This window comes from Mycolicibacterium madagascariense, assembly GCF_010729665.1.
GTDB lineage: Bacteria > Actinomycetota > Actinomycetes > Mycobacteriales > Mycobacteriaceae > Mycobacterium > Mycobacterium madagascariense.
This window is the reverse complement of the sequence record NZ_AP022610.1, coordinates 3,427,583-3,485,253: the sequence shown is the minus strand read 5'-3', so window position 1 is coordinate 3,485,253 and position 57,671 is coordinate 3,427,583. Positions and strand designations below refer to the sequence as shown.

The 57,671-nt window shown below is 69.0% G+C and carries 51 protein-coding genes and 3 rRNA genes (1 of these 54 cut by a window edge); 38 read left to right on the top strand and 16 right to left on the bottom strand.

The window, feature by feature from the left end; genetic code table 11:
• The first annotated feature begins 10 nt into the window (after positions 1 to 10).
• Positions 11 to 1,144 carry a M24 family metallopeptidase gene (locus G6N60_RS16370; RefSeq protein ID WP_163739253.1) on the top strand — a complete coding sequence of 378 codons (1,134 nt, stop codon included), beginning with the start codon at positions 11 to 13 and terminating at the stop codon, positions 1,142 to 1,144.
• Between the two features lie 19 nt (positions 1,145 to 1,163).
• On the opposite strand, the gene G6N60_RS16365 is transcribed toward G6N60_RS16370, so the two are convergent.
• Entirely contained in the window at positions 1,164 to 1,592 is a 429-nt protein-coding gene (locus G6N60_RS16365; RefSeq protein WP_163739251.1) for a F420-dependent biliverdin reductase, read from the bottom strand.
• 35 nt (positions 1,593 to 1,627) lie between these two features.
• Between G6N60_RS16365 and G6N60_RS16360 the strand changes: the two genes are divergently transcribed.
• The gene (locus G6N60_RS16360) at positions 1,628 to 2,380 is read left to right on the top strand and encodes a decaprenylphospho-beta-D-erythro-pentofuranosid-2-ulose 2-reductase (protein ID WP_163739249.1); all 753 of its coding nucleotides are present in this window, start codon (positions 1,628 to 1,630) and stop codon (positions 2,378 to 2,380) included.
• 4 nt (positions 2,381 to 2,384) lie between these two features.
• Here G6N60_RS16360 and G6N60_RS16355 read toward each other — a convergent pair whose 3' ends face one another.
• From G6N60_RS16355 to G6N60_RS16345, 3 genes are read right to left on the bottom strand one after another with little or no spacing between them, the layout of a single operon-like run.
• Positions 2,385 to 3,443, bottom strand: a complete 1,059-nt coding sequence (locus G6N60_RS16355; protein ID WP_163739247.1) for a phosphotransferase family protein — start codon at positions 3,441 to 3,443, stop codon at positions 2,385 to 2,387.
• The gene (gene cobG / locus G6N60_RS16350; RefSeq protein ID WP_163739245.1) at positions 3,440 to 4,573 is read right to left on the bottom strand and encodes a precorrin-3B synthase; all 1,134 of its coding nucleotides are present in this window, start codon (positions 4,571 to 4,573) and stop codon (positions 3,440 to 3,442) included. The genes G6N60_RS16355 and cobG overlap by 4 nt, the downstream gene beginning before the upstream one ends.
• Positions 4,574 to 4,577: 4 nt before the next feature.
• A complete protein-coding gene (locus G6N60_RS16345; protein ID WP_163739243.1) occupies positions 4,578 to 5,510 on the bottom strand; it encodes a TauD/TfdA dioxygenase family protein in 933 nt (310 codons plus the stop codon).
• 384 nt (positions 5,511 to 5,894) lie between these two features.
• Between G6N60_RS16345 and G6N60_RS16340 the strand changes: the two genes are divergently transcribed.
• From G6N60_RS16340 to G6N60_RS16315, 6 genes are read left to right on the top strand one after another with little or no spacing between them, the layout of a single operon-like run.
• Entirely contained in the window at positions 5,895 to 6,275 is a 381-nt protein-coding gene (locus G6N60_RS16340) for a PPOX class F420-dependent oxidoreductase (RefSeq protein WP_163739241.1), read from the top strand.
• Complete coding sequence (locus tag G6N60_RS16335) at positions 6,275 to 6,676, top strand: PPOX class F420-dependent oxidoreductase (RefSeq protein ID WP_372510919.1); 402 nt, start codon at positions 6,275 to 6,277, stop codon at positions 6,674 to 6,676. Before G6N60_RS16340 ends, G6N60_RS16335 begins: the two co-directional genes overlap by 1 nt.
• Positions 6,677 to 6,709: 33 nt before the next feature.
• Positions 6,710 to 7,189 (top strand): FxsA family protein, encoded by a 480-nt coding sequence (locus G6N60_RS16330; protein WP_163739239.1) that lies wholly within the window; start codon positions 6,710 to 6,712, stop codon positions 7,187 to 7,189.
• Entirely contained in the window at positions 7,186 to 8,799 is a 1,614-nt protein-coding gene (locus tag G6N60_RS16325) for an amidohydrolase (protein ID WP_163739237.1), read from the top strand. Before G6N60_RS16330 ends, G6N60_RS16325 begins: the two co-directional genes overlap by 4 nt.
• Positions 8,792 to 10,627 carry an apolipoprotein N-acyltransferase gene (gene lnt, locus G6N60_RS16320; protein ID WP_179969702.1) on the top strand — a complete coding sequence of 612 codons (1,836 nt, stop codon included), beginning with the start codon at positions 8,792 to 8,794 and terminating at the stop codon, positions 10,625 to 10,627. Before G6N60_RS16325 ends, lnt begins: the two co-directional genes overlap by 8 nt.
• A gap of 19 nt (positions 10,628 to 10,646) precedes the next feature.
• The gene (locus tag G6N60_RS16315; RefSeq protein ID WP_163739235.1) at positions 10,647 to 11,408 is read left to right on the top strand and encodes a polyprenol monophosphomannose synthase; all 762 of its coding nucleotides are present in this window, start codon (positions 10,647 to 10,649) and stop codon (positions 11,406 to 11,408) included.
• A gap of 20 nt (positions 11,409 to 11,428) precedes the next feature.
• Here the strand turns inward: G6N60_RS16315 and G6N60_RS16310 are convergent, their stop codons facing one another.
• Positions 11,429 to 11,770 carry an RNA polymerase-binding protein RbpA gene (locus G6N60_RS16310; protein WP_163739233.1) on the bottom strand — a complete coding sequence of 114 codons (342 nt, stop codon included), beginning with the start codon at positions 11,768 to 11,770 and terminating at the stop codon, positions 11,429 to 11,431.
• Positions 11,771 to 11,903: 133 nt separating this feature from the next.
• On the opposite strand from G6N60_RS16310, the gene G6N60_RS16305 reads away from it, so the two are divergent.
• The 4 genes from G6N60_RS16305 (at position 11,904) to G6N60_RS16290 (ending at position 15,046) form a co-directional block, all read left to right on the top strand.
• Positions 11,904 to 12,245 (top strand): hypothetical protein, encoded by a 342-nt coding sequence (locus G6N60_RS16305; protein ID WP_163739231.1) that lies wholly within the window; start codon positions 11,904 to 11,906, stop codon positions 12,243 to 12,245.
• Positions 12,246 to 12,325: 80 nt separating this feature from the next.
• On the top strand, positions 12,326 to 13,444 hold the full coding sequence (locus G6N60_RS16300; protein ID WP_372510921.1) for an LLM class flavin-dependent oxidoreductase: 1,119 nt from the start codon (positions 12,326 to 12,328) through the stop codon (positions 13,442 to 13,444).
• A gap of 56 nt (positions 13,445 to 13,500) precedes the next feature.
• Positions 13,501 to 14,358 (top strand): acyl-CoA thioesterase, encoded by an 858-nt coding sequence (locus G6N60_RS16295; protein WP_246240751.1) that lies wholly within the window; start codon positions 13,501 to 13,503, stop codon positions 14,356 to 14,358.
• Positions 14,359 to 14,602: 244 nt separating this feature from the next.
• Positions 14,603 to 15,046 (top strand): universal stress protein, encoded by a 444-nt coding sequence (locus tag G6N60_RS16290; RefSeq protein ID WP_163739225.1) that lies wholly within the window; start codon positions 14,603 to 14,605, stop codon positions 15,044 to 15,046.
• 15 nt (positions 15,047 to 15,061) lie between these two features.
• Here G6N60_RS16290 and G6N60_RS16285 read toward each other — a convergent pair whose 3' ends face one another.
• Positions 15,062 to 15,565, bottom strand: coding sequence for a DUF427 domain-containing protein (locus tag G6N60_RS16285; protein WP_163739223.1), 504 nt, complete (start codon positions 15,563 to 15,565; stop codon positions 15,062 to 15,064).
• Between the two features lie 83 nt (positions 15,566 to 15,648).
• Positions 15,649 to 16,326: an MBL fold metallo-hydrolase gene (locus tag G6N60_RS16280; RefSeq protein WP_163739222.1), complete on the bottom strand. Its 678-nt coding sequence runs from the start codon at positions 16,324 to 16,326 to the stop codon at positions 15,649 to 15,651.
• 103 nt (positions 16,327 to 16,429) lie between these two features.
• Between G6N60_RS16280 and uvrA the strand changes: the two genes are divergently transcribed.
• The gene (uvrA, locus tag G6N60_RS16275) at positions 16,430 to 19,321 is read left to right on the top strand and encodes an excinuclease ABC subunit UvrA (protein WP_163739220.1); all 2,892 of its coding nucleotides are present in this window, start codon (positions 16,430 to 16,432) and stop codon (positions 19,319 to 19,321) included.
• A gap of 55 nt (positions 19,322 to 19,376) precedes the next feature.
• Here the strand turns inward: uvrA and G6N60_RS16270 are convergent, their stop codons facing one another.
• The 7 genes from G6N60_RS16270 to G6N60_RS16240 all read right to left on the bottom strand — a co-directional run bounded on the left by G6N60_RS16270 (position 19,377) and on the right by G6N60_RS16240 (position 26,822).
• Positions 19,377 to 19,781: a PIN domain nuclease gene (locus G6N60_RS16270; protein WP_163739218.1), complete on the bottom strand. Its 405-nt coding sequence runs from the start codon at positions 19,779 to 19,781 to the stop codon at positions 19,377 to 19,379.
• On the bottom strand, positions 19,778 to 19,999 hold the full coding sequence (gene vapB / locus G6N60_RS16265) for a type II toxin-antitoxin system VapB family antitoxin (protein ID WP_163739216.1): 222 nt from the start codon (positions 19,997 to 19,999) through the stop codon (positions 19,778 to 19,780). The genes G6N60_RS16270 and vapB overlap by 4 nt, the downstream gene beginning before the upstream one ends.
• 87 nt (positions 20,000 to 20,086) lie before the next feature.
• Positions 20,087 to 21,250 (bottom strand): winged helix DNA-binding domain-containing protein, encoded by a 1,164-nt coding sequence (locus G6N60_RS16260; protein ID WP_163739214.1) that lies wholly within the window; start codon positions 21,248 to 21,250, stop codon positions 20,087 to 20,089.
• 2 nt (positions 21,251 to 21,252) lie between these two features.
• The gene (locus G6N60_RS16255; RefSeq protein ID WP_163744059.1) at positions 21,253 to 21,492 is read right to left on the bottom strand and encodes a hypothetical protein; all 240 of its coding nucleotides are present in this window, start codon (positions 21,490 to 21,492) and stop codon (positions 21,253 to 21,255) included.
• Positions 21,493 to 21,632: 140 nt separating this feature from the next.
• On the bottom strand, positions 21,633 to 23,000 hold the full coding sequence (locus G6N60_RS16250) for an alpha/beta hydrolase (RefSeq protein WP_163744057.1): 1,368 nt from the start codon (positions 22,998 to 23,000) through the stop codon (positions 21,633 to 21,635).
• 98 nt (positions 23,001 to 23,098) lie between these two features.
• A complete protein-coding gene (gene lysX / locus G6N60_RS16245) occupies positions 23,099 to 26,413 on the bottom strand; it encodes a bifunctional lysylphosphatidylglycerol synthetase/lysine--tRNA ligase LysX (protein ID WP_163739212.1) in 3,315 nt (1,104 codons plus the stop codon).
• Between the two features lie 73 nt (positions 26,414 to 26,486).
• Positions 26,487 to 26,822: a DUF1844 domain-containing protein gene (locus tag G6N60_RS16240; protein WP_163739211.1), complete on the bottom strand. Its 336-nt coding sequence runs from the start codon at positions 26,820 to 26,822 to the stop codon at positions 26,487 to 26,489.
• A gap of 248 nt (positions 26,823 to 27,070) precedes the next feature.
• Between G6N60_RS16240 and infC the strand changes: the two genes are divergently transcribed.
• From infC to G6N60_RS16220, 4 genes are read left to right on the top strand one after another with little or no spacing between them, the layout of a single operon-like run.
• Complete coding sequence (gene infC / locus G6N60_RS16235; RefSeq protein ID WP_163744055.1) at positions 27,071 to 27,697, top strand: translation initiation factor IF-3; 627 nt, start codon at positions 27,071 to 27,073, stop codon at positions 27,695 to 27,697.
• 23 nt (positions 27,698 to 27,720) lie between these two features.
• Positions 27,721 to 27,915: a 50S ribosomal protein L35 gene (rpmI, locus tag G6N60_RS16230; RefSeq protein ID WP_163739209.1), complete on the top strand. Its 195-nt coding sequence runs from the start codon at positions 27,721 to 27,723 to the stop codon at positions 27,913 to 27,915.
• A gap of 52 nt (positions 27,916 to 27,967) precedes the next feature.
• A complete protein-coding gene (gene rplT / locus G6N60_RS16225) occupies positions 27,968 to 28,357 on the top strand; it encodes a 50S ribosomal protein L20 (protein WP_163739207.1) in 390 nt (129 codons plus the stop codon).
• 32 nt (positions 28,358 to 28,389) lie between these two features.
• A complete protein-coding gene (locus tag G6N60_RS16220) occupies positions 28,390 to 29,136 on the top strand; it encodes a TrmH family RNA methyltransferase (protein ID WP_163739205.1) in 747 nt (248 codons plus the stop codon).
• Positions 29,137 to 29,146: 10 nt separating this feature from the next.
• Here the strand turns inward: G6N60_RS16220 and G6N60_RS16215 are convergent, their stop codons facing one another.
• On the bottom strand, positions 29,147 to 29,995 hold the full coding sequence (locus tag G6N60_RS16215) for a DUF4436 family protein (protein WP_163739203.1): 849 nt from the start codon (positions 29,993 to 29,995) through the stop codon (positions 29,147 to 29,149).
• Between the two features lie 154 nt (positions 29,996 to 30,149).
• Here G6N60_RS16215 and G6N60_RS16210 point away from each other — a divergent pair, with 154 nt between their 5' ends.
• The 12 genes from G6N60_RS16210 (at position 30,150) to argH (ending at position 43,972) form a co-directional block, all read left to right on the top strand.
• Positions 30,150 to 31,034, top strand: coding sequence for an adenylate/guanylate cyclase domain-containing protein (locus G6N60_RS16210; RefSeq protein ID WP_372510920.1), 885 nt, complete (start codon positions 30,150 to 30,152; stop codon positions 31,032 to 31,034).
• Between the two features lie 3 nt (positions 31,035 to 31,037).
• Positions 31,038 to 31,856 carry a rhomboid-like protein gene (locus G6N60_RS16205; protein WP_163739202.1) on the top strand — a complete coding sequence of 273 codons (819 nt, stop codon included), beginning with the start codon at positions 31,038 to 31,040 and terminating at the stop codon, positions 31,854 to 31,856.
• A 75-nt stretch (positions 31,857 to 31,931) separates the two neighbouring features.
• Entirely contained in the window at positions 31,932 to 32,984 is a 1,053-nt protein-coding gene (pheS, locus tag G6N60_RS16200; protein WP_163739199.1) for a phenylalanine--tRNA ligase subunit alpha, read from the top strand.
• Positions 32,984 to 35,470 carry a phenylalanine--tRNA ligase subunit beta gene (gene pheT / locus G6N60_RS16195; protein ID WP_163739197.1) on the top strand — a complete coding sequence of 829 codons (2,487 nt, stop codon included), beginning with the start codon at positions 32,984 to 32,986 and terminating at the stop codon, positions 35,468 to 35,470. The genes pheS and pheT overlap by 1 nt, the downstream gene beginning before the upstream one ends.
• A gap of 25 nt (positions 35,471 to 35,495) precedes the next feature.
• Positions 35,496 to 36,545, top strand: a complete 1,050-nt coding sequence (argC, locus tag G6N60_RS16190) for an N-acetyl-gamma-glutamyl-phosphate reductase (RefSeq protein WP_197746948.1) — start codon at positions 35,496 to 35,498, stop codon at positions 36,543 to 36,545.
• The gene (argJ, locus tag G6N60_RS16185) at positions 36,542 to 37,771 is read left to right on the top strand and encodes a bifunctional glutamate N-acetyltransferase/amino-acid acetyltransferase ArgJ (RefSeq protein ID WP_246240748.1); all 1,230 of its coding nucleotides are present in this window, start codon (positions 36,542 to 36,544) and stop codon (positions 37,769 to 37,771) included. Before argC ends, argJ begins: the two co-directional genes overlap by 4 nt.
• Positions 37,768 to 38,655 (top strand): acetylglutamate kinase, encoded by an 888-nt coding sequence (gene argB, locus G6N60_RS16180; protein ID WP_163739192.1) that lies wholly within the window; start codon positions 37,768 to 37,770, stop codon positions 38,653 to 38,655. Before argJ ends, argB begins: the two co-directional genes overlap by 4 nt.
• A gap of 7 nt (positions 38,656 to 38,662) precedes the next feature.
• On the top strand, positions 38,663 to 39,856 hold the full coding sequence (locus G6N60_RS16175) for an acetylornithine transaminase (protein WP_263992049.1): 1,194 nt from the start codon (positions 38,663 to 38,665) through the stop codon (positions 39,854 to 39,856).
• Complete coding sequence (argF, locus tag G6N60_RS16170) at positions 39,853 to 40,779, top strand: ornithine carbamoyltransferase (protein WP_163739190.1); 927 nt, start codon at positions 39,853 to 39,855, stop codon at positions 40,777 to 40,779. Before G6N60_RS16175 ends, argF begins: the two co-directional genes overlap by 4 nt.
• Complete coding sequence (locus G6N60_RS16165) at positions 40,758 to 41,252, top strand: arginine repressor (protein ID WP_276027622.1); 495 nt, start codon at positions 40,758 to 40,760, stop codon at positions 41,250 to 41,252. Before argF ends, G6N60_RS16165 begins: the two co-directional genes overlap by 22 nt.
• Before the next feature lie 26 nt (positions 41,253 to 41,278).
• Positions 41,279 to 42,478, top strand: a complete 1,200-nt coding sequence (locus G6N60_RS16160; protein ID WP_163739188.1) for an argininosuccinate synthase — start codon at positions 41,279 to 41,281, stop codon at positions 42,476 to 42,478.
• An 81-nt stretch (positions 42,479 to 42,559) separates the two neighbouring features.
• A complete protein-coding gene (gene argH, locus G6N60_RS16155) occupies positions 42,560 to 43,972 on the top strand; it encodes an argininosuccinate lyase (protein WP_163739186.1) in 1,413 nt (470 codons plus the stop codon).
• On the opposite strand, the gene G6N60_RS16150 is transcribed toward argH, so the two are convergent.
• The gene (locus tag G6N60_RS16150) at positions 43,969 to 45,747 is read right to left on the bottom strand and encodes an ABC-F family ATP-binding cassette domain-containing protein (protein ID WP_163739184.1); all 1,779 of its coding nucleotides are present in this window, start codon (positions 45,745 to 45,747) and stop codon (positions 43,969 to 43,971) included. The genes argH and G6N60_RS16150 overlap by 4 nt on opposite strands.
• Positions 45,748 to 45,852: 105 nt before the next feature.
• On the opposite strand from G6N60_RS16150, the gene G6N60_RS16145 reads away from it, so the two are divergent.
• The 9 genes from G6N60_RS16145 to G6N60_RS16105 all read left to right on the top strand — a co-directional run.
• Positions 45,853 to 48,825: an acyl-CoA synthetase gene (locus G6N60_RS16145; RefSeq protein ID WP_163744043.1), complete on the top strand. Its 2,973-nt coding sequence runs from the start codon at positions 45,853 to 45,855 to the stop codon at positions 48,823 to 48,825.
• Positions 48,826 to 48,944: 119 nt separating this feature from the next.
• Complete coding sequence (locus G6N60_RS16140) at positions 48,945 to 49,400, top strand: hypothetical protein (protein ID WP_163739181.1); 456 nt, start codon at positions 48,945 to 48,947, stop codon at positions 49,398 to 49,400.
• A 3-nt stretch (positions 49,401 to 49,403) separates the two neighbouring features.
• The gene (locus tag G6N60_RS16135; protein ID WP_163739179.1) at positions 49,404 to 49,607 is read left to right on the top strand and encodes a Trm112 family protein; all 204 of its coding nucleotides are present in this window, start codon (positions 49,404 to 49,406) and stop codon (positions 49,605 to 49,607) included.
• 15 nt (positions 49,608 to 49,622) lie between these two features.
• Positions 49,623 to 50,234 carry a DNA-3-methyladenine glycosylase gene (locus tag G6N60_RS16130; protein WP_163739177.1) on the top strand — a complete coding sequence of 204 codons (612 nt, stop codon included), beginning with the start codon at positions 49,623 to 49,625 and terminating at the stop codon, positions 50,232 to 50,234.
• A gap of 17 nt (positions 50,235 to 50,251) precedes the next feature.
• Positions 50,252 to 51,532, top strand: coding sequence for a tyrosine--tRNA ligase (tyrS, locus tag G6N60_RS16125; RefSeq protein WP_163739174.1), 1,281 nt, complete (start codon positions 50,252 to 50,254; stop codon positions 51,530 to 51,532).
• A 397-nt stretch (positions 51,533 to 51,929) separates the two neighbouring features.
• Positions 51,930 to 53,449 (top strand): 16S ribosomal RNA (locus G6N60_RS16120).
• 494 nt (positions 53,450 to 53,943) lie between these two features.
• Positions 53,944 to 57,068, top strand: a 23S ribosomal RNA gene (locus G6N60_RS16115).
• A 154-nt stretch (positions 57,069 to 57,222) separates the two neighbouring features.
• Positions 57,223 to 57,335, top strand: a 5S ribosomal RNA gene (gene rrf, locus G6N60_RS16110).
• The 16S, 23S and 5S rRNA genes sit together here, the layout of an rRNA operon.
• A gap of 141 nt (positions 57,336 to 57,476) precedes the next feature.
• Positions 57,477 to 57,671: the 5' portion of a tetratricopeptide repeat protein gene (locus G6N60_RS16105; protein ID WP_163739171.1), read on the top strand. Its footprint extends 633 nt past the window's final position; 195 of the gene's 828 nt are visible here — the first part of the coding sequence; it begins with the start codon at positions 57,477 to 57,479; its stop codon lies off the right edge, out of view.

The window sequence follows — 57,671 nt, the reverse complement described above, 5'->3', positions numbered from 1 at the left end:
CCTCGACGGCATGGACTCCGGTGAGCAGGGCAGATTCGGCACCGACGTGTACGCGGGGCGGCTGCGTGCGGCGACGGCCGCGGCGGCCGACGCCGGTCTGGCCGGTTTGGTCATCACCCCGGGGTACGACCTGCGCTACCTCGTCGGCTCGCGCGCGCAGACCTTCGAGCGGCTGACGGCGCTGGTGCTGCCCGCCGACGGTGAGCCGACCGTCGTGGTCCCGCGGATGGAGCTGGCGTCGCTCAAGGACTCCGCGGTCGTGGAACTGGGTGTGGCAGTGCGGGATTGGGTCGACGGCGACGACCCCTACCGCCTGGTGGCCGATGCGCTCGGCGGTGGCCGTGTCGCCACCGCGGTGACCGATGCCATGCCCGCCCTGCACCTGTTGCCGCTGGCGGACGTGTTCGGCGTGGTGCCGGTCTTGGCGACCGACGTGCTGCGCCGGTTGCGGATGATCAAGGACGCCGCCGAGATCGACGCGCTGCGCAAGGCCGGTGCGGCGATCGATCGCGTGCACGCGCGCGTGCCCGAGTTCCTCATACCCGGCCGCACCGAGGCCGACGTCGCGGCCGACATCGCCGAAGCGATTGTCGCCGAAGGACATTCGGAGGTCGCATTCATCATCGTCGGCTCGGGTCCCAACGGCGCCGACCCCCACCACGAGTGCTCCGACCGGGCACTGCAGGTGGGGGACGTCGTCGTCGTCGACATCGGCGGGCCGTACGAGCCCGGGTACAACTCCGACTCGACGCGGACCTACAGCATCGGAGAGCCCGACGAGGACGTCGCCGCGCGCTACGGCGTGCTGCAGCGCGCCCAACGGGCGGCGGTCGCGGCCGTGCGCCCCGGCGTCACCGCCGAGCAGGTCGACGCCGCGGCTCGCGACGTGCTGGCCGCCGAGGGGCTGGCCGAGGTGTTCGTGCACCGCACCGGCCACGGCATCGGGCTGTCGGTGCACGAGGAGCCCTACATCGTCGCCGGCAACGACCTGCCCCTCGAGGAGGGAATGGCCTTCAGCATCGAGCCGGGCATCTACTTCCCGGGGCAGTGGGGCGCGCGCATCGAGGACATCGTGGTGGTGACCGCCGATGGAGCGCAGTCGGTCAACGACCGGCCGCACGAGCTGGTGGTGGTTCCCGTCTAGCGATCGGGCGTCGTGAGCATCAGGCGTCGCCGCCGCGGTCCAGCAGCTCCGAGGAGCCCAGGACGCGCTCGATCCGCACCTCGATCACGACGCGCCGGGGATTGACGCGCGGCGTGCGGTAGCGCTGGGCGTAGCGCAGTTCGGCGTCGCGCACCGCGTCGGGATCGGCGTTGACCGTGGAGCTGCCCTCTAGCGAGAGCCAGCGGGCGCCATCGACCTGGCTCAGCACGGCGACTCCGCGTTCCTCGGCGTTGACGGCCTTCTGCGTGCCGCCCGAGGTGATGACGCGGGCAACGTGAGTCTTGGGATCGAAGGTGAAGCCGACGGCGACGACGTGCGGGGAGTTGTCGGCGCGCAGCGTGGTGAGCATGGCGAGATGCCGCTCGGTCAGGAATGCCAGCGCATCGTTGGTCAGCCGCGTCGTGGCCTTGCGACCAGGTGTAGCCATCGGTGTCCAACCTAGCGCAGGACATAATCGCAGCCATGAAGGACACGACGGGCGCGGGCGTGGTCGTGATCTTCGGTGGCCGCAGCGAGATCGGTCTCGAGCTGGCTACCCGGCTGGCGCCCGGTGCGACGGTGGTCCTGGCGGCCAGGGGAGCCGATCGGCTGACCGCCGAGGCGGCCGCGGTGAGCGCGGCCGGCGCGGTCGCCGTGCACGTCCGCGAGTTCGACGCCGACGACCTCGCGTCGCACGCCCCGCTCGTCGCGTCGATCGTCGCCGAGCACGGGCCGATCGGGACGGCAGTGGTGGCGTTCGGGATCCTGGGCGATCAGGCGCGGGCCGAGACCGACGCGGCGCACGCGGCGGCGATCGTGCATACCGACTACACCGCGCAGGTCAGTCTGCTGACGGTGCTGGCCGCCACGATGCGGTCGGCGGGCCGCGGTGCGATCGTCGTGTTCTCGTCGGTCGCCGGTGCGCGTCCGCGGCGCGCCAACTACGTCTACGGGTCGGCGAAGTCGGGCCTCGACGCGTTCAGCCGCGGGCTGGCCGATGCGCTGCACGGGTCCGGCGTCCGGGTGCTGCTGGTCCGCCCGGGGTTCGTCGTCGGCCGGATGACCCGGGGCATGTCGCCCGCGCCGCTGTCGAGCACGCCCGCGCAGGTCGCCGAGGCGGCGGCCCGGGCGCTGGCTAAGCGCCGCAGCGAGATCTGGGTGCCGCGGTCACTGGGGGCGCTGGTGGTGGTGCTGCGCCTGCTGCCGCGGTCGCTGTGGCGGCGGCTGCCGCGCTGATCGCTCAGCCGACCAGGGCGAGGCTGTCGAGTTCGCGGATCGCCTGGCAACCGCGTTCGAGCATGACCAGCATCATGTCGTCGCCCCGTTCGGTGGCGACCGAGAACGCACAGCCGAGCACCGCGATGAGCGGCACCTGCACCATGCCGATGCGGTAGTCGCGCAGGCACGTGTCGAGGTCGTAGTCCTCGACACCGTAGGCGGCCAGTTCCGAGTGATACGCCGCGACGAGGTCGTGGTCGGCCGCGAGACGCGCCGCGGGCAGCAGGCTGGTGCCGGTGAAGTACGCCAGGTCGCGGGTGGGCAACCCCACTCCCAGCGTCTGCCAGTCGACGACGGTGATGCTGCTGCGGTCCGGATCGAAGAGCACGTTGTCGAGGCGGTAGTCGCCGTGCAGGAGCGCGAAGCGGTCCTGGGTCGCGACGAGCCACGGCGTCACGGCGGCCATGGTCTCGGTCACCGTGGCCCGGTCCTGCGCGCTCATCCGGTCGCCGAGTCGATCGAGGGTCATCTGGGCAGCGATCGCCGCGACGTCGCCCATCCCCTTCATGGCGTCGGCGTCCGCCGTCGACATCACCAGTCCGGGAAACGTGGGCCACTTCGCGTCACACCAGGTGGGTCCGTGCAGACCGGCCAGGGCTCGGACCGCGAGTTCGGCTTCGGCCGTGGTGCATCCGCCGATCTGGTCACCCTGGACCGCGGGCGCGAGATCGGCCAGCAGGAGGACGAAGTCGCCGCCGTCGTCGGAGACCGCGCAGTGGTAGTGCCGGGGGATCGGCACGCCGACGGCATCGGCGACGCCGGTGTAGAAGGCGTGCTCGGAACGGTAGCCGAGCGCGACCCGGTCCCGGACCGCCTCGTCCTGGGACGACAGCTTGATCGCGAACGTCGCGGGCAGCTCCGACGGCGCCCGGCCGTAGGCGACCGCCAGCCGGTAGGTCGCTCCGGTCTGACCGGTGCCGATCGGCGTCACGCGCACGTCCTCGACGTCCACGCCGAGGACGGTCGAGAGCCAGCGCGGTGTCACTTCGGCCGGGCCGCGGGGGATGGCGGGTGCGCTCACGACGCCTGCTCCCTGACCTCGTAACCGCCGTCGGTCGCGACGAGGACCTCACCGGTCGGGGGGCTGCCGCACGCCCGCTCGCAACCCACGAAGTGCCGGTGCCCACGGCCGTCGCCCGCGCCGCCCGCGCCGCCCGCGCGGGCCGCGTCGGCGGCGTCGCGACGGACGTCGGCCGCCGAGTGCGCACAACCCGGGCTGCCAGTACACGCGCTCACGTCGAGCCAGGGCGACGCCTCGTCGAACACCAGGCCCAGCGGTGCCAGCACGCGCAACGCCGTGTCGGCGATCCCCTCGTCGAGGTCGCACACCAGCACCGAGCGCCACGGCGTGATCACCAGTGGCGACCCGACGGCGGCCAGGTACTCCGCGACCCTGGTCCGCAGCACGCCGAGCGGGACGGCGGCGCCCAGCGTGACGCGGCCGTCGTCCTGGGTGAGCCAGCCGACCGGGGGCCGCGTCGTCGGGGGCCAGCCGGCGCCGGGTTCCGCGGTGGGGGTCCATCCCGCCAGCAGCACCGTGGGATCGTCGAGTTCGGTTGTGCGCCACGCAGTTCCGCGGACGTCGACGAACCGTTCGGCCAGCTCGACGAGTGCGGGGACGACGTCGCGCGTGCGGATGCCGGTGTCGACACCCGCCACCAGCAGTGCGGCGGTGTCCTCGTCGAGGTAGTGCGCTCCGACGTCGGCGCCGAGTCCGGACACGTCGCCGCGGCCGTCGTCAAGGGCGAACAGGAACCGGCCCGGCAGTTCGGCGAGCCGGTCGCTGGCCTGGATGGCGGCATCGAGGTCGCGCACCCCGCCCCGCGTGTCGGCGAGGCCACCGACGCGCCCGCTCAGCGGTGACGCGACGACGTTGCGGACGCGCTCGTGGCTCGGCGACGGGAGCAACCCCGCCGCCGCGACGGCCTCGGCCAGCCCCGTCGCGTCGGTCACGCCGCGCACCTGCACGTTGCCGCGCGAGGTCAGCTCCATCGACGACGAGCCGAACCGGGCGGCGGCCAGGGCCAGCGCCTCGAGCTGGGGGGCGGCGATCATGCCGCCGGGCAACCGGATCCGTGCCAGCGCGCCGTCGGCGGCCTGGTGCACCTGCAGCGCACCCGGGCAGGCGTCGTCGTCGCGGGTCCTGGTCACCCAGCTACGGTACGGCGACCAGGCGCGCGGGCGCCACGACCTCCGAGTAGTGCGATGCGTCGCCGGCCAGCACGCGGCTCGGGGTCCCGTGCACGTCGACGGGGACGTCGCCGGCCAGGGTGACCCGGCTCAGCCGGCGGTACTGGTCGTCGTAGTCGGAGACCGCGTAGTGCTGCGTGGCCCTGTTGTCCCAGATGGCCAGGTCACCCGGCGCCCAGTTCCAGCGAATCGTGTTCTCCAGCTTGGTGACTCGCGCCTGCAGCAGCTGCAGCAGGGCGACCGACTCGTTCGTGCCCAGGCCCACGAACCTCTTGACGAAGTGCCCGAGCAGCAGCACCCGTCGCCCCGTCTCCGGATGGACGCGGACCACCGGGTGCTCGGTCTCGTAGTGGTCGGAGACGAACTCCTCCCGGTACTGGCGGGTGGTCTCGGAGACGCCGCCCGGCTGATCGTCGGCGTGGTCCTTGACGTAGTCGTAGTCGTTGGTGTGGATCGCCCACAGGTTCTCGGCGAGGGCGGCCAGTGGCGGTGGCAACTGGTCGTAGGCGGCCTCGGTCGACGCCCAGGTCGTCGTGCCGCCGTAGTCGGGCAGGGTGATCGCGCGCAGCAGTGACGCCTTGGGCACGCGGTCGACGAACGTGACGTCGGTGTGCCAGGAGTTCGCCTTGTCATAGCGCGAGTCGATCGGCAGGACGTCGGCCCCGCGCGAGGTCACCGTGGGGTGGGCGATCGTCGGCGTTCCGAGCGTTCTGGCGAAGGCCAGTTGGCTTTCGTCGTCGAGGTGATGCTGTTCGCGGAAGAAGACGACCTTGTGGGTGAGCAGGGCGTCGTTGATGGCCTCGACCGTCGCTGCGGGCAGGTCGCCACCGAGACGCACGCCGTCGATGCGGGCGCCGATGTTCGCGCCGAGTTTCACGATCACGGGGGAGTTGGACATCGCTCCATTGCCGCATACGTCACCGGCACTGGCCATTCTTCGGCTAGCGACGATTCGAACTCGCCGACCACTGTTGCGCGAAAGTGACGGTCGTCACGTCCCGGACGCGGCTGTTCGGCTCACCACGAAGCCGTTATATCCAGTACCGGCGGTACTACATTCTTCTCAAAGCTCCGACCGGCAACGTCACGTCAGACGTCGTCGGAGACGACACGGGAGGAACGGCAATGTGTGGACTCTTGGCCTTCGTAGTACTCGTCATCGCGATGCTCGCGATCCTCGGACTTCCCTACCGGGAGTCCTGGCACGGCCGGTGGGGTAACTCCGACCGCTGATCGTCGCACTCGACGGTCGGCAGTCGCGGTGGGCCGCTAAGTTGAAGCCATGGCCGTCACGTTCGCCGACGTCGCGAAGTCCGAGTACATCCTGCTGACCACCTTCACCAAGGACGGTCGGCCCAAGCCCACCGCGATCTGGGCCGCGCCCAAGGGCGACGGGCTCGTCGTCATCACCGGCGGCGGGTCGTGGAAGGTCAAGCGCATTCGCCACACCCCGCGCGTGACGATCGCTCCCTGCGACCGCGGGGGCACGCCCAAGGGTGAGGCGGTCGACGCCGTGGCGACGATCCTCGACAAGTCGGCGAACAAGGCCACCTACGACGCGATCGGCAAGCGCTACGGCGTCGTCGGCAAGGCGTTCAACTTCTTCTCCAAGCTGCGCGGAGGCGTCGACAAGAACGTCACGATCGAACTGAAGCCCGCCTGATGCCCGAGTTCAAGGACGTCTACACCGAGAAGTACCTGCTGCTGACCACCTTCACCAAGGATGGCCGGCCCAAGCCGACGCCGGTGTGGGGCGTGCCCGACGGCGACCGGCTGGTGATCAGCACCGACGACGGGTCGTGGAAGACCAAGCGCATCAACAACACTCCGCGCGTGACCATCCAGAAGTGCGGCGTGCTCGGCAAGCCGAAGGGCGAGCCCGTCGAAGCCGTCGCCAGGAACCTGCCGAAGTCGGAGACGCGGCGCGTGTTCGACATGGTGACCCGGCGCTATTGGTGGCACGCCTGGTGGTGGATCCCGCAGGCCCTCATCCGCGGCGGCGTCGACAAGGTGCACGCGGCCATCGAGGTGCGTGCCGCCGACCCCACCGGCTCGGCCGGCTAGGAACCCCGGCGTCCCCCCGGGCGTTGACCCGTCATGGCTATGCGGCTGTTCCTGGTGTACGTCCTCGTCGAAGCGGCGGTGGTCCTCGGTCTGGTGTCGTGGATCGGCCTCGGTTGGACCTTCCTGCTGCTCGTCGGCACCTTCGTCCTCGGTCTCGCGCTGGCGGGGTCGCAGGTCACGCGTCAGATTCGGCGCCTTCGGACGGGCCTGACGACGCCCCAGGGGGCGGTGTCGGACGGTGCGCTGGTGGCGTTGGGCATCGTCCTGACCGTGGTGCCCGGCCTGGTCACGTCCGTGGTGGGACTGCTGCTGCTGATCCCCGCGACGCGCGCCGTCGTGCGGCCCGCGGTGGCGGCGCTGGCGGCGCGCAGGCTCCGTCGCGTCCCCCTCATCGTCACGACCATGGGCCCCGGACCGCGTCGCACCGTCCGCGGTGACTACGTCGACGGCGAGGTGATCGACGTGACGGACGTGGCGCCGCCGCGGCTGCCGAGACACCCCGACGTCGCTTGACGACCCTGCTGGTCGGCGGTCGGGTCTACAGCTCGACGATGCCCGACGCGACCGCCATGGCGGTGAGCGATGGGCCCGAGCCCGTCGTGTCCTGGCTCGGCGCCGACGACGTGGGCCGCAGGCAGTTTCCCGGCGCCCGGGTGGTCGACCTCGACGGCGCCTTCGTGACGCCCGCCTTCGTCGACAGCCACGTCCACGTCACCGCGACGGGTCTCGCGCTCGTCGGACTCGACCTGCGCGGCGCCCGGTCGCGCGACGATGCGCTGCGCTTGCTCGCCGAACACGCCCACTGCCATCCCACGGGACCGATCTGGGGCCACGGGTGGGACGAGGCGCGCTGGCCGCAGCCCGTCGCGCCCACCACCGCCGACCTCGATCGCGTACTCGGCGACCGGCCCGCGTATCTCGCACGGGTCGACGTGCACTCCGCCGCGGCCTCCTCTGCGCTGCGCCGATCCGTGCCGGATCTGGAGTCGCGGGCGGGCCACCACGACCAGCTACCCCTGACCGCCGAGGCGCACCACGCGGTGCGGGCCGCCGCGCGCGGCGCCTTGACGCAGGCGCAGCGCGACGAGGCCCGGGTGGCGGCCCTCGACCTGGCCGCCAGGTCGGGCATCGCCGCCGTCCACGAATGCGCCGGTCCCGAGATCGGCGGCCTCGACGACTGGCGGGAGCTTGACGCGCTACGGCACGGCGTCGAGGTCATCGGCTACTGGGGCGAGGCGGTGACGTCGGCGGACCAGGCCCGAGAGCTGTTGTCCGACACCGGGGTTCGCGGCCTGGCGGGTGACCTCTTCGTCGACGGCGCGCTCGGCTCGCGCACGGCCTGGCTGCTCGAGCCGTACCACGACGCACCGGACCGGGTCGGCAACGCCTACCTCGACGCGGACGCCATCGAGGCGCACGTCGACGCGTGCACCCAGGCGGGGATCACCGCGGGCTTCCACGTCATCGGCGACGCCGCCGTCGCGGCCGTCGTCGAGGCCTTCGCGCGCGTGGTGGACCGCCACGGCGCGCCTGCCGTCGCCCGCTGCGGGCACCGCCTCGAGCACGTCGAGATGATCGACCGGGAGCAGGCCGGCCTGCTGGGCAGCTGGGGCGTCATCGCCAGCATGCAGCCGAACTTCGACGCGCTCTGGGGCGGGACCGACGGAATGTATGCCCAGCGTCTGGGTGCCGAGCGGGCGGTCCGGCTCAACCCGCTGGCGCTGTTAGCATCCCAAGGCGTGCCACTCGCCTTCGGCTCCGATACCCCCGTCACCGGCATGAACCCGTGGGAGACGGTGCGGGCGGCCACCACCCACCGCACCCCGGGCAGCGCGATGTCCGCGCGTGCGGCGTTCGCCGCCGCCACCCGCGGGGCGTGGCGGGCCGGGGGCGCCCGAGACGGCGTCGCGGGCACGCTGACCCCCGGCGCCCCGGCCACCTACGCGGTGTGGGACCTGCCCGACAGCCTCGACGCACTGGAGGTCGCCGCGCCCACGGACACCGTGCAGCGGTGGTCGACCGATCCGCGCTCGCGGATTCCGGCATTGCCGAGACTGTCTCCCGACGCGCCCCTGCCCGTCTGCCGCCAGACGGTCCACCGGGGTGTCACCCTCCATGGATGAGCGCCGCCACCGGCACCGCGACGAGGCGGAACCCGAGGCCGTCGGCGAAGAGACCGACGCGGAGGCCGTCGACGACGAGGCCGTCGACGCGGAGACTCCGACACCGGACGGCGCCGATGCGCCGGAGCCCGCCACCCGGGAGCCGGCGTGGTCGCGCGTCGCGACCCGGTTGCGTCGAGCACTGGTGCCGCGCGCCCTGCGACTCGCGGCCTCCCTGGCCGCGGGGGTGCTGCTGTGCGTCAGCTTCCCGCCCTTCGGCTGGTGGCCCGCGGCGTTCCTCGCGCTCGCCCTGCTCACCTGGGTGCTGACCGATGCGTCGACGACGAAGGCGGGTGGTTTCGGGTACGGCTTCCTCGCGGGGCTGGCCTTCTACGTGCCGCTCATCCCATGGATCAGCGGGCTGGTCGGACCGTTTCCGTGGCTGGCGCTCTCGGCGCTGGAGGCCCTGTTCCCCGCGGTCTTCGGCCTGCTCGCGGTCATCGTGCGCCGGCTGCCCGGCTGGCCGGTGTGGTTCGCCTGCCTGTGGGTGCTCGCCGAATGGCTGAAGTCCACCATTCCGTTCGGCGGATTTCCTTGGGGCGCAGTCGGATTCAGTCAGGACGACAGTCCGCTGCTGGTGCTGGCCCACTACGGCGGCGTGCCCCTGGTGTCCTTCGCGGTGGCCCTCGTCGGCGTCGGCCTCGCCGCGCTCGTCATCGAGCTGGTGCAGTGGTGGCGACGAGACCACCACGTCCGCCACGGTCTGCCGCCCGCCGTCGCCGTTCCCGGGGTGAGCGTCGCCCTGGTCCTGCTCGTCGTGGCGCTGGGCACCCCCTACGTCCGCCACAGCGGCGCGGGCGCGGGTGAGGACCCCACCACCACGGTCGCCGCGGTCCAGGGCAACGTGCCGCGCCTCGGCCTGGAGTTCAACGCCCAGCGGCGGGCCGTGCTCGACAACCACGTGCAAGAGACGATGCACCTGGCCGAGGAGGTGCGCGCCGGACGGGCACCGCAACCGGCCGTCGTCATCTGGCCGGAGAACTCCTCCGACATCGACCCGATCGTCAACCACGACGCCGCCGACGAGATCGCCGCCGCCGTCGACGCGATCCGCGCGCCCATCCTGGTCGGGGCGGTCGTGTCGGCGCCCGGCTACACCCCCGAGGATCCGCAGGCGCTCAACACCGTCATCGTCTGGGACGGGGCGACCGGGCCCGGCGAACGCCACGACAAGAAGATCGTGCAGCCGTTCGGCGAGTACCTGCCGTGGCGCGGCTTCTTCCGGCTGCTGTCGTCCTTCGCCGATCGCGCCGGCTACTTCGTGCCCGGTCACGGCGACGGCGTCGTGCACGCCGCGGGCATCCCGATCGGGGTGACGACGTGCTGGGAGGTCATCTTCGACAGGGCGGCCAGGGAGTCGGTGCTCAACGGGGCGCAATTCCTCGCCGTCCCCACCAACAACGCCACGTTCGACGCGTCGATGAGCGCTCAGCAACTGTCCTTCGCCAGGCTCAGGGCCGTCGAACACGACCGGTTCGTCGTCGTGGCCGGGACCACCGGCATCAGCGCCGTGATCGGTCCCGACGGCCGCATCGTGGACCGCACGGCGTTCTTCGAGCCCGCCTACCTGGATGCGCAGATCCGGCTCAAGACGAGCCTGACACCCGCGACCCGGTGGGGTCCCGTGGCCCAGGGACTCCTCGTATTCGCTGGTGCTGCGGCTGTGGTGGGGGCCATGCTGCACAATGGTGCGTTCGCAGAGTTGTTCGCGCGTCGCCGCAGGAAGGCGGCCGCCGCGGAGGAGTCGACGACGGCCGTCGACGACCACCAGGACGAAGGAGTGACATGACCGGGAAGCGGGACCGCGCATGACGCAGGGTGGCGACCGCCCGAGTCAGCGCACGCTGGTCATCATTCCGACCTACAACGAGCGCGACAATCTGCCGATCATCGTCAAGCGGGTGCATGCGGCACGTCCCGACGTCCACGTGCTGATCGTCGACGACGGCAGCCCGGACGGCACGGGTGAACTGGCCGACGAGCTGGCGCTGGCCGACGCGGACCGCATCCACGTCATGCACCGCACCAGCAAGGCCGGTCTCGGCGCGGCGTACATCGCCGGCTTCGCCTGGGGTCTCGGCAGGGGCTACCTGGTGCTCGTCGAGATGGACGCCGACGGCTCGCACGCGCCGGAGGAGCTCTACCGGCTGCTCGATGCCGTCGACGCAGGCGCCGACCTGTCCATCGGGTCGCGCTACGTCGACGGGGGCACGGTGCGCAACTGGCCGCGCCGACGAATGCTATTGTCGCGCACCGCTAATGGTTACTCGCGCATCTCGCTCGGCGTCGACGTCAACGACATCACCGCGGGATACCGGGCTTACCGGCGCGAGGTGCTCGAGAAGATCGACCTGCAGGCGGTCGACTCGAAGGGCTACTGCTTCCAGGTGGAGATGACGTGGCGCACCATCACGGCCGGCTTCTCGGTGGTGGAGGTGCCGATCACGTTCACCGAACGCGAGCTTGGCAAGTCGAAGATGAGCGGCTCGAACATCCGCGAGGCGGTGTTCAAGATCGCCGAGTGGGGCATCCGCGGCCGCATCGACCGCGCCAGGGGCGTCGTCCGCTAGACGCCCCCCGCGAGAACGGGCTAGCTGCTCCCGCGGCGGCGGGTCTTGATGATGTCCATCCGCTCCTTGAGCAGCTCGTCGAGCTCCTCGACCGAACGGCGCTCCAGCAGCATGTCCCAGTGCGTGCGCGGCGGCTTGACCTTCTTGGGCTCGGGAACGTCGCCGTCGACCAGCGTGCCCTCCATGCCGTTGCGGCAGGGCCACGTGCCGGGGATCTCGGCCTCGTCGGCGAAGGGCACCTCGAATTCCTCGCCGTTGTCGGTCCGGTAGCGCGCCACCTGGCGGGGCGCGAGGTCGTGGTTGCGATCGGTCTCGTAGCTCACGGCTCCGAGTCGACTACCTCGCAGGACACGATCAGCCATGGTTACTTCTCCTCATCCGACATCTCTCGAGCATGTCTTCGCGATCATCAACGCTGCCGATTGGCGCGAAGTTCCCGACGCGAGTGTCCATGGTACCGGGAACGGGCCCGCGGGCCGTTTACAGTCGACATCCGTGGCCCCTGAAACACGCCGACGGACCCGCGTCCAGCCCTGCCGCTGGTGCGGCCGCGAGGTTCCCGACGCCGGGATGGGCCGTCGTCGCCAGTACTGCAGGCAGTCCTGCCGACAGCGCGCCTACGAGCAGCGGTCGATCGTCAAGGGCACGTCGCTGGCTCCGGACTCCGTCGTGCTGACCGCCGAGGAGGCGGCTCAGCTCTCCGATCGCGTCTATCAGGTCAGGTGCGCCGCCGAGGACATGGCGACCGCCCTGCAGGAGGGCGCCGGGGCGGACGAGCTGCGCGATCTGTGCGACGACCTGCTGCGCGCGGCGAAGGCGGCCGACGGCTGGCGGTAGGGGTCTGGGCCCTTTGCCTCAGACGGAACCGAAGGGTTCCCGCTGCACGGCGGCGTCGGTAACGTCGCCGCACCGTGACAGTGAGCGCTCACCCCGAATCGCCCGCCCCGCGCGCGAAGTTCTTCTGGTTCCTGCCCACCAGCGGCGACAGCCGGTCCATCGTCGCGTCCTCGCACGCGTCGTCGAATCAGGTGTTGCCCGCCAACTACCGTGCGCCCACCCGCCAGTACCTGGCCGAGGTGGCCAGGGCCGCGGACCGGCTCGGCTTCGAGGGCGTCCTGACCCCGACCGGCACGTGGTGTGAGGATGCGTGGCTGACGGCGGCCGCGCTGCTCGCCGAGACCGAGCAGCTCAAGTTCCTGGTGGCGTTTCGGCCCGGCCTCATCCCGCCGACGCTCGCGGCCCAGCAGGCCGCGACCCTGCAGCGGTTCTCCGGAGGACGGGTCCTGCTGAACATCGTCAGCGGTGGGGACGACGTCGAGCAGCGCCGCTTCGGCGACTGGCTCGACCACGATGCGCGCTACGCCCGCACCGGGGAGTTCCTCCACGTCGTCGACTCCGTATGGCGCGGCGACGGCGTCGACTTCGACGGCGAGTACTACACCGTCGCCGACGCGAGGGTGTCCGCCCCACCAGATCCGTTGCCGCAGATTTACTTCGGCGGTTCGTCGGCCGCCGCGCTGCCCATCGCCGCGCAGTACGTCGACGTCTACCTCACCTGGGGCGAGCCGCCGCAGGCTGCCGCCGCCAAGATCGCGACGGTCCGCGAGCTGGCGCGGGCCCGGGGACGCGACATCCGGTTCGGCATCCGGCTGCACACCATCAGCCGCGACACGTCGGCGGCCGCGTGGGCCGTCGCCGACGAGCTGCTGGCCGAACTCAGCGACGAGCAGATCGCGAAACAGACTGCGCTGCATGCCAAGTCGGAGTCCGAGGGGCAGCGTCGCATGACGGCCCTGCACGGGGGCCGACGGGACCGGCTCGAGATCCATCCCAACCTGTGGGCGGGCGTCGGCCTGGTGCGCGGGGGAGCGGGCACCGCGCTGGTGGGCAGCCACCTCGAGGTCGCCAACCTGATCTACGAGTACTACGCGCTGGGCTTCGAGGAGTTCATCCTGTCGGGCTACCCGCACCTCGAGGAAGCCCACTGGTTCGCCGAGGGCGTGCTCCCGCTGCTACGGCAGAAGGGCATCGCGTAGGCCGAGTGCCCCAGTGCGGGTCCGCGACCGCGATGGCCCTGCGGCATGATGCCCGGGTGAGCTACCGATGGCCGACGCTGGCCGACATCGTCGAGACGTTGCAGGTGGACCAGGTCGGCGACGACGACTTCGTGGCCACCCAGCTCGACAACCCCGCCCACCACATCGTGGGTGGCCACCTGGCGGGGCAGGCGCTGATGGCCGCGAGCCGCACCGTGCCGGGCCGGACACCGCACAGCGTGCACGTCTACTACCTCCGGGCGGGGGACGCTCGTCGCCCGGTGGACTTCCACGTCGTGCGGTCGCGCGACGGGGGGACGCTGTCGACGCGGCAGGTCACCGCGCGCCAGGACGACGAGGTGCTGCTGGAGGCGTTGGCGTCGTTCAGCGCGCCGGTGGGCGGTCTGGACCACCACGCACCGATGGTCGACGTGCCCGACCCCGAGTCGCTGATTCCGGTGCACGAGCAGCTCGCGGCGTACGCCGGCGAACACGGCGGTCACTGGGTGCGTCCGCAGCCGTTCGAACGGCGCTACGTCGACGCCCCGCCGCGGCTCGCCATGGATCTGTCCGACCCACCCGATCGGGTCCGAATGTGGTGGCGCCCAACGGAACCGGTGCCCGACGACGAGGTCCTGCACAGCTGCCTGCTGACCTATCTGTCGGGGACGTCGATGCTCGAGGCGGCGATGGTCGTACGCCGCACGACCCCGGTGACGACCTTCAACGCGCTGATCGATCATGCGCTGTGGTTTCACCGGCCCGTCGACCTGTCCGACTGGGTGTTGTCGGATCACTTCTCGCCCAGCGCAATCGACGGCAGGGGATTGTCGACCGCCACGACGTACAACCGGTCGGGCAGCGTCGTGTGCGTCGCCACCCAGGAGTCCTACTTCGGGCGCTCGGGGAGCTGACCGATGAAGGGGTCGACGAAATTGCTTCGCGCTGGCCATGACCCGCGTCACGTTCGGCAGCCGATGCGAGCCGTGCGCAGTGGTGGCGCCGGGGTTCGGTTGCTCACCAATGCGTGGTGAGCCAGCGCCGCGTGGTTACCATCGGCGCTGGCAGAACGATGCCATCCGAGCGAATCGGCCACTGTTCGTCGAACGACGGGTTACTGTCTCGGATGGCTTGGCAAATCACACTGGGAGGGCATGAATGGGCGCCTATCAGACCGTTTTGGTCGGCACTGACGGTTCGGATTCATCGCTGCGCGCGGTAGATCGGGCCGCTCAGATCGCCGCCGGAGCGAGCGCGAAGCTGGTCGTCGCGACGGCGTACTTCCCCCAGAGCGAGGACGCCCGGGCCGCCGACGTCCTCAAGGACGAGGGTTACAAGATGGCGGGCAACGCCCCCATCTACGCGATCCTGCGCGAGGCCAGGGACCGCGCCCATGCCGCGGGAGCCAAGGACGTCGAGGAGAAGGCCGTCGTCGGTGCGCCCGTCGACGCGCTGGTCGATCTGGCCGAAGAGGTCAAGGCCGACCTGCTCGTGGTCGGCAACGTCGGCCTCAGCACCATCGCCGGACGTCTGCTCGGTTCGGTGCCCGCCAACGTGGCACGGCGCTCCAAGTCCGACGTCCTGATCGTTCACACGTCCTGATCGCCGGGGGTCGGGTCACCAGCCCCTGGAGCCCGGGATGCCCTTGAAGGGGCCCTTGACCCAGCTGGTGATCCACCCGCCGTAGAACCCGCCCGGTTGCGGCTGCACCTGCTCGCCGTTGACGGTGCAGCGGTCTACCTGAGCCGCCATCACGGCGACGGCGCCGGCGATCGCCTCGAAGCCGCGGGTCGGGGTGAGGTAGGTCCATCCGGCGCGCTCGGCGACCCGGGCGTCGGTCACCAGGTCGTAGTAGGACGCCATGCCCTTCCACTCACACCACGACGAACCGGTCGCCGCGCGCAGCACGCCGTCGCGAAAGGCGTTCGGCGGCAGGTAGTAGGTGGGTGGATGGCTGGTCTCCAACACGCGCCAGGCGCGATCGGTCGAGGCGATGGTGTCCCCGCCCAGCTCGATCGTGATCGAGCCGGCGAAGGTCTCCAGCCGGGGCGGCCTGGGGTAGTCCCACACCGATTCCTCACCGGGTCCGGTCTTGTCGGGGGTGGGCCACGGCAGGGTCATGCCTCGACGGTACCGCGGCGGCGCGAGACTGAATCCGACGACGGTTTCGGCCGAAATCCGTCGCGAGATTCAGTGTGGGCGGCTCACCAGCCGCGGTCGCGCCACTCGGCCAGGTGGGGGCGTTCGGCGCCGAGGGTCGTGTCGTCGCCGTGGCCCGGATACACCACCGTCGAGTCGGGATAGACGTCGAAGACCCGGGTGGAGACGTCACCGAGTAGTCGCTCGAAGTCGCCCTCGCGCCACGTCTTGCCGACGCCGCCGGGGAACAGACAATCACCGGTGAATAGCTGTACGACGTCACCCGTCGCGGGTCCATGCAGTGCCAGCGCGACCGACCCCTCGGTGTGCCCCTGCAGGTGGATCACGTCGAAGCGCAGCGCGCCGACCTCGACGACGTCGCCGTGGGACAGCAGCCGGTCCGGCGTGACGGGCAACGCCTGCGCGTCGAGTGTGTGGGCCGCGGTGGGCGCGCCCGTGGCCTTCACCACCTCAGCCAGCGCGACCCAGTGGTCCTGGTGCTGGTGCGTGGTGACGATCAGGGCGAGCGTGGGGGCGTGCTGGCGGATCAGGTCGAGCAGGACGTCGGCGTCGTTGGCCGCGTCGACGAGTAGGGTCTGACCGGTTTGGGAACACGTGACCAGGTAGGCGTTGTTGTCCATCGGGCCGACCGAGGCCTTCACGATCGTTGCTCCGGGCAGGGTGCGCCTGGCGGCGGTTCCCGCGTCGAGATGGCCGGTGTAGTCGTCGTCCACGGTGGTCATACCGCCACGGTAGCGGGCTTGTCGGGGGGTGGACATAACATGGGCTCGGAGTGCTCCCTGCGGGATGTAATCGGCGGGATTGATGTGAAAGACGAGGAATCAGTTGGCTGACCGCCTGATCGTCAAGGGTGCGCGCGAGCACAATCTGCGGGGGGTCGACCTCGACCTGCCGCGTGACGCGCTCATCGTGTTCACCGGGTTGTCGGGGTCCGGCAAGTCGTCGCTGGCCTTCGACACCATCTTCGCCGAGGGGCAGCGCCGCTACGTCGAATCGCTGTCGGCCTACGCGCGGCAGTTCCTCGGTCAGATGGACAAGCCCGACGTCGACTTCATCGAGGGTCTGTCGCCCGCAGTCTCGATCGACCAGAAGTCGACCAACCGCAACCCCCGCTCGACGGTCGGCACCATCACCGAGGTGTACGACTATCTGCGCCTGCTGTACGCGCGCGCCGGCACCGCGCACTGTCCGGTGTGCGGTGAGCGCATCGCCAAGCAGACGCCCCAGCAGATCGTGGACCAGGTGCTCGCGATGGACGAGGGCCTGCGATTCCAGGTCCTCGCGCCCGTCGTGCGGACCCGCAAGGGCGAGTTCGTCGACCTGTTCGAGAAGCTGAACACGCAGGGGTACAGCCGCGTCCGCGTCGACGGCGTCGTGCACACCCTCACCGATCCGCCCAAGCTGAAGAAGCAGGAGAAGCACGACATCGAGGTGGTCGTCGACCGCCTGAGCGTCAAGGCCACGTCCAAGCAGCGGCTCACCGACTCGGTCGAGACGGCGCTGGGTCTTGCCGACGGCATCGTCGTGCTCGAGTTCGTCGACGTGGAGGAGGGCGCACCGCACCGCGAACAGCGATTCTCCGAGAAGCTCGCCTGCCCCAACGGTCACCCGCTGGCCGTGGACGACCTGGAGCCGCGGTCGTTCTCGTTCAACTCGCCCTACGGCGCCTGCCCGGAGTGCGCGGGTCTCGGCATCCGCAAGGAGGTCGACCCCGATCTGGTCGTGCCGGATCCGGATCTGACGCTCGCCGAGGGCGCCGTCGCGCCGTGGTCGATGGGCCACAACGCCGACTACTTCACCAGGATGCTCGAGGGTCTCGGGCAGGCGCTGGGATTCGACGTCGACACCCCGTGGCGCAAGCTCCCGAGCAAGGCGCGCAAGGCGATCCTCGAGGGCTGCGACGAGCAGGTGCACGTCCGCTACAAGAACCGGTACGGCCGAACCCGTTCGTACTACGCCGATTTCGAAGGCGTGATGGCGTTCCTGCATCGCCGCATGGAACAGACCGAGTCCGAGCAGATGAAGGAACGCTACGACGGGTTCATGCGCGACGTGCCGTGCCCGGTCTGCGAGGGCACCCGGCTGAAGCCGGAGATCCTGGCCGTGACGCTGTCGGCGGGGGACGACGCGAAGTCGATCGCCGAGGTCTGCGACCTGTCGATCGCGGACTGCTCGAAGTTCCTCAACGTGCTGACCCTCGGGACGCGCGAGCACGCCATCGCGGGCCAGGTGCTCAAGGAGGTGCAGTCGCGGCTGGGCTTCCTGCTCGACGTCGGGCTGGACTACCTGACGCTGTCGCGGGCGGCCGGCACGCTGTCCGGCGGTGAGGCGCAGCGCATTCGGCTCGCCACGCAGATCGGCTCGGGCCTCGCGGGGGTGCTGTACGTCCTGGACGAGCCGTCGATCGGCCTGCACCAGCGCGACAACCGACGCCTGATCGACACCCTGGTGCGGCTGCGCGACCTGGGCAACACGCTGATCGTCGTCGAACACGACCTCGACACCATCGCGCACGCCGACTGGGTGGTCGACATCGGCCCGGCCGCCGGCGAGCACGGTGGCCTCATCGTGCACAGCGGCAGCTATCAGGATCTGCTCACCAACCCCGACTCCATCACGGGCGCCTACCTTTCCGGCAAGGAGAGCATCGAGGTTCCGGCGATCCGCAGGCCCGTCGACCGCAAGCGTCAGATCACCGTCGTGGGGGCCCGGGAGAACAACCTGCGCGAGATCGACGTGGCATTCCCCCTCGGCGTGCTGACCTCGGTGACGGGCGTGTCGGGATCGGGCAAGTCGACGCTGGTGAACGACATCCTCGCATCGGTGCTGGCCAACAAGCTCAACGGCGCCCGGCAGGTGCCCGGTCGGCACACGCGCATCAACGGCCTCGACCAACTCGACAAGCTGGTGCGCGTCGACCAGTCGCCGATCGGCCGCACGCCGCGGTCCAACCCGGCGACCTACACCGGCGTCTTCGACAAGATCCGGACGCTGTTCGCGGCGACCACCGAGGCCAAGGTGCGCGGCTACCAGCCGGGTCGATTCTCGTTCAACGTCAAGGGCGGTCGCTGCGAGGCGTGCTCGGGTGACGGCACCATCAAGATCGAGATGAACTTCCTGCCCGACGTCTACGTGCCGTGCGAGGTGTGTCACGGCGCCCGGTACAACCGCGAGACGCTCGAAGTCCACTACAAGGGCAAGACGATCTCCGAGGTCCTCGACATGTCGATCGAGGAGGCGACGGAGTTCTTCGAACCGATCACGTCGATCCACCGGTACCTCAAGACGCTCGTCGACGTCGGCCTGGGTTATGTGCGACTCGGCCAGCCCGCGCCGACGCTGTCCGGCGGTGAGGCGCAGCGCGTCAAGCTGGCCGCCGAGCTGCAGAAGCGGTCGACCGGGCGGACCATCTACGTGCTCGACGAGCCGACCACCGGCCTGCACTTCGAGGACATCCGCAAGCTGTTGAAGGTCATCAACGGTCTGGTCGACAAGGGCAACACCGTCATCGTCATTGAACACAACCTCGACGTCATCAAGACCTCGGACTGGATCATCGACATGGGCCCCGAGGGCGGTGGCGGCGGTGGCACCGTCGTCGCGGCGGGCACCCCCGAGGACGTGGCGGCCGTGGCGGAGAGCTACACCGGCCAGTTCCTGGCCGAGGTGCTGCCGTCGCCGGTGCGTGCCAAGAAGCGGCGCAAGGTCAGCGCCTAGCCCGGGGGTCGTCGCCTGCGGGCCGGAAGCGGGTAATCGATCGGACGAGCGTCGGTCAAAGGCGTTCTGTCATTTGACCCGTGAGATCGCTGATGACGTCGAAGTCCTTGTCCAGGTGTAGCACGGTCAGACCGGCCAATTCGGCGGTGGCCGCGATCAGCAAGTCTGGAATCGAGGGCGCGCGGTGCTTGCCGACGTCAGCGAGCAGAAGTTGAACCTCGAGCGCGCGGTCTTCGATTGCGGGAGTGAGATATTGAACCGGCATGGCGGAAAGCGGTGGTTCGCGAAAGTTGCGTCTGGCGAGGGGGCCGCTGCGTGCCGAGTAGCCGATCTCGAGCCGGGTCACCGTGCTGATGTGGACGAGGCCGCGCTCGACGCGATTGTTCCAACGCTCGACGTCGGCGCTCTCGGCCAACCGCACCAGTGCAGACTTGTCGATGAGCCACAGCGTCTCGCTCATCGCCAGGCTTGGCCCATCACCTCGGCGTCGCCGAGATCGGCCAAGTCATCGGCGATTCGCCGCCAGTCGGCGGTCGTGACGTTCACCGTTGCCGTGTGCGCGTCCTGTGCCAGTCGGCGTCTGACGTATTCGGTTCGGGATAGCCCGAGCCTGACGGCGTGCTTGTCGAGAGCCGCCAAGACATCGTCGGGAACATCCCTTATGAGGAGGTCGCTCATCGTCACTTCCTTGTCTGTGATATCGGATGATATCACCAGCCGCGCCTAGCCCGGGGGTCGTCGCCTGCGGGCCGGAAGCGCCAGGCGCTAGCGCTTCGACAGCGGTGACGGGAAGCGGGCCGCGATCCGCGTGCCGTCGAGCCAGTCGGTGAGCTCGGTTGCCTTGCGCGCCAACGCCTTCGACGCCGCGGTGTCGAGCTCCTCGACGAGTTGGAGCACGACGCGACCGTCGGCGTCCTGTGTCCACCCGCCGACGATCCGGCCGTCGCACCACGCGGTCGGGCCGCCGTTGCCGTTGCGGTCGAAGACGTGGGCCCGGTGCGGTCCGAGGTACCAGTCGCGGTGCTGCCAGCCCATGGTCGTCACGTCCAGCCCCGGAAGCAGGGCGCACCAGCGGTCGCAGGCGGGCTCCGGGCCCAGGTCGTCGGGCAGCACCCAGCCGGGCGTACCCGCCATGTCGACCTCGACCGCGCCGACGTCGCGCAGCCCCGCCCGCGCCCACGTCAGGGTGTTGCCGAACCACCACTTCACGTCCTCGAGGGTGGCCGGGCCGAACGTCCGCAGCCAGTTCCGGAGCACGCTGGCCCTTGCCGTGTCCGGATCGAGCGGACCGGTGTCCGGGCCGAGCCACTGCGCGGTCGCGGACCACTTCGGGCGCGACGACGTCCACCCGCCCTCGTTGGGGCCGCGGACCACGAGCCCCTGTACCGCCAGCACCGTGAGCACCCTGGGGGAGATGGAAGTGGCTCCGCCATAAGGCTTTCCGGGTGCGGGATCATAGGTGCCCGCCAGCTCGGGTAGCGCCTCGCGCAGCTCCTTGGCGCTGGTGGGGCCGTGGCGGTCGAGATGCGCGACGACAGCGGAGGTGGCCTTGTCTAGCCAGGCCTCGCCGTCGCTCGTGATGCCGGCCTTGACCACGTCGGCGGTCAACCGCGCCCGTTCGGTCGCGGCGACCCGGTCACTGGCCGCCGCCTGCACCGCGGGCAGGTCGTCGGCGTCGAACGCCCACAGCGTGCGCCGCATGGCGAGGTGCTTGACCACCGACCTGTCCACGTAGAGCGCCGCGTCGAGGTCGGCGCGCCGGAAATCTGAAAGTCGGGCCCACAGCGACAGATACGGCGTGGCGGGGTCGGTGGCGTGCAGCCCGACGAAGGAACCACTGACCTCGCGGATCGAACCGCTGCCAGGCTCGGCCAGCAGGTGGCGGCGGGCCAGACGATCGCGCCGCTCCTGGTCGGTGAACGCGCGCACTGCTAGGAGTCGTCGCGCATCGACGCCCGGATCTGCGCGAGGCGCTCGGCCGCCGCGCGCTGGCGGGCGTCGTACTGCTCCTGTACCAGTCGGCCCTCGGGCGTCTCCGACGCCAACTCCGTCGCACCGATCGCGGTGCCGACCCTGGTCTCGATCTTCTCCCTGACGGCCTCGAACGTCGGCACGCCGTCGGGCGTGTAGCCGGTGTCCGGCAGCGCCTCCGGACGCGGATCCGGCGCGATCTCGGCGTCGATGATCTCGTCGGGTTCGGCCACGCTGCCACGCTACTCCCGGCCGAGCGCGCCGCGCCGAGATTGCATTGGCGCGAACGCCTCCTCGCACGTCCGTTCCGTCAGCGCAATCTCGACGACGTGGTGCACCGCTACTGCACGCGCGAGGTCACCGGCGGCGGTGCGGGAAGCGCCAGGACGGGAACGCCGGGGGTCCCGATCCGCCCGGCCAGCCACGGCATCGCCGCGGCGAGCGCGCGTTCGGCGAACGGCCAATCGTGCTTGCCCGGCTGCGTCATGACCGCGCACGCGATGCCGTCGGCCGCTCCGAGGCCGCACAGCGAGTAGGCCGCTGCGGACTGCCCGCCGACGCGGTCGGCGACGTCCTGACCCCCGAGCCCGGTGCCGTTCGGCGCGAGGGCGTTCGTCGCCGTCGGCAGCCCGGACCCGTTGATAGCGAACCATCCGTAGACCCCTTGGTAGGGGCCGTGTTTGGCGATCACGCTGGCCGGGTCGAACGCCGCGTAGGCCGTCGCGTTCCCGCCGAAGAGCCGGGCGATGGTCTGCTGCCTGGTGCCCGAGTTGGGGGCTCGATCACCGGCGATGTCCTCGAACGTGCTGAACACGTCGGGGTGCATGGTGGCCAGATCCAGCGCGCACGTACCGCCCATCGACCATCCGACGATGCCCCAGTTGGTGCGCAGTCCGCTGACGCCGAAGTTCTGCTCCATGAAGGGCACGACGTCCTTCGTCAGGTGGTCGGCGGCATTGCCGCGGGGTCCGTTGACGCATTCGGTGTCGTTGTTGAAGGCGCCGCCGGAATCGACGAACACCATGACGGGGGCGTTGCCGCGGTTGGCCGCGGCGAAGTCGTCGGCGGTGGTGACCGCGTTGCCGATGCGAATCCAGTCGGCCGGGGTGTTGAACTCGCCGCCGATCATCATCAGCGTCGGCAGGTGGGGCGCCGGGTTGGTCGCGAACCAGGCCGGCGGCAGGTAGACGAATTCACCGCGGTGCTTGAAACCCGAAGCAGCCGAACCGATGTCGACCGGGACTACGACACCCTTGGCAGGGATCTGATGCTTGGTCTGCATCGCGGTGACCACGGTGCGATCGGTCTGGTCGGGCAGCGGTCCCGCAGTCACCTGAGTCCAGACGGTGTCGACGGTGGGGAAGTAGCCGACCCACAGGTTGACCGCCAGTGCCGCGCACAGCAGGCACAGCGGCACGCCGACCGCCGACACCGCCCTGCGCCACCACGCGGCACTGCGCCACCCCACGACGAAGACCACGGCGGCCGCGCCGGTCACGACGAGCCACACCCACAGCATGGTGGGAGCCGGGTCGTCGGCGAGACCCTGCGAGTCGATGAACCATGCCGATCCGGCCGCCAGCGCACCGCCCGCGAGGAGGGCGATCGGCAGCCACAGCAGGCGCCACCGGCGGGTCCGCCAACCGATGGCGACCACGAGGACGACGGCCGTGACGATCTGGACCGTCCACGGCAGCCATCCGTGCATCAGCGAGAGATGCTGTTGCCGAAGGTCTCCGGCGTCCCACCACGACTCCACGACGACATGGTGGACGCGGTGGCTGGGAGAAGGCTGTGAACTTGCCCTTAACGCGGCTTCGCCAGGGGGAACGGCAGCGTCTCGCGGATGCTGCGACCGGTGATCAGCATGACGACGCGGTCGACGCCCATGCCGAGGCCACCGGTGGGCGGCATCGCATACTCCATGGCTTGCAGGAAGTCCTCGTCGAGTTCCATCGCCTCGGGGTCACCACCGGCCGCCAGCAGCGACTGCTCCTGGAGTCGGCGGCGCTGCTCCACGGGGTCGGTCAGCTCGCTGTAGGCGGTCCCCAGCTCGACGCCCCACGCCACCAGATCCCACCTCTCGGCCACCCCCGGCAGGCTGCGGTGCGGACGGGTCAGGGGCGAGACGGAGATGGGGAAGTCCTTGTAGAACGTGGGATTCTCGGTGCGGTCCTCGACGAGGTGCTCGTACATCTCCAGGACGACCGCGCCCTCGTCCCAGTGCGTCTGGTACGGGATCTGCGCCGCGTCGGCGTAGCGCCGCAGCGTCGCCAGGTCGGTCGAGGTGGTGACGTGCTCGCCGAGCGCCTCGGACACCGCGTCGTGGACGGTCTTGACCGTCCACGCACCGGAGATGTCGACCGGTTCGAGGGTGCCGTCCTCGCGGGGGCGCATCACGACGTGAGATCCGTTGGCGGCCAACGCCGCATTCTGGATGAGCTCACGGCAGCCGTCGATCCACACGTTGTAGTCGGCGTGCGCCTGGTAGGCCTCCAGGAGCGTGAACTCGGGGTTGTGGCTGAAGTCCACGCCTTCGTTGCGGAACGCCCGGCCGAGTTCGAAGACCCTCTCGACACCGCCCACGCACAGCCGCTTGAGGTACAGCTCGGGTGCGATCCGCAGATACAGGGCGAGGTCGTAGGCGTTGATGTGGGTGACGAACGGGCGTGCGTTGGCGCCCCCGTGGATCTGCTGCAGGATCGGCGTCTCGACTTCGAGGAAGTCCTTGGCGAACAACGTCTCTCGAATGGAGTGCAGCACCTGGCTGCGTGCTCGGATGAGGTCGCGGGACTCGGTGTTGATGGCCAGGTCGACGTAGCGGGTGCGGACCCGTGCCTCCTGGTCGGTCAGCCCCTTCCACTTGTCGGGCAGCGGGCGCAGGCACTTGCCGATCAGGCGCCAGTCGTCCACCAGCAGCGAGGGGGTGCCGGACTTGCTGGTGCCCATGGTGCCGGTGACCTCGACGAGGTCGCCGAGATCGACGGCCTTCGTGACGTCGGCGGCGCTGCCGTCGCGCAGCCGCGAATTGTCGAACAGGAGTTGCACTTCGGCCGACCAGTCACGCAGATCGGCGAAGAGCACCGAGCCGTAGTCGCGCAGGCGGAGCACCCGGCCCGCGACGGTCACGGTGTCACCGGTGGTCGACAATGCCTGGGCGACGGTGTGACTGGGGGCCTTGCCGACGGGGTAGGCGTCGATTCCCTTGTCCTGCAGGTTCTTCAGCTTCGCCATCCGGACCCTGACCTGCTCGGGCAGCCGCTGCACGACGTCTTCGCGGGGACTGTCGAGTTCGAGCCCGGTGAGGTCGGGGGCGCTCCCGTCGTGCTGCAGTCGGCCGGAGCTGACCAGGGTCGCGGGGGCCGAGATGTGTTGCCCCGTGTGCTGTCCGCTGTCCTGCTTGTTGCGGCGACTGAACGGCAGCACCAGGAAGCCCTCGGCGATCACCGAGGCGATGCCGACCCTCGGAATGAGGCGGGCGTCCTCGTAGCACGCGAAGCGCGGCACCCACTCGGGCATGTACTTCATGTTGGAGCGGTACAGCGTCTCCAACTGCCACCACCGCGAGAAGAACACCAGCAGTGCCCGCCACAGCCGCGCGACCGGACCCGCGCCGAGTTGTGCACCTTCCTCGAAGGCCGACCGAAACATGGCGAAGTTCAACGAGATTCGCGTGATGCCGATGTCCTCGCCCTGCAGGCAGAGCTCGCTGACCATCAGTTCGTTGGTGCCGTTGGGGGAGTGGGGAGAACGACGCATGAGGTCCAGCGACGCGCCATTGGTGCCCCACGGCACCAGCGACAGCATGGCCACGACGGTGTCGCTCTGGTCGACCGCCTCGACCAGCATGCAGTCGCCGTCGGCCGGATCGCCGAGCCGCCCGAGGGCCATCGAGAATCCGCGTTCGGTCTCGGTGTCGCGCCAGTCGTCGGCCCGCCGGATCGCCAGCGCCATCTCCTCGGGGGACAGGTCGCGGTGGCGGCGGATGCGCACCGTCAATCCGGCGCGTCGCGCGCGGGTGACGGCCTGGCGCACGGGCTTCATGTCGGGCCCGGACAGCTTGAACCGGTCCGGGTACAGGATGGCCTCGTCGCCGAGTTCGAGGGCGTTGAGCCCGGCCTCGCGAAAGGCCTGCGCGGCCGAGGCGCTTGCGCCCATCACGCCGGGGGCCCAGCCGTAGGACTGGCACAGGGTCAGCCAGGCGCCGATCGCGGCGGGCCACGCGCGCGGGTCGCCCAGCGGGTCTCCGCTGGCGAGGCAGACGCCGACCTCGACGCGGTAGGTGATGGCGGCCCGCCCGTTGGGGGCGAATACGACCGACTTGTCCCGACGGGTCGCGAAGTAGCCGAGGGAGTCGTTCTTGCCCCACAGCTCGAGCAGACCGCGGATGGCGGACTCGTCCTCGCCGGTGAGCGCGTTCTCGGCCCGCTGCGACTGGAACAGCACGATCGCCGCGACCATGAGGGCCAGCGCCCCGAAGAGTCCGAGCAGTGCGTTGACGAAGACGTGCGGATGGTGACCGTCGAAGGCGTCGGCGTCCAGACCGGCGAACACGACCACGCGGTTGGCGGCGTAGGGGAGCCGCTCGTCGTGGTCCAGCGATCCGGGGAACATCTCGAGCAGGCCCCACCCGACGAGGATGCCGACCGTCATGCCGATCGCCAGCGTCGCGGCGGCCTTGATCAGCGCGCCGCGGCGCACCCGCGCCCAGAACTCCTTGCGGGCGAACACCAGCAGGGCGATCGCCAGGACGTGGAAGCCCAGGCCGATGGATTCGCCGACGTCCTCCATGACCGATGCGGGACCGGTCGAGATGTCGCCGACGTTCCAGCCGATCGCCGCGACCATGTACAGCACCAGGATCCACCACGCGACGCTCTTGCGGGCCGCCAGCGCCGCGGCGAGCAGGGCGAGCACGAACGCCCAGGCGAAGCTGGTGTCGGGGAAGTTGAAGATGTAGTCGTTGACCCACTCCCGCGGGACCTTGATGAGCCACCGCACCAGCGGGGAGATGCTGGCGATCAGCGAAAGCGTCGCGATGACGCCGACGCTCCAGCCGGCAGCGGCGGGGACCCAGTGCAGAGTCGACGATCGATGCTGCTTCGGGGTAGTCAGCGTCATAGGCCGCGAGGATATTCGCTTCCGCCGCGAAATGGTTGAGAGTGCCTCCCAGCAGCGGACACGCGTCGTACAGCTACCAGACCGGGCCGGTGTACTTCTCGCCGGGCCCCTGGCCGGGCTCGTCGGGGAACGCCGAGGCCTCGCGGAACGCGAGCTGCAATTGCTTCAGCCCGTCGCGCACGGGTCCGGCGTGCGGACCCAGGTACTCCGCGGAGGCCTTCACCAGGCCGGCCAGCGCCGTGATCAACCGGCGGGCCTCGTCGAGGTCGCGATGCGGAGAGTCCTCGGGATCCTCCGCCGAGAGGCCCAGCTTCTCGGCGGCGGCGCTCATCAGCATCACCGCGGCCCTGGTGATGACCTCGACGGCGGGAATTTCGGCCAGCTCGCGAATGTTAGGAACCTCGGTCATGCCTGCTAGACTGGCACGCGCGACCGTCCCGGCGTACGCCAGGACAGCAAGTGGAGTCCCGCTCCCACCGTCGACCACCTCGGTCGAACGGTCCGGTCACAGACACGAAACGTGTCTGTTCTGCGTATTCGCGCAGGCGACGTGAGTCGTGATCGGTCGGCATCGGGCCCTGCACGTGCAGGGCCTTTCTGCTCTGTGGAGCAGGGCGCTGATGGCGTGGGCCCCGCCAAGACTACATAGGAGGCCCCATCAGCACTGAGACCCGCATCAACGAGCGCATACGTGTACCTGAAGTCCGCTTGATCGGACCGAATGGTGAGCAGGTAGGCATAGTGCGCATCGACGATGCACTCCGCGTCGCCGCGGATGCCGATCTCGACCTCGTCGAAGTTGCTCCGAACGCCAAGCCCCCGGTCTGCAAGATCATGGACTACGGCAAGTTCAAGTACGAGACGGCACTCAAGGAGCGCGAGTCTCGCAAGAACCAGCAGCAGACCGTCGTCAAGGAACAGAAGCTGCGACCCAAGATCGACGACCACGACTACGAGACCAAGAAGGGTCACGTCGTCCGCTTCCTCGAGGCGGGGTCGAAGGTCAAGGTGACCATCATGTTCCGCGGGCGCGAGCAGTCGCGACCCGAGTTGGGCTACCGCCTCCTGCAGCGGCTGGGCGCCGACGTCGCCGACTACGGCTTCGTCGAGACGTCCGCCAAGCAGGACGGTCGCAACATGACGATGGTGCTGGCACCCCACCGCGGAGCCAAGACCAAGGCCAGGGCGGCGCACGACGCTGCGGCGCCCCAGGCGCAGCGCGCGGCACCCGCCCCCGCGGCGGCTCCGGCGAGCGAACCACCCGCAGATCCATCGCAGAACTGATCCACCACGAGAACTGAGGACACATGCCCAAGGCCAAGACCCATAGCGGCGCGTCGAAGCGCTTCCGCCGCACTGGAACCGGAAAGATCGTGCGCCAGAAGGCTGGTCGTCGTCACCTCCTCGAGCACAAGGCGACCAAGCGCACCCGCAGGCTCGACGGCCGCACCGTGGTGGCGGAGAACGACACCAAGCGCATCAACAAGATGCTCAACGGCTGACCGACACGCCCTCACCGGCCCCACCTGACCGCACGAGAAGAGGAACACCCCCATGGCACGCGTGAAGCGCGCACTCAACGCCCAGAAGAAGCGGCGTACCGTACTGAAGGCTTCGAAGGGCTACCGCGGCCAGCGGTCCCGGCTCTACCGCAAGGCGAAGGAGCAGCAGCTCCATTCGTTGACCTACGCCTACCGAGACCGCAAGGCCCGCAAGGGTGACTTCCGCAAGCTGTGGATCTCGCGGATCAACGCCGCGGGCCGGGCCAACGGCATCACCTACAACCGGCTAATCCAAGGGCTCAAGCTCGCCGGCGTCGAGGTCGACCGCAAGAACCTGTCCGAGATCGCCATCAGCGATCCGGCGGCGTTCACCGCACTCGTCGAGGTCGCGAAGGCTGCTCTGCCCGCCGACGTGAACGCCCCGGCAGGCGAGGCCGCCTGAGCTCCGAGGTCCTGACCGAACGTTCGGCCCGTGTGGTCGCAGCAGCCAAGCTGTTGCGCCCCACGGGCCGACGACGTACCGGGCTCTTTCTCGCCGAGGGGCCCAACCTCGTCGAGGCGGCGCTGCGGCGCGGCCTGGTGACCGACGTCTTCGCGACCGAGTCGGCACACGACCGCTTCGGTGCTCTCCTGGGTTCCGCGCCGGTCCACCTGGTGACCGACAAGGCGGCGAAGTCGTTGTCGGACACGGTCACTCCGGTGGGTCTGGTCGCCGTGTGCACCGTCCCCGAGCCCGTCCTCGACGACGTGCTGGGCGCCGGGCCGCGGCTCGTCGCCGTCGCCGTCGAAACCTCCGAACCCGGCAATGCCGGAACGCTCATTCGCCTCGCCGACGCCATGGGCGCCGACGCGATCGTCCTGGCCGGGCACGGCGTCGACCCCTACAACGGCAAGTGCCTGCGAGCTTCCGCCGGCAGCATCTTCGGCCTGCCCGTCGTCGAGGTGCTCGACGTCCCGGCGCTGATCACCGCGCTCGGTGAGGCGGGCCTGCAGGTGCTGGCCACCACGCTCGACGGCGAACGGTCCCTCGACGACGTCGACCTCCGGACTCCGACGGCCTGGTTGTTCGGCGCGGAGGCCCACGGTCTGTCACCGGAAGTCGCCGCGCGCGCCGACGCCCGGGTGCGCATCCCCATGTCGGGCAGCGCCGAGAGCCTCAACGTCGCTGCGGCAGCGGCGATCTGCCTCTACGAGAGTTCACGAGCCCACCGCCGCGACTGACCGCGTAGGGCTACGGCTTGGGCCCCTGCTGCCACCAGACGGTGATGTACAGCGCGAGCGAGACGGCCAGGCCCATGACGACCCACAGCACCACGGTGTAGTCGACCCACGACCCGATCGGCGGCGACCCGGGGAACAGGTTGCGGATGGGCAGCACGGAGAACAGCGTGACCGCGAACCACGTCACGATCGGCGGCAGGAACTGTCTGCGCCGGCGCAGGGTCTGGATCGAGACGAACAGCGTGCAGACCGGCAGGACTAACAGCACCACGCACATCGCGATGCCGAAGCCGATCGTCGCGTCGGTGCGGGTGGCGCGGATGTCGACGGTCTTCCCGCCGCCGGCGTCGGTCGAGGTCGCGTCCACGGCCCATGACGTCACCGAGTCGGTCACGGCCACCTGCACCGGCACGGCCCTCCGCGCGGCTCCGGTGCCGCTGAACACCAGCACCTGCACGTCGGATGCCCGGTACCGGTCGAAGGGCCAGTGACGGATGTCGCCGTCGACGTACAGGCTGACGGGCTGCGAACCCACGCGGGTGCCGCGCTCGAAGGTCAGCGAGTCCGCGCTCGCGGCGGGGGTGACCTCGACGTTCAGGGCGTCCCGAAGGTCGCCCTCGGCGTCGAGCAGGTTTGCCCCCGGATACACCGAGACGCGGGTCTGCAGCGAGAACGTCTCTCCCGACACGGCATCGACGTCGAGGTACACCAGCACGCCGTTCGCTGCGGGCGCCCGGTCGTCGGGTGCGTCGCTGCGGCCCCCGAGCGCGTAGGTCAGCACGACGGCAACGTAGATCCCGATGAGGGCGAGCACCAGCACCACCGCCCGGGTCCTGCCGCGGATGGTCGTCACTGCCATGGGGGTCTCCTCGGTGCCGGACCGTCGAACCGCTCGACCTGAGCATCAAACCAGCAAAGGGCGTCAATATCGGCCGGGCCCGGGTGGGCGTGTCGACCGCGGACGGCCGTCCGGGATCGGGGGTGGGGTCGGTGCACCGCCTAGGGTGGCGGGGGTGGATGTCGAATCGTTCGGGGAACGGTCCGCCCATCAGCAGAACGCGGGCGCGTCGACCGGTGGACCGCTGTCCTGGTTGAAGCAGACCAATCGAAACCCGGGTCTGGTCGCGTTCGTCAGGCGGGCTCGCCGGGCGCTACCCGGAGATCCGGACTTCGGTGATCCGCTGTCCGCGGCGGGGGTGGGCGGACCGCGGGCCGCCGCTCGGGCGGCCGACCGCATCTTGGATCGGTATGCGGCGTCGCGGGAGGTCAGCCTGGCCGGTCTGCAGCTGTGGCAGGCCCTGACCGAACGTGTGTCGGGCCAGCCCGCCAATCCCGAGGTGACGCTGGTGTTCACCGATCTGGTCGGATTCTCCGAATGGTCGCTGCGGGCGGGTGACGACGCGGTGCTCAAGCTGCTGAGGCGGGTGACCCAGGTGACCGAACCGCCCCTGCTGCACGCCGGCGGTCGCATCGTGAAGCGGATGGGCGACGGCGCCATGGTGGTGTTCACCGATCCCGCCACCGCCGTCGGCGCGGTGCTCGCCGCACTCGATGCGGTGAAAACCGTTCAGGTGGGCGGATATACGCCTCTCATGCGGGCGGGTATTCACACGGGCCGGCCCCAGCGCATCGGGTCGGACTGGCTCGGGGTCGACGTCAACGTGGCGGCCCGGGTGATGGACCGCGCGACCCGGGGCGGTCTGGTCGTGTCGAACACCACCCTGAACGGGATCGGCGAGGAGGACTTCGCGGCGCTCGACATCAGCGTCAAACGCGTACGCAAGCAACTGTTCTCGGCCAAGACGCCAGGGGTGCCCGACGATCTGACGATGTACTGGGTGAGGTCGCGCGGGACGCTGCCGGACGACGGCGCCCCCGACGCAGCGCCGGAGGCCTAGGCGGTGCCGGGGAGAGGGGCGCCGCGGGCCATCCTGGTCGGCCTGGCCCACCTGCGGGTCACCCTGGGGTACGCCCTGGCCCTGGTCGCCGTGAGCGTCTGGATGTCCAGGTTGACCCCCGAGCTGCAGAACGGCGTGATCGAGCAGACGAGCACCAACCTGCACAACCTCGCCCACGGTCGGTTCGACACGCTGATCACCAGTGCGTTCGTCGCCGATGCCGGCCCGGAGTGGGAGTGGGCGCCCGGGCTGATCTTCCTGCTCGCCATCGGCGAATTGCTCTGGGGCAGTGTGCGTTTACTGGTGGCCCTGGCGCTCGCGCATGTCGGCGCCACGCTGTTGGTCGCCGCCTGGCTGGCCGTCGCCGTGGCGCGGGGGTGGCTGCCGGTCGACGTCGTCACCGAAGCCGACGTCGGCATGAGCTACTGCGTCGTCGGGGTGCTCGGGGCCTTGGCGCCGGCGATTCCGCGACCGTGGCGCCTCGCGTGGGTGGGCGGGTGGCTGGGGGTGGCCGTCGTGGTCGCCTACGTCGAGACCGACTTCGCCTACCTCGGTCACCTCGTCGCCTTCGCGATCGGCGTGCTCGTCGCGACGCGGTTCGGGACGCCCCGACCGTTCACCCCCGCCCGGGTGGTGCTGCTGATCCTCGGCTCGATGTTCGGCTACCTGGTGTTGACGAACGAGGTACCCCCGGCGGTGCCGCTGGCCGCGGGAGTCGCGGGTGCGGCTCTCGGCGCTGCCGTCACCCTGGTGCTCGCCGGGCGCAGGCCGCGGGTGAGCGACACGGGCGAGCCGGCGCCCGACGTCCCGGGCCAGCCGTAGCCGGGCGGCCCGTCCTCCGCGGTGGGGGCGACGCTGGTTTCCGGGGCCACCTGCGCAATCCCCTATGATCGGCGGGTGCCACGTCAGCCCGCCGAAGGTCCCGAACTGTCTCCGGAATCGCTGACCAGTTCCGTCGACCTCGCGCGGCGCGCCTTCGAGGAGTCCGCCGACCTGGATCAGCTGGCGCGCGCCAAGACCGATCACCTCGGCGACCGGTCGCCGATCGCGCTGGCGCGTCAGGCGCTCGGTGCGCTGCCCAAGTCCGAGCGGGCCGACGCCGGCCGCCGCGTCAACGAGGCGCGGACCGCGGTGCAGGCCGCCTTCGACGTCCGCATCGAGGTGCTGCGGGCAGAACGCGACGCGGCCGCCCTGGTTGCCGAGCGCATCGACGTGACGTTGCCCTCCACGCGCGAAGCGGTCGGGGCGCGCCACCCGATCACGATCCTGACCGACCACGTCGCCGACGTCTTCGTCGCCATGGGGTGGGAGCTGGCCGAGGGCCCCGAGGTGGAGACCGAGCAGTTCAACTTCGACGCGCTGAACTTCCCTCCGGACCACCCCGCGCGCAGCGAGCAGGACACGTTCCACATCGCCCCCGACGGGTCGCGGCAGGTGCTGCGCACCCACACCTCTCCCGTCCAGATCCGTGCGTTGCTCGAACGCGAGCTGCCGGTGTACATCGTCTCGATCGGGCGCACGTTCCGCACCGACGAGCTCGACGCCACCCACACGCCCGTGTTCCACCAGGTCGAGGGTCTCGCCGTGGACCGCGGACTGACGATGGCGAACCTGCGGGGCACGCTGGACGCCTTCGCCCGCGCGGAGTTCGGCCCGCAGGGCCGCACCCGGCTGCGGCCGCACTTCTTCCCCTTCACCGAGCCGTCGGCCGAGGTCGACGTGTGGTTCGAGAACAAGCGCGGCGGCGCGGGCTGGGTGGAATGGGGTGGCTGCGGCATGGTCAACCCAAACGTGTTGCGCGCGTGCGGAATCGACCCGGAGGAGTATTCCGGCTTCGCCTTCGGCATGGGTCTGGAGCGAACCCTGCAGTTCCGCAACGGCATTCCCGACATGCGGGACATGGTCGAGGGTGACGTGCGGTTCTCCCTGCCGTTCGGGGTCGGAGCCTGATGCGCGTTCCGTACAGCTGGCTGCGCGACGTCGTGCGGGCCGGCGCCCCGGACTGGGACGTCACGCCCGCCGACCTCGAGCGCGCACTCGTCGGCATCGGTCACGAGGTCGAGGGCATCATCCCGGTGGGTCCGGTGTCGGGCCCGCTCGTCGTCGGACGGGTCGTCGAGATCGAGGAGCTGACCGGCTTCAAGAAGCCGATCAGGGCGTGCCGGGTCGACGTCGGCGAGCCGGAGCCACGCGACATCGTCTGCGGCGCAAGGAACTTCGCGGTCGGCGACCTCGTCGTCGTGGCACTGCCCGGCACCACGCTGCCGGGGGACTTCACCATCGCCAAGCGCACGACCTACGGCAGGACGTCCGACGGGATGATCTGCTCGGCGTCGGAGCTCAACCTGGGGTCCGACCACTCCGGCATCCTGGTGCTGCCCCCGGGCACCGCGGCCCCCGGCGCGCCGGCGGGTGAGATCCTCGGTCTCGACGACGTGGTGTTCGACCTCGCCATCACCCCCGACCGCGGCTACTGCCTGTCCATTCGCGGGATGGCCCGCGAGGTGGCCTGCGCCTACGACCTCGATTTCGTCGACCCCGCCGACGTCGCTCCGCTGCCCGTAGAGGGCGAGGCGTGGCCGCTGACCGTCCAATCCGGTACGGGCGTCCAGCGTTTCGCCCTGCGTCCCGTGACGGGCATCGACCCCGCCGCAGTCTCGCCGTGGTGGCTGCAGCGACGGCTCCTGCTCAGCGGCATCCGGGCCATCTCGCCGGCGGTCGACGTGACCAACTACGTGATGCTCGAGATCGGTCATCCGTTGCACGCCCACGACCGGCGCCTCATCACCGGGGGATTCGAGGTGCGCTTCGCCGAGCCGGGGGAGCAGGTCGTCACCCTCGACGACGTGACCCGCACCCTGGACCCCGGTGACGTGCTCATCGTCGACGACGTCGCCACGGCGGCCATCGGCGGCGTGATGGGCGCGGGCACCACCGAGGTGCGCGGGGACACCACCGACGTGCTGCTCGAAGCGGCGGTGTGGGACCCGGCGGCCGTGTCGCGCACCCAACGTCGGCTGCACCTGGTCAGCGAGGCCGGCCGACGCTACGAACGCACCGTCGATCCCGCGATCTCCGTCGCGGCGGTCGACCGCTGTGCGGCCCTGCTGGCGGACATCGCGAAGGGCGCCATCGAGCCGACGCTGACCGACTGGCGTGGTGAGCCACCGCGTGACGACTGGTCGCCCGCGGCGGTGTCGATGCCGGAGGATCTGCCCGACCGGGTCGCCGGCGTCGCCTACCCGGCCGGCGCCACGGTCCGTCGACTGACGCAGATCGGCGGGCGCACCAGCACCGCCGACGGCATCGTCACCGTCGTGCCACCGAGCTGGCGTCCCGATCTTCAGCAGCCGGCCGATCTCGTCGAGGAGGTGCTCCGTCTCGAAGGTCTCGAGCGGATTCCCTCCGTCCTGCCCTCGGCGCCGCCCGGACGCGGACTGAGCCCGGGCCAGCAGCGGCGCCGCGCGATCGGAAAGTCGTTGGCGCTGCACGGTTTCGTCGAGGTGCTTCCGACGCCGTTCCTGCCCGCCGGCGTCTTCGACGCCTGGGACCTGGCCGAGGACGATCCCCGCCGCGCCACGATGACGGTGCTCAACCCGTTGGAGGCCGACCGGCCCCAGCTCGCCTCGACGCTGCTACCCGGACTGTTGGAAGCCTTGGTGCGCAACGTCTCTCGCGGCACCCCCGACGTCGCGCTGTTCGGCATCGAGCAGGTGGTGCTGGCGATGCCGGAGACCAGGGCGCTCGACCGGCTGCCCGTCGATCGCCGCCCCACCGCCGCCGAGATCGCGGACATCGACGCCGCGCTGCCGCGGCAGCCGCTGCACGTGGGGGTGGTGCTGTCGGGTCTGCGTGAGCCGGCCGGACCATGGGGCCCCGGGCGACCGGTGGATGCGATGGACGCGTTCGAGGCGGTGCGCGTCATCGGCCGGGCGAGTCACGTCGACTTCGAGTTCCGTGCCGCCCAGCAGCTGCCGTGGCACCCGGGCCGCTGCGCGGAGATCGTGCTGGACGGTCGTGTCGTCGGTCACGCCGGGCAACTCCATCCGGCGGTCATCGAACGCACGGGTCTGCCCAGGGGCGTGTGCGCGGTCGAACTCGACCTCAGTGCCGTGCCGGTCGTCGAGACGCTGCCGGCGCCGGTGGTCTCACCGTTCCCCGCGGTCTTCCAGGACGTCAGCTTGATCGTCGCCGACGACGTCGCGGCCCAGTCCGTCGTCGACGCGGTGCGCGCCGGTGCGGGCGCACTCCTGGAGGACGTCCGGATCTTCGACGTCTACGTCGGGCCGCAGATCGGCGAGGGCAGGAAGTCGCTGACGCTGGCGCTGCGGTTCCGCGCCCCGGACCGCACGCTGACCGAGGACGAGGCCAGCGCGGCCCGTGACGCCGCCGTCGCCGTCGCGGAGGAGCGGCTCGGAGCCGTCCACCGCAAATAATGAATTTGCATCGTTCTGCATAAACATGCAGAATCGCTGCATGACCTCAGTGGCAGTGGCGGGTGCCAGCGGCTACGCCGGGGGAGAGATCCTTCGGCTCCTGCTCGGACATCCCGCCCTCGCAGACGGCCGCCTCGAGATCGGAGCGCTGACCGCCGCGGCGAGTGCGGGCACCAGCCTCGGCGAGCACCATCCGCACCTGCTGCCGCTGGCCGACCGGGTCCTCGAGCCGACCGACGCCGCCGTGCTCGCCGACCACGACGTCGTCTTCCTCGCCCTGCCCCACGGCCACTCCGCCGCGCTCGCCGAGCAGCTCGGTCCCGACACGCTGATCGTCGACTGCGGCGCGGACTTCCGCCTCACCGATCCGGCTGCCTGGGAACGGTTCTACGGTTCGACGCACGCGGGGAGCTGGCCGTACGGCCTGCCCGAGCTACCGGGCGGCAGGGACGCGCTGCGGCACACGACGCGCATCGCGGTGCCCGGCTGCTATCCGACGGCCGCGTTGCTCGCGCTCGTGCCCGCGCTGGCCGAGGATCTCGTCGAGCCCGACGTGACGGTCGTCGCGGTGAGTGGCACGTCGGGTGCGGGTCGCGCCGCCAAGGTGGACCTGCTCGGCGCCGAGGTCATCGGCTCGGCCAGGGCCTACAGCGTCGGCGGCACGCACCGCCACACGCCCGAGATCGCCCAGGGGCTGCGGACCGTCACCGACCGCGACGTCACCGTGTCCTTCACGCCGGTGCTGATCCCCACCTCCCGCGGCATCCTCGCCACCTGCACGGCGCGCACCCAGGCTTCGACGTCGGAGATCCGCGCGGCGTACGAGAAGGCCTACGGCAGTGAGCCCTTCGTGCATCTGCTCCCGGAGGGCCGGCTCCCCACGACGGGCTCGGTGCTCGGCAGCAACGCGGCGCAGGTGGCCGTTGCGGTCGACCCAGAGGCAGGCGTCCTGGTGGCACTGTGCGCCATCGACAACCTCGTCAAGGGCACCGGAGGAGCCGCCGTGCAGTCGATGAACCTGGCACTGGGTTGGCCTGAGACGGAAGGGCTTTCGATCGTGGGGGTGGCGCCGTGAGCGGGCAGGACCAGTGCGAACGGGCCATCGGCGGCAGCCTGGTGCGCACCCAGGGCGTGACCGCGCCGTCGGGATTCCGGGCGACGGGCATCTCGGCGGGGATCAAGGCCTCCGGCAAGCCGGACCTGGCGCTGGTCTTCAACGAGGGGCCCGACTACGCCGCGGCCGGCGTGTTCACCCGCAACAAGGTGAAGGCGGCTCCGGTGCTGTGGACGCAGCAGGTCATGACGACCAGGGCGCTGCGCGCGGTCGTCCTGAACTCCGGCGGGGCCAATGCGTGCACCGGGCCTCTGGGCTTCCAGGACACCCACGCCACCGCCGAGGCCGTCGCGAAGGCACTGTCGGCGTGGGGGACCGAGACCGGCGCGATCGAGGTCGCCGTCTGCTCCACGGGATTGATCGGTGACCGGCTGCCGATGGACAGGGTGCTCGCAGGCGTGCAGAACGTCGTGCGCGAGCTGGCGGGTGGCCTCACCGGCGGCGCCGAGGCGGCCCAGGCCATCATGACCACCGACACCGTGCCGAAACAGGTTGCGCTGCACCACGACGACAGCTGGACCGTCGGCGCGATGGCCAAGGGCGCCGGGATGATGGCGCCCTCACTGGCCACCATGCTGTGCGTCATCACCACCGATGCGGTCGCCGACGCCGACGCACTCGACCGCGCGTTGCGCCACGCTGCGGCCCGCACCTTCGATCGGCTCGACATCGATGGCAGCTGCTCGACCAACGACACCGTGCTGCTGCTGGCCTCCGGTGCTAGCGAGATCGCGCCCAGCCAGGCCGAACTCGACGCGGCCGTGCTCGCCGTCTGCGACGACCTGTGCGCCCAACTGCAGGCCGACGCCGAGGGCGTCACCAAGCGCGTCGCCATCACGGTCACCGGAGCGGCCAGCGAGGCCGACGCCGTCACCGCGGCGCGGGTGATCGCCAGGGACAGTCTGGTGAAGACGGCGCTGTTCGGCTCCGATCCCAACTGGGGCCGGGTCCTGGCCGCGGTCGGCATGGCTCCGGTCGACCTGGAGCCCGATCGGATCTCCGTGTCGTTCAACGGCTTTCCCGTGTGCATCGACGGCGCCGGTGCGCCGGGTGCGCGCGACGTCGACCTCTCGGGCGCCGACATCACCGTGACCGTCGACCTCGGCGTCGGCACGGGCGTGGGCACCGTCAGGACCACGGACCTCTCCCACGCCTACGTCGAAGAGAACTCGGCCTACTCGTCGTGAGCCAGCCACCCGACACCCAGACCAAGGCGGCGATACTCGCCGGGGCACTGCCGTGGCTCAAGCAATTGCACGGCAAGATCGTCGTCGTCAAGTACGGCGGCAACGCCATGACCGACGAGACGCTCAAGTCGGCCTTCGCCGAGGACATGGTGTTCTTGCGCAACTGCGGCATCCACCCCGTCGTCGTGCACGGCGGAGGCCCCCAGATCAGCGCGATGCTGAAGCGCCTGGGCATCCCCGGTGACTTCAAGGGCGGGTTCCGGGTGACGACCCCGGAGGTCCTCGACGTCGCGCGGATGGTGCTGTTCGGTCAGGTCGGTCGCGAACTCGTCGGCCTGGTCAACGCGCACGGGCCCTACGCCGTCGGCATCACCGGCGAGGATGCCCACCTGTTCACCGCGGTGCGGCGCAGCGTCACCGTCGACGGCGTGGCCACCGACATCGGCCTCGTCGGCGACGTCGAGAAGGTCGACACCCGGGCCGTGCTGGATCTCATTGCCGCAGGCCGCATTCCGGTCATCTCCACGATCGCGCCCGACGCCGCCGGGGTGGTGCACAACATCAACGCCGACACCGCCGCCGCCGCCCTCGCCGAGGCCCTTGGCGCGGAGAAGCTGCTGATGCTCACCGACGTCGAGGGCCTCTACACCAGCTGGCCGGACCGGTCCTCACTGGTCAGCGAGATCGACGTCGAGACGCTGGCCGGCCTGCTGCCGACGCTCGAGTCGGGGATGGTGCCCAAGATCGAGGCCTGTTTGCGGGCGGTCGAGGGCGGGGTGCCCAGCGCCCACGTCATCGACGGTCGCGTGGAGCACTGCGTGCTGGTCGAGCTGTTCACGAACGAGGGATCCGGAACGAAGATCCAGGGCGAGCGAAAGGGGTGATCGGCACGTGACTACCAATACCCAAGGGCTGCAAGCACGTTGGCAGGCCGTGATGATGGACAACTACGGCACGCCGCCGGTGGCCCTGGTGAGCGGCGACGGCGCGGTCGTGACCGACGCCGACGGCAAGTCCTACGTCGACCTCCTCGGGGGCATCGCCGTCAATGTGCTCGGGCATCGGCATCCCGCCGTGATCGAGGCGGTGACGCGTCAACTCAACACGCTCGGGCACACGTCGAACCTCTACGCCACCGAACCGGGGATCGCGCTGGCCGAGGCGCTGGTGGCGCAACTTGGCGGGGACCTGACGGCGCGAGTGTTCTTCTGCAACTCGGGAACCGAGGCCAACGAGGTCGCGTTCAAGATCAGTAGGCTCACCGGTCGGACCGCACTCGTCGCCGCCGAGGGCGCCTTCCACGGCCGCACCATGGGATCGCTCGCGCTCACCGGCCAGCCGACGAAACAGGCGCCGTTCGAACCACTTCCGGGTCAGGTCACCCACGTGCCGTACGGCGACGTCGACGCCCTCGCGGCCGCCGTCACCGACGACACGGCCGCAGTCTTCCTCGAGCCGATCATGGGGGAGGGCGGCGTCGTCACGCCGCCGCCGGGCTACCTCGTCGCGGCGCGCGAGATCACCGCGCAGCACGGCGCGCTGCTGGTGCTCGACGAGGTGCAGACGGGCGTCGGCCGCACCGGATCCTTCTACGCCCATCAGCACGACGGCATCACCCCCGATGTCGTCACGCTGGCCAAGGGGCTCGGCGGCGGACTGCCGATCGGGGCCTGCATCGCGATCGGCGAGGCGGCCTCGCTGTTGACTCCCGGCCTGCACGGCAGCACGTTCGGCGGCAATCCGGTATGCACCGCGGCCGCGGTTGCGGTTCTGCGGACGCTCGCCGAGGACGACCTCGTCGCTCGCGCCGACGTACTGGGCAAGACCATCAGCCACGGCGTCGAGGCGCTGCGGCATCCACTCGTCGATCACGTCAGGGGCCGCGGCCTGCTGCGCGGCATCGTCCTCACGGCGCCCAAGGGCAAGGCCGTCGAGAGTGCGGCGCGCGAGGCGGGCTTCCTGGTGAACGCGGCTGCGCCCGAGGTCATTCGGCTGGCCCCGCCGCTGGTCGTGACCGAGGCCCAGATCGAGGCGTTCCTCACCGCGCTGCCCGGCATCCTCGACACGGCGGGGTCGGCGTCATGACCGTGCGGAACTTCCTGCGCGACGACGACCTGACCCCCGACGAGCAGGCCGAGGTGCTGGCGCTGGCCGCCGACCTGAAGAAGGACCCGTTCAGCGCCAGGCCGCTCGAGGGACCCCGGGGCGTCGCGGTGATCTTCGAGAAGAACTCCACCAGAACGCGTTTCTCCTTCGAGATGGGCATCGCCCAACTCGGCGGTCATGCCGTCGTCGTCGACGGGCGCACGACGCAGCTGGGTCGCGAGGAGACGCTCGAGGACACCGGGCGCGTGCTGTCGCGCTACGTCGACGCCATCGTGTGGCGGACCTTCGCCCAGGAACGGTTGAGCGCCATGGCCTCCGGGTCGACGGTGCCCATCGTCAATGCGCTCTCCGACGAGTTCCACCCGTGCCAGGTGCTGGCCGACCTGCAGACCCTGGTGGAGCGCAAGGGGTCACTCGCCGGGTTGCGGATGGCCTACTTCGGCGACGGTGCGAACAACATGGCGCACTCGCTCATGCTGGGCGGCGTCACCGCGGGCATCCACGTGACCATCGCTGCGCCAACGGGTTTCGAACCGGCCCGCCAGTTCGTGGCGGCCGCGGAGCGCCGCGCCGCGCAGACGGGGGCCAGCGTCGCCGTGACCGCGGACGCCAACGCCGCCGCCGCGGGCGCCGACGTCCTGGTGACCGACACCTGGACGTCGATGGGGCAGGAGAACGACGGGCTGGACCGGGTGCGTCCGTTCCGGCCGTTCCAGCTCAACGCCCAGTTGCTGCAGCGCGCCGACCCCGAGGCGGTGGTGCTGCACTGCCTGCCCGCCCACCGCGGCCACGAGATCACCGACGACGTCCTCGACGGCCCGCAGAGCGCGGCCTGGGACGAGGCCGAGAATCGTCTGCACGCGCAGAAGGCGCTGCTGGTATGGCTACTGGAACGATCGTGACCACCTCGACCCGCGCGGGGCGACAGGCACGCATCGTGACGCTGCTGTCGGCCCACTCGGTGCGCAGTCAGGGCGAGCTGGCCGCGATGCTCGCGGCCGAGGGCATCGAGGTCACCCAGGCCACGCTGTCGCGGGATCTCGAAGAGCTGGGTGCGGTGAAGCTGCGCGGGGCCGACGGCGGCTCCGGCGTCTACGTCGTGCCCGAGGACGGCAGCCCGGTCCGCGGCGTCGCCGGCGGCACCGACCGGATGACGAGGCTGCTCGGCGACCTGCTGGTGTCGACCGACGCGAGCGGAAACCTCGCCGTGCTGCGCACCCCGCCCGGTGCCGCCCACTACCTCGCCAGCGCCATCGACCGGTCCGCCCTGCCCTACGTCGTCGGCACCGTCGCCGGGGATGACACCATCCTGGTGATCGCCCGCGAACCCATGACGGGCGCCGAACTCGCCCGGACCCTCGAACACCTGCAGTAGCCCGAACGATCAAGGAGATCACTTCAATGTCCGAACGCGTCATCCTGGCGTACTCCGGCGGTCTGGACACCTCCGTTGCCATCAGCTGGATCGGCAAGGAGACCGGCCGCGAGGTGGTGGCCGTCGCCATCGACCTTGGCCAGGGCGGTGAGGACATGGAGGTCGTCCGTCAGCGGGCCCTGGACTGCGGCGCCGTCGAGGCGGTCGTGGTCGACGCCCGCGACGAGTTCGCCGAGGAGTACTGCCTGCCGACCATCAAGAGCAACGCGCTCTACATGTACCGCTATCCGCTGGTGTCGGCCATCAGCCGGCCGCTGATCGTCAAGCACCTCGTCGAGGCGGCCAAGGAGCACGGCGGCGGCATCGTCGCGCACGGGTGCACCGGCAAGGGCAACGACCAGGTGCGTTTCGAGGTCGGATTCGCTTCGCTCGCACCACATCTCGAGGTGCTCGCGCCGGTGCGCGACTACGCGTGGACGCGGGAGAAGGCCATCGCCTTCGCCGAGCAGAACGCGATCCCCATCAACGTCACCAAGCGCTCGCCGTTCTCGATCGACCAGAACGTGTGGGGCCGGGCCGTGGAAACCGGCTTCCTGGAACACCTGTGGAACGCTCCGACGAAGGACGTCTACGACTACACCGAGGACCCCACCGTCAACTGGAGCAGCCCCGACGAGGTCATCGTCGGCTTCGAGAAGGGCAAGCCGGTCTCGATCGACGGCAGGCCGGTGACGGTGCTCGAGGCCATCGTCGAGCTCAATCGGCGCGCGGGGGCGCAGGGCGTCGGTCGCCTCGACGTCGTCGAGGACCGGCTCGTCGGCATCAAGAGCCGCGAGATCTACGAGGCACCCGGTGCGATGGTGCTCATCACCGCCCACACCGAACTCGAGCACGTCACGCTGGAGCGCGAACTCGCGCGCTTCAAGCGGACCACCGATCAGCGGTGGGGCGAGCTGGTCTACGACGGCCTGTGGTACTCGCCGCTCAAGCGCGCGCTGGAGTCCTTCGTCGCCGACACCCAGGAGCACGTGACCGGTGAGATCCGAATGGTGTTGCACGGCGGGCACATCGCCGTCAACGGCCGGCGCAGCTCGGAGTCGCTCTACGACTTCAACCTCGCCACCTACGACGAGGGCGACACCTTCGACCAGTCCAGCGCCAAGGGCTTCGTGCACGTGCACGGGCTGAGTTCGAAGATCGCCGCGCAGCGGGACCTCGCCAACTAGGCGCGAGCAGACGCAAAGGGCCCTCGATAGCAGCATTTCAGGGCCCTTTCCGTCTTTTCGCGGAAGGAGAATGACCGGCACATGACCACCAACGAGGGTTCGCTGTGGGGCGGGCGCTTCGCCGGCGGCCCGTCGGACGCCCTGGCCGCACTGAGCAAGTCGACCCACTTCGACTGGGTGCTGGCGCCCTACGACGTGCGCGCCTCCAAGGCGCACGCCCTGGTGCTGTTCCGGGCCGGGTTGTTGTCGTCGGAGCAGCGTGACGGTCTGCTGGCGGGGCTCGACGCCCTCGGCAAGGACGTCGCCGACGGGACCTTCACCCCGCTGCCGTCCGACGAGGACGTCCACGGCGCCCTCGAGCGCGGACTGATCGACCGGGCCGGTGCGGACCTCGGCGGCCGCCTGCGCGCGGGCCGGTCGCGAAACGACCAGGTGGCCACGCTCTTTCGGATGTGGCTGCGCGACGCGATGCGCGCGATCGGCGGCGGTGTCCTCGACGTCGTCGGTGCGCTCGCCACCCAGGCCGCCGCGCACCCGACCGAGATCATGCCCGGCAAGACCCACCTGCAGTCCGCGCAGCCGATCCTGCTGGCCCACCACCTGCTGGCGCACGCGCACCCGCTGCTGCGCGACGTCGACCGGATCCTCGACCTGGACGACCGCACCGCCATCTCCCCGTATGGCTCCGGCGCGCTGGCGGGTTCGTCGCTCGGCCTCGATCCCGACGCCATCGCCGCCGATCTGGGATTCACCGCCGCCGCCGACAACTCCATCGATGCGACGGCCGCGCGCGACTTCGCGGCCGAGGCGGCCTTCGTGCTGGCGATGATCGCCGTCGACCTGTCCCGGCTCGCCGAGGACGTGATCCTGTGGAGCACGACCGAATTCGGCTATGTGCGGCTGCACGACTCCTGGTCGACGGGCAGCTCGATCATGCCGCAGAAGAAGAACCCCGACATCGCCGAACTCGCCCGCGGCAAGTCCGGTCGCCTGATCGGCAACCTCGCCGGGCTGCTCGCCACCCTCAAGGCGCAGCCGCTGGCCTACAACCGCGATCTGCAGGAGGACAAGGAACCGGTCTTCGACTCGGTGGCCCAGCTGCAGCTGCTGCTGCCCGCGATGGCCGGCCTCGTCGGCACCCTGACGTTCGACGCCGACCGGTTGGCCGAGCTGGCGCCGCGTGGTTACACGTTGGCCACCGACATCGCCGAATGGATGGTGCGCCAAGGCATTCCGTTCCGCGTCGCCCACGAGGCGGCCGGGGCGGCGGTCAAGGCCGCGGAGGCGCGCGGCGTCGGACTCGAGGAGCTGACCGACGACGAACTGGCGGCCATCCACCCCGGGTTGACGCCGAAGGTCCGCGAGGTGCTGACGGTCGAGGGCTCGGTCGATTCCCGCGATGCCCGCGGTGGCACCGCGCCCAGGCAGGTCGCCAAGCAACTCGGCGTCGTGCGGGAGACGGCCGACCGGCTCTGGATTCGGCTGCGTCCCTAGCCGTCGGCCAGGACCAGCCACTCCTCTTCGAGTGACTCCTTGCGCTGCACCAGGTCGGACAGTTCGCCGTTGAGCTGGCCCAGTCGCACGTGATCGGCGGCGGCGTCGGCCATCGTCAGATGCAGCGCGGCGATCTGCTCGTCGAGCTTCCTGAGCTGACTCTCGATGCGCGACAATTGCTTTCCGGTCTTGCGCTCGCGCGCCGAGTCGGTTTCGTTGCGGTCGGCCGGACGGGTCACCGCGACGCCGTTGGCCGCAGGCCGCTCGGCGAGGTACTGCTCGATGCCACCCGGCAGGAGCACGCAGCGACCGCCGCCGGGCAGGGCGTAGGTCACGTCGCTGACCCGCTCGAGGAAGTAGCGGTCGTGGGTGACGACGATCAGGGTGCCCGGCCAGCCGTCGAGGTAGTCCTCGATGACGTTCAGGGTGTCGATGTCCAGGTCGTTCGTCGGCTCGTCGAGCAGCATGACGTTGGGCTCGTCGAGCAGCAGCCGCAGGAACTGGAACCGTCGCCGCTCGCCGCCGGAGAGCTCCGACAGGCGCGTGGTCAACTTGTCGCCGGTGAAGCCGAAGTCCTCGAGTAGGGTGGCCGTGCTGACCTCCTTGCCCCCCGCGAGTTCGGTGATGCGCTTGGCGTTCTCGACCGCGTCCAGGACGCGCTCGCTGCCGTCCATCTCGACGAGCGCCTGGCTCAGGTAGCCGATCCTGAGCGTCTTGCCGCGCTTGACCGTGCCCGACGTCGGCGGCAGTTCACCGGTCAGCAGCTTGAGCACCGACGTCTTGCCCGTGCCGTTGACGCCGACCAGCCCGATCCGCGCGCCCGGCCCGATCGACCAGTCCAGTTGGTCGAGGATGACCTTCTCGCCGGCCCGCAGGGACACCCGGTGCAGGTCGAACACGTCCTTGCCTAGCCGGGCCGTCGCAAAGCGTTGCAGGGCAAGGGAATCGCGCGGTTCGGGTTCGTTGGCGATCAGCTCGTTGGCGGCCTGGATGCGGAACTTCGGCTTGGACGTGCGGGCCGGCGCCCCCCGTCGCAGCCACGCCAATTCCTTGCGCATGAGGTTGCGCCGCCGCGCTTCGGTGCCCGCGGCGATCCTCGACCTTTCGGCGCGGGCCAGGACGTAGGCCGCGTAGCCACCCTCGTAGGCGTCGACGGTGCCGCCGTGCACCTCCCAGATGTTGGTGCACACCGCATCAAGGAACCACCGGTCGTGGCTGACGACGACCAACGTCTTCGCCCGCTGCCGGGACAGCCAGCCGGCGAGCCAGCTGATCACCTCGACGTCGAGGTGGTTCGTCGGCTCGTCGAGCACGAGCACGTCGTGTCCGGCGAGCAAGACCGCCGCCAGCGCGACGCGACGGCGCTCGCCGCCGCTGAGCTGGCCCACCTGGCGGTCGAGTGCGACTTCGGTCAGCAGGTTCTCGACGACCGACCTGCTCTCGGCGTCCGCGGCCCACACGTGGTCGGCGCGGCGGTCCTCGCCGTCGGCGTCGGTGCGCTCGCGCCCGAAGATCACGTCGCGCACCGTCGCCTCGGCCGCGAAGTCGTCGGCCTGGTGCAGATAGCCGACCGACAGGCCGGACGTGTGGGTGACACGTCCGGAGTCGGGTGGCCGGGTCGCCGTGAGGATCTGCAGCAGCGTGGTCTTGCCGTCGCCGTTGCGTCCGACGACTCCGATGGCCTGCCCGTCGTCGACGCCGAGGCTGACGCCGTCGAGGAGGGTGCGCGTGCCGTAGCCGACGGTCGCGCGTTCGAGGTTGATCAGGTTCGCCATCAGCCGCCGATCATAGGGCGCGATCACGACCGGGGCCGCATCGCCGCTGTGCCATGATGGCGTCGACCGGGGCATTCGGGTTTCGCGCGGAAGGGGACGAGCGTGGTGGACCTATCGGCGATCACCGGGCCCGTGGAGCGGTTGGTGGCAACCGCTCAGAACGGTCTGGAGGTCCTGCGGTACGGCGGTCTGGAGACCGGGGCCGTGCCGTCGCCGTTCCAGATCGTCGAGAGCGTGCCGATGTACCGGCTGCGGCGGTACTTCCCGCCCGATGCCCGGCCGGGCGCCAAGCCGGCGGGCCCGCCGGTGCTGATGGTGCACCCGATGATGATGTCGGCCGACATGTGGGACGTCACCCGCGACGAGGGCGCCGTCGGCATCCTGCACGCCGCGGGCATCGATCCCTGGGTCATCGACTTCGGCTCGCCCGACCAGATCGAGGGCGGCATGCAGCGCACCCTCGCCGATCACGTCGTCGCGCTGAACGAGGCCATCGACACCGTCAAGAGCGTGACCGACCGCGACGTCCACCTGGCCGGGTATTCCCAAGGCGGCATGTTCGCCTACCAGACCGCCGCGTACCGACGGTCCAAGGACCTCGCGAGCATCGTCGCCTTCGGGGCCCCCGTCGACACGCTGGCCGCCCTGCCGATGAACCTGCCCGCCGGGCTCGCGGTCGGGGCCGCGGACTTCATGGCCGACCACGTGTTCAGCCGCATCGACGTGCCAGGGTGGTTGGCGCGCACGGGTTTTCAGATGCTCGACCCCATCAAGACCGCGCAGTCGCGGCTGGACTTCCTGCGCCAGCTGCACGACCGCGAGGCGCTGCTGCCCCGCGAGCAGCAGCGCCGCTTCCTGGCCAGCGACGGCTGGATCGCGTGGTCCGGTCCGGCCATCGCCGAGTTGCTCAAGCAGTTCATCGCCCACAACCGGATGATGAGCGGCGGGTTCTCGATCCACGGCGACCTCGTCACGCTCTCCGACATCGACTGCCCCGTCCTCGCCGTCGTCGGCGAGGTCGACGACATCGGCCAGCCGGCGTCGGTACGCGGCATCAAACGGGCGTCCCCGCAGGCCGACGTCTACGAATACCTCATCCGCTCAGGGCATTTCGGTCTGGTCGTCGGCTCGAAGGCCGCCACTCAGACGTGGCCGACGGTGGCGGCGTGGGTCAGGTGGCTCGCCGGTGACGGCGAGATGCCCGACGGTGTGGTGCCGATGGCGCTGCAGCCGGAGGAGTCCCACGAGAGCGGGGTGCCACTGGCGCTGCGCATCGCACACGGTGCCGGCGCGGCCGCGGAGATGACGTTCAGCGTCGCGCGGGCCGCGGGATCCGCCGTCGTCGCGGCGAACAAGTCCGCCCGCGCCCTGGTCGTGGAGACCGCACGGACGCTGCCGCGACTGGCTCGGCTCGGGCAGATCAACGACCACACCAGGATGTCGCTCGGACGGATCATGACCGAGCAGGCCCAGGCCACGCCGCGGGGTGAGTTCCTGCTGTTCGACGGCCGCGTGCACACCTATGAGGCAGTGGACCGCCGCGTCAACAACGTCGTCCGCGGCCTGATCGACGTCGGCGTCCGACAGGGCGCGCACGTCGGGGTCCTCATGGAGACCAGGCCGAGCGCGCTCGTCGCGATCGCCGCGCTCTCCAGGCTCGGTGCGGTGGCCGTGCTGATGCCGCCCGACGCCGATCTGACCGAGGCGGCCCGGCTCGGCGCGGTGTCCGACGTCATCGCCGACCCGGTGCACCTCGACGCCGCGAAGAAATTGCCCCTGCGGGTGCTGGTGCTCGGCGGCGGTGAGGCGCGCGACCTCGACCTCGCCGCGGACGACGACGTCGTCGACATGGAGAAGATCGACCCCGACGTCGTGGCGCTGCCCGGCTGGTATCGACCGGACCCCGGCTTCGCCAAGGATCTGGCCTACGTGGCCTTCGCGACCGTGAACGGCGAGCTGGTCGCCCGGCAGATCACGAACTTTCGGTGGGCGCTCTCGGCGTTCGGCACGGCGTCCGCGGCGAACCTCAGCACCGGCGACACCGTGTACTGCCTGACCCCGCTGCACCATCAGTCCGGTCTGCTCGTCAGCCTCGGCGGAGCGGTCGTCGGCGGCACCCGGATCGCCCTGTCGCGGGGGCTGCGGCCGGACCGCTTCTCCCACGAGCTGCGGCAGTACGGCGTCACCGTGGTGTCCTACACCTGGGCGATGCTGCGCGACGTGATCGACGATCCGGCGTTCGCGCTCCACGGCAACCATCCCGTTCGACTGTTCATCGGGTCCGGCATGCCCACCGGACTGTGGCGACGGGTGGAGGAGGAGTTCGCGCCGGCCCACGTGGTCGAGTTCTTCGCCACCACCGACGGACAGGCCGTGCTGGCCAACGTCGCGAGCGCGAAGATCGGCAGCGAGGGCCGTCCGTTGCCGGGCGGCGGCCAGATCGCGCTGGCGGCCTACGACCCCGACGACGACCTGATCCTCGAGGACGACCGCGGGTTCGTCGCGCTGGCGGGGACGAACGAGGTGGGCGTCCTGCTCGCGCATCCGCGCGGTCCCGTCGATCCGACGGCGTCGGTCAAGCGCGGAGTCTTCGCCCCCGCCGACCTGTGGGTGTCGACGGAATACCTGTTCCGGCGCGACGAGGCCGGTGACTACTGGCTGGTCGACAACCGCGGTTCGGTGATCCGCACCGAGCGGGGACCGGTCTACAGCGCCGCAGTCAACGACACCGTCGGCCGCATCGGTGCCGTCGACGTCGCGGTCACCTACCGGGTCACCGTCGACGACCACGACCTCGCGGTGTCGGCGCTGCTGCTCAGGCCGGGGGGCACGGTGCCGACGGCGGATCTGAACGAGGCGCTGACCGGGCTGCCGGTGGGCGCCGCCCCCGACGTCGTCCACGTGGTGCCCGACCTCAAGCTCAGCGCGACCTACCGACCGCTGCTGGGCCCCCTGCGCGCGGCGGGCCTGCCCAAGCCGTCGCGCAACGCCTGGTACCTGGACCCCGACACCGGCACCTATCGACGACTGACCGCCGCCGCGCGCGCCGAGCTCGCCGGGGCGGCGTCCGACGAGTGACCTATGTGCGCGCTGTGACGGACTGCCACGGCGTCCGCGCTTTGTTAGGCTCCGGGCTGGCCGTACGTGGCCGTCCGGGTCGGGCCGGAGACTTCGACACGCTCGACGATGGAGGATTGATGGCTGGACGAACCGGTAGGCGTGGCGTTCGCCGCGTGTTCACGGGGGCGATGGCCAGTGGCGCCATGGCGACGGGACTGCTGATCGCCCTCGGCGTGGGCACGGCACACGCCGACGTCCTCGACGACATCGACAAGCAGTACGACACCGGCGCCGGCGGCGGACAGATCTCGAACCTGATCCACACCGCGATCAAGCTGCGCGGTCAGGGCTTTCGGCCGTCGGTGGGCAACGTCGACGACCTCGAGGCCGCGATGACGAAGCGCCCCAATCAAATACCGTTGATCCAGGCCCTGCAGCAGACGGTGCAGTACCAGAAGCAGAACCAGAGCCGCAGCAGCGGTGGCGGCGGCCCCGCGCTGAACCCACCGACCATCGGCATCGGGGGCGGGAACCCCGGCAGCTACCCGCCCGACCCGAATGGCGGCGGCGGCATCAACATCCCCCTCGGCTGACGCATGCTCGATCAACGTCTGCGCAGCCTCCTGGTCTGTCCTGAGGACCGCGGTTCGCTGCTGCTCGTCGGCGACCGGCTCTACAACCCGCGGTTGCGACGCGCCTACCGAATCGAGCACGGCGTGCCCGTGCTCCTCATCAGTGAGGCGGTCACGATCACCGATGACGCCGAGCACCAGTCGATGATCGAGCGGGCGGAACCCTAGCCCAGAATCGCTGCGGTGAACGCTGAGGTGTTGGCGACCGACCCGGTGACGGCCGCGCAGCGGTTGCTGGGGGCGGAGCTCGTGGCGCGCGGTGTGACCGCGACGATCGTCGAGGTCGAAGCCTATGGCGGTCCCCCCGACGGACCCTGGCCCGATGCCGCGTCGCACTCCTTCCGCGGTCGGGGAGGGCGCAACACCCTCATGTTCGGGCCTGCGGGGCGGCTGTACACCTACCTCAGCCACGGCATCCACGTCTGCGCCAACGTCGTCTGCGCCGACGACGGCGTGGCCGCCGCGGTCCTGCTCAGGGCGGCGGTCGTCACCGACGGCCTCGACGCCGCGACGGCCCGCCGCGGTGACCTGTCGCGGACGTCGGCGTTGGCGAGGGGACCGGGCAACCTCAGCTCCGCGCTCGGAATCACCATGGGAGACAACGGGATCGACCTCTTCGACGACCACAGTCCCGTTCGGCTCGCGCTCGGCGCACCGCGCGCCGGCACCAGCGGCCCGCGCGTCGGGGTGAGCCGTGCGGCGGACCGCCCGTGGCGGTTCTGGCTGCCCGGGTGTCCCGAGGTCTCGGCCTTTCGTCGCAGTCCCCGGGCACCCGCGCCGGGGATGAGTGACTGATGCGGAAGGATCGACCCATGAGCACGGGCATCCTCGACGAGCTGGAATGGCGCGGCCTCATCGCGCAGTCCACCGACCGCGACGCGCTGGCCGCCGCGGCCGCCGACGGGCCGATCACGCTGTACGCCGGATTCGACCCCACGGCGCCGAGCCTGCACGCCGGGCACCTCATCCCGCTGCTGACGCTGCAGCGCTTCCAGCGCGCCGGGCATCGGCCGATCGTCCTGGCCGGCGGGGCCACCGGGCTGATCGGCGATCCCCGCGACACCGCGGAGCGCACGCTGAACACCGCCGACACCGTCGCCGAGTGGTCCGAGCGCATCCGCGGTCAGCTGGAGCGATTCGTCGCCTTCGACGGGTCGGCGACCGGTGCCATCGTCGAGAACAACCTGTCCTGGACGTCGCAGCTCTCGGCCATCGAATTCTTGCGCGACCTGGGCAAGCACTTCTCGGTGAACGTCATGCTCGATCGCGACACCATTCGACGCAGGCTCGAGGGCGACGGCATCTCCTACACCGAATTCAGCTACATGCTGTTGCAGGCCAACGACTTCGTCGCGCTGCACGAGAAATACGGGTGCGCACTGCAGATCGGCGGCTCGGATCAGTGGGGCAACATCATCGCCGGCGTGCGCCTGGTCCGGCAGAAGCTCGGCGTCGGCGTGCACGCGCTGACCGTCCCGCTGGTGACCTCGGCCGACGGCAAGAAGTTCGGCAAGTCGACCGGCGGCGGCAACGTGTGGCTCGACCCCGAGCTGACGACGCCCTACGCCTGGTACCAGTACTTCTTCAACACCGCCGACGCGGACGTGGTGCGCTACCTGCGCTGGTTCACGTTCCTCTCGGCCGAGGAACTCTCCGAGCTGGAGGTGGCGACCGCCGAACGGGCACACGAGCGAGCCGCCCAACGACGGCTGGCCCAGGAGCTGACGACGCTCGTCCATGGTCGGGCGGCGACCGACTCCGTCGAGCTGGCCAGTCAGGCGCTGTTCGGACGCGGGGAACTGGAGCGGCTGGACGAACCGACGCTCGCCGCGGCGCTGCGCGAGACGTCGGTCGCGGCAGTCGGCCCCGGGGTCGCGGACGGGATCGGGGATCTGCTGGTGGCCACCGGTTTGTCCAAGAGCAAGGGCGAGGCGCGGCGCACCCTGTCCGAGGGCGGCGTCTACGTCAACAACCAGCGCGTCGACAGTGACGAGTGGACGCCCCACGCCGACGACTACCTGCATGGCAAGTGGTTGGTGCTGCGGCGAGGCAAGCGGAACGTCGCCGGCGTCGAGCGGACGCTCAGGGCCTGATCATCCGGACGAATCAGGCCTCTGAGCAGCCGGTTTGACTCTCCGTTATCCGGCACGTAACTTAGTCCAGGTCGTCGCGACGCGGTCCAACCGCCGAGCGCGACGGCATCACCGAGAAGAGGCCGCCCGGAAACGGGCAGGCTTCAACCGACCGCTCAACTAGCACGCGGCGAAAGTCGCGGGTTCGACGCGCGGTCGGCGAAGGCTCGGGTGTGTTGTTTGAGAACTCAATAGTGTGTTTGGTGGTTTTTGTTTGTTGTTTGGCCATCCTCGTGGGGGACTCCCCGTCTTCCTGTGTGGGGGTGGTTTGTTTTATCTTGCCGGTTTTAGGACTGGTTGCTTGGTCAGGTTTCTCTGATTGCGATTTCCACCTGTGCCGTTTGGTGTGGGTTGTTTTTGTTTGGAGAGTTTGATTCTGGCTCAGGACGAACGCTGGCGGCGTGCTTAACACATGCAAGTCGAACGGAAAGGCCCTTCGGGGTACTCGAGTGGCGAACGGGTGAGTAACACGTGGGTGATCTGCCCTGCACTTTGGGATAAGCCTGGGAAACTGGGTCTAATACCGAATACACCCTGCTGGTCGCATGGCCTGGTGGGGAAAGCTTTGCGGTGTGGGATGGGCCCGCGGCCTATCAGCTTGTTGGTGGGGTGATGGCCTACCAAGGCGACGACGGGTAGCCGGCCTGAGAGGGTGTCCGGCCACACTGGGACTGAGATACGGCCCAGACTCCTACGGGAGGCAGCAGTGGGGAATATTGCACAATGGGCGCAAGCCTGATGCAGCGACGCCGCGTGAGGGACGACGGCCTTCGGGTTGTAAACCTCTTTCAGCACAGACGAAGCGCAAGTGACGGTATGTGCAGAAGAAGCACCGGCCAACTACGTGCCAGCAGCCGCGGTAATACGTAGGGTGCGAGCGTTGTCCGGAATTACTGGGCGTAAAGAGCTCGTAGGTGGTTTGTCGCGTTGTTCGTGAAAACTCACAGCTCAACTGTGGGCGTGCGGGCGATACGGGCAGACTGGAGTACTGCAGGGGAGACTGGAATTCCTGGTGTAGCGGTGGAATGCGCAGATATCAGGAGGAACACCGGTGGCGAAGGCGGGTCTCTGGGCAGTAACTGACGCTGAGGAGCGAAAGCGTGGGGAGCGAACAGGATTAGATACCCTGGTAGTCCACGCCGTAAACGGTGGGTACTAGGTGTGGGTTTCCTTCCTTGGGATCCGTGCCGTAGCTAACGCATTAAGTACCCCGCCTGGGGAGTACGGCCGCAAGGCTAAAACTCAAAGAAATTGACGGGGGCCCGCACAAGCGGCGGAGCATGTGGATTAATTCGATGCAACGCGAAGAACCTTACCTGGGTTTGACATGCACAGGACGCTGGTAGAGATATCAGTTCCCTTGTGGCCTGTGTGCAGGTGGTGCATGGCTGTCGTCAGCTCGTGTCGTGAGATGTTGGGTTAAGTCCCGCAACGAGCGCAACCCTTGTCTCATGTTGCCAGCACGTCATGGTGGGGACTCGTGAGAGACTGCCGGGGTCAACTCGGAGGAAGGTGGGGATGACGTCAAGTCATCATGCCCCTTATGTCCAGGGCTTCACACATGCTACAATGGCCGGTACAAAGGGCTGCGATGCCGTGAGGTGGAGCGAATCCTTTCAAAGCCGGTCTCAGTTCGGATCGGGGTCTGCAACTCGACCCCGTGAAGTCGGAGTCGCTAGTAATCGCAGATCAGCAACGCTGCGGTGAATACGTTCCCGGGCCTTGTACACACCGCCCGTCACGTCATGAAAGTCGGTAACACCCGAAGCCGGTGGCCTAACCCCTCGTGGGAGGGAGCCGTCGAAGGTGGGATCGGCGATTGGGACGAAGTCGTAACAAGGTAGCCGTACCGGAAGGTGCGGCTGGATCACCTCCTTTCTAAGGAGCACCACGAGACCTGGTCCCGCCCACAACCGTGTGGGGGTTCGGTGTGCCAGGCGATTCGTTGGATGGGCCGTGACCTGTAGTGGGTGCGGTTCGGGTGCATAAGTAATTCAAGGCGATGAACTCAAAAACGCCGGCGCTCGTCCCTCGTTGATGCGGGGGGTGGGGGTTGGTGGGTCACCAGGCACACTGTTGGGCTTTGAGACAACAGGCCCGTGGTTCCCTGGCCACTGCGTGTGGTGGGAGGCGTGTTGTTGCCCCAGGTTTTGGTGGTGGGGTGTGGTGTTTGATTCGTGGATAGTGGTTGCGAGCATCGATTCGCAGCAGTCGTGTGGACTCGTCGGGTCACCGCGTGTCGTCCCTCTTTCGGGGGGTGGCGGTGGTGGTTCGTGTCGGGTTCGCGTCGGTCTGGTGTGGGTCGTTGTGGTGTAATTTCTTCGATTGTGTTGTGCATGCGCGTGTGTGAGCACGCGTGTGTGGTTTTTGTGTTGTAAGTGTTTAAGGGCGCATGGTGGATGCCTTGGCATCAGAGGCCGATGAAGGACGTAGGAGGCTGCGATAAGCCTCGGGGAGCTGTCAACCGAGCGTTGATCCGAGGATGTCCGAATGGGGAAACCCAGCACGAGTGATGTCGTGTTACCCGTATCTGAATGCATAGGGTGCGGGAGGTAACGCGGGGAAGTGAAACATCTCAGTACCCGTAGGAAGAGAAAACAATTGTGATTCCGTGAGTAGTGGCGAGCGAAAGCGGAGGATGGCTAAACCGCAGGCATGTGATACCGGGTAGGGGTTGTGTGTGCGGGGTTGTGGGACCCATTTGTCTAGGGCTACCTCCCTGGAGGGCAGTGAGAAAGTGTCGTGGTTAGCGGAAGTGGCTTGGGATGGCCTGCCGTAGACGGTGAGAGCCCGGTACGTGAAAACCCGACGCCTGCCTTGGATGGTGTTCCCGAGTAGCAGCGGGCCCGTGAAATCTGCTGTGAATCTGCCGAGACCACTCGGTAAGCCTGAATACCTTCTGATGACCGATAGCGGATGAGTACCGTGAGGGAATGGTGAAAAGTACCCCGGGAGGGGAGTGAAATAGTACCTGAAACCGTGTGCCTACAAGCCGTCAGAGCCCTCCTTCGTGGTGGGGTGATGGCGTGCCTTTTGAAGAATGAGCCTGCGAGTCAGGGACATGTCGCGAGGTTAACCCGTGTGGGGTAGCCGCAGCGAAAGCGAGTCTGAATAGGGCGTATCCGCACAGGAGTGTGTGGTGTAGTGGTGTGTTCTGGACCCGAAGCGGAGTGATCTACCCATGGCCAGGGTGAAGCAGCAGTAAGATGTTGTGGAGGCCCGAACCCACTTAGGTTGAAGACTGAGGGGATGAGTTGTGGGTAGGGGTGAAAGGCCAATCAAACTCCGTGATAGCTGGTTCTCCCCGAAATGCATTTAGGTGCAGCGTTGCATGGTCCTTACTGGAGGTAGAGCTACTGGATGGCCGATGGGCCTCACAAGGTTACTGACGTCAGCCAAACTCCGAATGCCGGTAAGTCAACAGTGTGGCAGTGAGACGGCGGGGATAAGCTCCGTGCGTCGAGAGGAAACAGCCCAGATCGCCGACTAAGGCCCCTAAGCGTGTGCTAAGTGGAAAAGGATGTGCAGTCGCGAAGACAACCAGGAGGTTGGCTTAGAAGCAGCCACCCTTGAAAGAGTGCGTAATAGCTCACTGGTCAAGTGATTGTGCGCCGATAATGTAGCGGGGCTCAAGCACACCGCCGAAGTCGCGGCAACGAGCACACCTTCGGGTGTGACGTTGGGTAGGGGAGCGTCCTGCATCCGGTGAAGCCACCTAGTGATGGAGTGGTGGAGGGTGTGGGAGTGAGAATGCAGGCATGAGTAGCGATAAGGCAAGTGAGAACCTTGCCCGCCGAAAGACCAAGGGTTCCTGGGCCAGGCCAGTCCGCCCAGGGTGAGTCGGGACCTAAGGCGAGGCCGACAGGCGTAGTCGATGGACAACGGGTTGATATTCCCGTACCCGTGTGTGCGCGTCCGTGATGAATCCATTCTGCTAACCGTCCAAAAGGCGGGTCATCGATCCCTTCGGGGTGAGAGGCCGGCTGGCTGCACGGGACCCGGGTGGGTAGTAGTCAAGCGATGGGGTGACGCAGGAAGGTAGCCGTACCAGTCAGTGGTAATACTGGGGCAAGCCGGTAGGACGAACGATAGGCAAATCCGTCGTTCACATGAGTCCGAGAGGTGATGCATAGCCGAGTGAGGCGAATTCGGTGATCCTATGCTGCCAAGAAAAGCCTCTAGCGAGTTCGCACACGGCCCGTACCCCAAACCGACACAGGTGGTCAGGTAGAGAATACCAAGGCGTACGAGTGAACTATGGTTAAGGAACTCGGCAAAATACCCCCGTAACTTCGGGAGAAGGGGACCCTTACCGTCATCACCCTTGCGGTGGGCAGCGGTGGGGGTCGCAGAAACCAGTGAGAAGCGACTGTTTACTAAAAACACAGGTCCGTGCGAAGTCGCAAGACGATGTATACGGACTGACGCCTGCCCGGTGCTGGAAGGTTAAGAGGACCGGTCAATCACGCAAGTGGTGAAGCCGAGAATTTAAGCCCCAGTAAACGGCGGTGGTAACTATAACCATCCTAAGGTAGCGAAATTCCTTGTCGGGTAAGTTCCGACCTGCACGAATGGCGTAACGACTTCTCAACTGTCTCAACCATAGACTCGGCGAAATTGCACTACGAGTAAAGATGCTCGTTACGCGCGGCAGGACGAAAAGACCCGGACCTTCACTACAACTTGGTATTGGAGTTCGTTACGGTTTGTGTAGGATAGGTGGGAGACTGTGAAACCGACACGCCAGTGTGGGTGGAGTCGTTGTTGAAATACCACTCTGATCGTATTGGGCTTTAACCTCGAACCGTATATCCGGTTCAGGGACAGTGCCTGGTGGGTAGTTTAACTGGGGCGGTTGCCTCAAAAGAGTAACGGAGGCGCCCAAAGGTTCCCTCAACCTGGACGGCAATCAGGTGTTGAGTGCAAGTGCACAAGGGAGCTTGACTGCGAGACGTACATGTCGAGCAGGGACGAAAGTCGGGACTAGTGATCCGGCACCCCCGAGTGGAAGGGGTGTCGCTCAACGGATAAAAGGTACCCCGGGGATAACAGGCTGATCTTCCCCAAGAGTCCATATCGACGGGATGGTTTGGCACCTCGATGTCGGCTCGTCGCATCCTGGGGCTGGAGCAGGTCCCAAGGGTTGGGCTGTTCGCCCATTAAAGCGGCACGCGAGCTGGGTTTAGAACGTCGTGAGACAGTTCGGTCTCTATCCGCCGCGCGCGTCAGAAACTTGAGGAAACCTGTCCCTAGTACGAGAGGACCGGGACGGACGAACCTCTGGTCTACCAGTTGTCCCACCAGGGGCACGGCTGGATAGCCACGTTCGGACAGGATAACCGCTGAAAGCATCTAAGCGGGAAACCCTTCCAAGACCAGGTTTCTCACCCATCAAGTGGGATAAGGCCCCCCGCAGACCACGGGATCGATAGACCAGACCTGAAAGACCAGCAATGGTTGCAGGGAACTGGCACTAACCGGCCGAAAACTTACACACACACCACCGGCACACCCCCACCACAAGGCAGCCGGCACCAACACACCGTGTGTAAACACACCACAACGTCGCCTCGCAACCACGACACCACGAACCCAAACAGACCACACCCCACCACCAAAAACACCACCAGGGGCTTAAAAAAAAATAGAGTTACGGCGGCAACAGCGGCAGGGAAACGCCCGGACCCATCCCGAACCCGGAAGCTAAGCCTACCAGCGCCAATGATACTAACCACACGGTTGGAAAAGTAGGACACCGCCGAACACCCTTTAAGAATCACCCCCCACATTTACGTGGGGGGTGATTCTCTTTTAAGGACGATTGCGCCGGAAGCCATTCTTCGCGGAATGCCGAATAGCGCCGTATCCTTTTTGCGGAACGCTGAGCAGAACAGGGAAGGTCGAAGTGGCCCAGGACAGGCAACGCGGAGGCGACGAGCGGCGGCCCCGCCGAACGCCCGATGCCGGCGCGTCGCGACGGGGCGCGGGTGATCGTCGCAACGCGCCGCCGGGGTCGCGCCCGGACCGGGTTCGTCGACCACGGCCGCCATCAGAGGATGCGCGCTCCGAGGGCAGTGCGCCACCGATTCCCGCGGACGTC

Bases quoted from the DNA above. Each gene is read 5' to 3' on its own strand.
- G6N60_RS16335 (WP_372510919.1), top strand. From the start codon at position 6,275: ATGCCCGAGTTCAAGGACGTCTACACCGAGAAGTACCTGCTGCTGACC.
- lnt (WP_179969702.1), top strand. From the start codon at position 8,792: ATGGATGAGCGCCGCCACCGGCACCGCGACGAGGCGGAACCCGAGGCC.
- argC (WP_197746948.1), top strand. From the start codon at position 35,496: ATGCAGAATCGCTGCATGACCTCAGTGGCAGTGGCGGGTGCCAGCGGC.
- G6N60_RS16365 (WP_163739251.1), bottom strand. From the start codon at position 1,592: ATGGCTACACCTGGTCGCAAGGCCACGACGCGGCTGACCAACGATGCG.
- G6N60_RS16240 (WP_163739211.1), bottom strand. From the start codon at position 26,822: ATGACCGAGGTTCCTAACATTCGCGAGCTGGCCGAAATTCCCGCCGTC.
- G6N60_RS16345 (WP_163739243.1), bottom strand. From the start codon at position 5,510: ATGTCCAACTCCCCCGTGATCGTGAAACTCGGCGCGAACATCGGCGCC.
- G6N60_RS16340 (WP_163739241.1), top strand. From the start codon at position 5,895: ATGGCCGTCACGTTCGCCGACGTCGCGAAGTCCGAGTACATCCTGCTG.
- G6N60_RS16315 (WP_163739235.1), top strand. From the start codon at position 10,647: ATGACGCAGGGTGGCGACCGCCCGAGTCAGCGCACGCTGGTCATCATT.
- lysX (WP_163739212.1), bottom strand. From the start codon at position 26,413: ATGACGCTGACTACCCCGAAGCAGCATCGATCGTCGACTCTGCACTGG.
- G6N60_RS16370 (WP_163739253.1), top strand. From the start codon at position 11: ATGGACTCCGGTGAGCAGGGCAGATTCGGCACCGACGTGTACGCGGGG.
- tyrS (WP_163739174.1), top strand. From the start codon at position 50,252: ATGAGCACGGGCATCCTCGACGAGCTGGAATGGCGCGGCCTCATCGCG.
- G6N60_RS16135 (WP_163739179.1), top strand. From the start codon at position 49,404: ATGCTCGATCAACGTCTGCGCAGCCTCCTGGTCTGTCCTGAGGACCGC.
- vapB (WP_163739216.1), bottom strand. From the start codon at position 19,999: ATGAGCGACCTCCTCATAAGGGATGTTCCCGACGATGTCTTGGCGGCT.
- G6N60_RS16270 (WP_163739218.1), bottom strand. From the start codon at position 19,781: ATGAGCGAGACGCTGTGGCTCATCGACAAGTCTGCACTGGTGCGGTTG.
- argF (WP_163739190.1), top strand. From the start codon at position 39,853: ATGACCGTGCGGAACTTCCTGCGCGACGACGACCTGACCCCCGACGAG.
- argH (WP_163739186.1), top strand. From the start codon at position 42,560: ATGACCACCAACGAGGGTTCGCTGTGGGGCGGGCGCTTCGCCGGCGGC.
- G6N60_RS16360 (WP_163739249.1), top strand. From the start codon at position 1,628: ATGAAGGACACGACGGGCGCGGGCGTGGTCGTGATCTTCGGTGGCCGC.
- G6N60_RS16165 (WP_276027622.1), top strand. From the start codon at position 40,758: ATGGCTACTGGAACGATCGTGACCACCTCGACCCGCGCGGGGCGACAG.
- G6N60_RS16290 (WP_163739225.1), top strand. From the start codon at position 14,603: ATGGGCGCCTATCAGACCGTTTTGGTCGGCACTGACGGTTCGGATTCA.
- G6N60_RS16310 (WP_163739233.1), bottom strand. From the start codon at position 11,770: ATGGCTGATCGTGTCCTGCGAGGTAGTCGACTCGGAGCCGTGAGCTAC.
- G6N60_RS16160 (WP_163739188.1), top strand. From the start codon at position 41,279: ATGTCCGAACGCGTCATCCTGGCGTACTCCGGCGGTCTGGACACCTCC.
- G6N60_RS16280 (WP_163739222.1), bottom strand. From the start codon at position 16,326: ATGACCACCGTGGACGACGACTACACCGGCCATCTCGACGCGGGAACC.
- G6N60_RS16215 (WP_163739203.1), bottom strand. From the start codon at position 29,995: ATGGCAGTGACGACCATCCGCGGCAGGACCCGGGCGGTGGTGCTGGTG.
- rpmI (WP_163739209.1), top strand. From the start codon at position 27,721: ATGCCCAAGGCCAAGACCCATAGCGGCGCGTCGAAGCGCTTCCGCCGC.
- G6N60_RS16250 (WP_163744057.1), bottom strand. From the start codon at position 23,000: ATGCACGGATGGCTGCCGTGGACGGTCCAGATCGTCACGGCCGTCGTC.
- rplT (WP_163739207.1), top strand. From the start codon at position 27,968: ATGGCACGCGTGAAGCGCGCACTCAACGCCCAGAAGAAGCGGCGTACC.
- G6N60_RS16285 (WP_163739223.1), bottom strand. From the start codon at position 15,565: ATGACCCTGCCGTGGCCCACCCCCGACAAGACCGGACCCGGTGAGGAA.
- G6N60_RS16150 (WP_163739184.1), bottom strand. From the start codon at position 45,747: ATGGCGAACCTGATCAACCTCGAACGCGCGACCGTCGGCTACGGCACG.
- pheT (WP_163739197.1), top strand. From the start codon at position 32,984: ATGCGCGTTCCGTACAGCTGGCTGCGCGACGTCGTGCGGGCCGGCGCC.
- G6N60_RS16330 (WP_163739239.1), top strand. From the start codon at position 6,710: ATGGCTATGCGGCTGTTCCTGGTGTACGTCCTCGTCGAAGCGGCGGTG.
- G6N60_RS16140 (WP_163739181.1), top strand. From the start codon at position 48,945: ATGGCTGGACGAACCGGTAGGCGTGGCGTTCGCCGCGTGTTCACGGGG.